Raw genomic sequence first — 57,671 nt, forward strand, 5'->3', positions numbered from 1 at the left:
CTGGTCAAACAATGCGATTGCGGGGCACCGAGCCAAAGGAACAAGCTTAAAAAAGCGGGTTGGTGCGATGATTATCGGGCAAGAGTTTTCTTTGGATGAATAGCAGTCAAAGTATGCTCGTGCCCTGGCGCTTCTCCACCTGTCCGGAATAGGATATCCCGGAATGCTTTCATATCAGCAGCTTTGTAAAGCGCTGTTTTTTAGTCAGCGCTTTTATCTAATAAAAATTCTTAAATTATTTCACCTCCCTTCTAAAATTAACCACAGATTAAATCAAACTCTAACTCCACCTATATTTAAATTTTTCTGACTCGTCAGATTCTTATTATTAAAAACGGCGATATAAAAAATAAGACAAGTATGAAAATGCATTTTGACCACAATGCGCTTTATCGATTTTTTACCATAAATACAATTACTTATAAAATAATATAAATTTCCTGATATTATATTTCATTCTAAGACTATTGCATTGAGTTAATATCCATGAGAATTTATTCCCCGCCGAAATACGGTGGGTTTTGAATATCATTAAATGTGTCACAACATATTAACTTGCTATCAATAGCGTTAATTGATCTCTTCATCTATTTCTCATCTTATTCGGTTATTTACTGTCTATCTCATAATGCTTACTGAAATAGACCATTAATCAGGTTTGGTGCGGTTTAACGTAAGTTTGCACTTCCTGTCATATATAAAAGGTAAAAGGTGCCATGAATACTCAACGTAAGCTTGATAAAGTCAGACCGCCCCGAGTTCAGATTACTTATGATGTTGAATTAGGTGGCGCGGTCGAGAAAAAAGAATTGCCTTTGGTTATTGGCGTTATTGGGCAATTTGCTGAGCAATCTATTCCCATGCGTGAACGTCGTTTCATGCATGTTGATAAAGATAATTTTAATGCAGTGATGGAAGGTTTATCACCTTCATTGGAATTACAGGTTGAAAGCGCACTGCCGGGTCAGAGCGGATTTATTAATGTCGATTTGCAATTTAAATCAATGGCTGACTTTAACCCTGAGAATTTAGCGAAACAAATAGAACCGCTTCATCATTTGTTAGAGGTACGCAGCAAACTCAGTGATCTGAAAGGCCGTGCATTGAGCAATGAAAAATTGCGAGACCGTCTGACGGAAATTCTGGCTGAACATGTGGATAAATTACCGCCGGTAAATGAAGAAGCGGAAACCGCCGCCACAGAAAATACAGCAGATGACGTCACCCCGGAAAATAGCAATATCCCGGAAAATAACAATGCACAGTGAGGACAGTATGGAACAGAGCGTTGTTGAACAACAAGAATTGAAAACGACAGAAACCAGTGGTGATTTTCTTGATCAGATTATTGATAACACGCAGGCCATTCGTCGGGAAGCCGATCGTGATCGGGTAAAAAGCCAGCTCGACCAATTTCTGGCCGAAGTCACCTCCGGTTCACTGGTTATTTCTGGCGATTTGGTAAACAGCATTGAGGAACGCATCGCAGCGATTGATGCGCTGATGTCCGCTCAACTGAGTCTGGTCTTACATCACCCGGAATTTCAGCGTCTGGAATCTTCTTGGGTAGGGCTTAAAGGATTACTTGACCAAAGCGAAACGGATAATACTCAGATCCGCATGTTGAACGCGACGAAAACCGATTTGATTAAAGACTTTAAATCGGCATCGGATTTCGATCAGTCAATGCTGTTTAAAAATGTGTATGAATATGAATACGGTACCTTCGGTGGTGAACCTTATTCAGCGTTTGTCGGTGATTTTGACTTTGATAACAGCCCGGAAGATCTTTACTTACTGGAACAGATTTCTCATGTGGCAGCAGCAGCCCATGCGCCGTTTATCAGTTCAGTCAATGCGGGCATGTTAGGGTTGAATGATTTTGGTGAACTACCACGTCCACGTGATTTATCCAAACTGCTTGAAACATCTGACTATCTGCGCTGGAAACGCTTCCGGGAATCTGATGATTCTCGCTATGTCGGCCTGACGTTGCCGCGAGTGATTGGCCGTTTGCCTTACGGGGCAAAAACCATCCCGGTCGAACAATTCTGCTTCGAAGAGCAGGTAAAGGAAGGAAACAGCAACAGTTATCTGTGGATTAACGCCGCTTATGCACTGGCAGGACGTATGGTAGCTGCATTTGAACAGTATGGTTGGTGTGCGGCGATCCGCGGTGTGGAAGGTGGAGGATTGGTTGAGGCATTGCCAGCGTATCATTATACCTCTGTATCCGGGGAAAATGTGCTGCAATGCCCGACTGAGGTGGCTATTTCTGATCGCCGTGAAAAAGAGTTAGCAGAATTAGGGTTCATTCCTCTGGTTTATTATAAAGGAACTGACTATGCCGCATTTTTCTCGGTGCAGTCACCGAATAAGCCGAGAAAATATAATTCTGACCTAGCGAACGCTAACGCGAAATTATCGACCCAATTGCAATATATTATGACAACTTCTCGTTTTGCCCATTATCTGAAAATGATTGTACGTGACAAAGTGGGTAGTTTTATGTCTCGCGGAGAATGTCAATCTTATCTGCAAAACTGGATCAACCAATATATTGTTGGCTCTGATACCGTCGGCGCAGAAATTAAAGCGAGTCACCCATTACGGGAAGCAAGAGTTGATGTCGTTGAAGTCCCCGGCTCACCGGGAACATATCGGGCTGTGGCTTATTTAAGGCCGCATTTCCAATTAGAAGGATTAAGTATGTCTTTACGGTTGGTGGCTGATTTACCACCGTCATCGGCTGCCTGATTTTTCTATTTATTAATATTTATCCTATTTATTACAACTAACTGGAGTAGTTAATTATGAGTTCTTCAATTTTTTTACAAATTGATAGTATTAAAGGTGAGAGTACCGACAGCAAACATAAAGAGTGGATTGAACTGGAACATGTCAATTTTGGCGCATTCAACCATGCACGTATTGCAGACAGCGGTAAACGTAAAATTACCGTTGGCGCAGCGGATTTCCGCACCATTGATTGTGTGAAGGTGATGGATTCCAGCTCGATTAAATTACTGTCTGCCGTGGTGCAAGGTACCGCGATTAAGAAAGTGAAATTGGAAATCTGTACGATTTTCAAAGGCGAAATGCACCCTTACGCGGAAGTGGAAATGGATGAGTGTGTCATCTCCGATGTTCATGAAACGTGTTCACGTGGTGGTGAATTCCCACAAGAACAGATTTCTATCACCTATTCCAAAATTAAATGGACATTTACGCCACTCAAAGAAGATGGCACGAAAGGAGATAAGGTTGGGCCGGAAGGTTGGGATCTTATCGAGAATAAAAAACAGTAACAATTACCCTTTACTGCCGGTTGAAGGCCGGCAGTTTTTACCGGAAATATATGATGATTCAGCCTTCATTTCTCCATCGTCTGAAAGATGATTATCCACAAGATGAAAATCGGGGTGTCACACTGGTTTGGTCACGTCAGGAAGTTATACAAAGCCTAATCGCCGATTTGAGTATGTTATTTTCATCAAGACCTATTTCTGAAGTTTTCCCTTTATTTGGTGAGTTATCGAAATCCGTTTTAAATTATGGCGTTTCTGATGTCATTAATGTGGATATTTCGGATGATGAGCGTATTGATGCACTGAGCAATAATATTTATCAAGCTATTTCCCGATTCGAGCCTCGTTTGCAAGATGTCGTTATTACATTACAGAAAAATACGCCGGAGAATATTACCTTCTGGGTGAAGGGAATTTTCTTCAACGAACAAGTGGTGTTTTCTATCTCATGGAACAGTACCGCATATACCTATTCAATTTCATGGGATAAATAACAAGATGATGTTATTACCACAAAAAATACTGACTTATTATAACCGGGAATTGGGTTATTTAAGGCAATATGGCGCTGCTTTCTCTCAGCGTTTTCCTAAAATTGCTAAACGTCTTGGGTTCGCAGAAGGTGTTTCAGAAGATCCGCATGTAGAACGCCTGGTGGAATCTTTTGCATTCCTGACGGCAAAAATCCATCAGCGGATTGATGAAGATATGCCGGAACTCAGTAATGCCATGTTAGAGGTATTAGCGCCCCAGTTTCTACGTCAAGTACCGTCGGTATCGTTGGTGCAGTTTCAACAGGACCCATTAGCATCCGGTGTGACCGGAATGATGACGGTGGCGCGGCATACGCCATTGTTTTCTCAGCCGGTGGGCGATGTGACCTGTCATTTCCGCACGGTATATCCGCTGGAGATGTTGCCATTGGATTTAACGTACGCGGAACTGACGCCAGACCCTTATGATCGGGATTTTATCTTAACGCTGAATTTCACTTTGTGGCCGGGTGCCAGCTTTCAGGCGCAACATATCCGGTTGTATTTACATGGCGCACCAGTGCTGACCCATAGTTTGTATGAATTGTTGTCAGCGCAAGTTAAGCAACTGGAATGTCGGTTAGGCGAGCGTACATTCAACCTGAATAGCCGGGGTGTTCAGGTAGTGGGTTTTGATCCGCAAGATAGCTTATGTGCCGATGATTCATTAATAAACCCGATTCATCACTTATTTCGTGATTATTTCAGTTTCCCAGAAAAGTTTTTATTTCTGGATATTCCGTTACCGGATGCCGGTTTGATCACCCGTTCATCAGGCAAGCTGCAATACCGTTTCCAACTTAAGGATTGTGTTGCATTGCGCCGCATTGAACGTATGAGTGATAAAGTCAGCAACGAAACCTTCCGGCTAAATTGCGTGCCGATAATTAATCTGTTTTCTCATCAGGCGGAACCCATTATTCCACTGGAAACAGAGCATGAATATCTGGTTCAACCGGATGCTCGTCGCCCACAAGGTATGGAAGTCTATACCATCGATCAGGTCGAAATTGTCAGCCGTCAACAGGAACAATTAAGTTCCAAACCGGTGCCGTCGTTATTTGGTATTGAACATACACAGTCTGACGAACAGCTCCCATTATTTTGGCAGGCAACGTCACGTCCCTCACTCAGACATAACGATCTGGGAATGAATATGTTCATCGGTTTTTCTGATAGCAGTGGTGAACATCTGAAACCCGAAACCGATGTGGTGAGCCTGAGTTTGACCTGTACTAACCGCGATATCCCGCGACAGTTGAGTAACGGTCATCCTGATGGCGATTTCGAATCAGAAAGCGCACTGCCGGGGGTAAAAATTCTGGGATTGATCCGTCCCCGATTGCCGGTGCGTCCACAACCCAATAGTGCATTGAACTGGCGATTGGTATCGCAACTCAATTTAAACCAAATGTTACTGAGTGGTCCGCAGGGTGTTCAGCACTTAAAAGAGGCGCTAGAACTCTACAACTTGCTTGGCGATCCCGCCATATCGCGGTTGATTGCACAACTACAGCAGATTGCTATTGCGCCGGTGAGCGCACGCCTGAATCCCGCCGATCCCCATTCTCTGGCGCGTGGGCTGGAGGTGACATTGACATTTCAGGCGCAAGCAGGCGAGTTTATTGATTTTTATCTGTTTTGCAGCCTGCTAGAACGTTTTATTGCCATGTATGCGCCGATTAACAGCTTCACGCAGACCGTAACACAGTTAGAGACGCTTAATAACAGCACTCACCGTTGGCCGCGTCGCAGTGGGAGAGTGACATGGCTTTAGAAAATAAGATGCGTTTAGCTGGCGGCCGTTTTTATCAAAATGTACGTCGTTTGCTTAAACATTGTCGCCAACGTGAAGACGCGATAATCATCCCTGATGATGTGGTGCAATTCAGCTCTGCACTGACATTAGATGCGCCGACAAGGGAAATCGAGTCGCTATTACCACCGCAAGAGGGGGATGAGCAGTATCGCATGGCGGTACATCACTTTGGTCTGTTAGGAACCCTTGGCGCATTACCGTTGCGTTATACCGAGTGGCTGATTGACAGGCGTTACCGCTATGGAGACGAATCGGCTCAGGCATTTATTGATATTTTTACTCACCGTCTACTTAGCCTGCGTTTTCAGGCATGGCAGAAATATCGGTTATATATCAATGCCGAATTGCAAAACCATGCAGAGTTACAAACCCATCGGGCTTTACCGGCAGTCATTCCGGCAGTTGTCGGCCAATTGATGGATAACAAAATAGAGCGCTCTCATCCCGCTTGTGTCGGATTGCTGGCAACACCGGTCCGTTCAATGGTGAATTTGCAACACCTGTTGCAGCGGGAATTTGGTATGGCGGTCAACATCCAGCCCTTTAAAGGGCGCTGGCAATATGTTGAACAGGCGCACTGTTGCTATTTAGGTCGCAGTTTGCTAAGCGATAACCCGATGTTGGGTCGCGCTTATTGGGATATTCAATCAGGATTTCATATTCAGTTAGGGCCGTTTGCCGCTCGGCAACGAGCCGCCTTTATGCCGGGAAATGAACAATATCGCAAACTGACACAATGGGTATGGCAATTTGCCGGGCCGTTGCTCTCCTTTTCACTGGAATTGTTGGTACAGCATAGTGGGCAAGACAATATATTAAATGGCAGCCGTCAATTGGGGTGGGATGGTTGTTTGGGTGATACCGGCAAGAACAATATTCAGCATATCTATCTGGCTGAATGTACAGGTCCCTACGCGGATTAAACAAAAATACAGGTAATAAAAAAATGCTGTTAGGGCAAAAGAATCGTTTTTTACAGGTTATCGGTAGCCTGTCTGACATTGTGGCACTGAGCAAAATAGAGGGTGAAGAGCACCTGTCACGGCCTTATTCATTTTCTGCTCAGCTCTATTCCAACGCGGATTGGGATAAGCTGGAGTCTCATATCGGTAAGCCTTTGGCATTTCGTCTCGGTGAAGCACCGAATCACCGCATTGTGCATGGCATATTGACTGAATTGCAGCAACAAGGTTTCAGCGACGGCCAGTTTTGTTATCAGGCACGTATTGAACCCTGGCTGAAAATGCTGACATTAACCCATAATCTGCGCGTCTATCAGCGCATCAGCGTGCCGGATATGGTATGTGATATCTTCCGTAAACGTGGGTTTAACGACGTTGAACTGGCGCTAAAAAGCCGTTATCCGAAGCTTGAATATTGTATGCAATACAAGGAATCAGATTTTGACTTTGTGACACGCCAACTGGAACAAGCAGGAATTTTCTATTTCTTTCGCCATGAAGAGGGGCGTCATGTGCTGGTATTGGCAGATCATCCTTCTACGTTTATTAACGCGCCTTTAGCGGTATTGCCATATCAATCGAACGTGGGTGATCAGCAGGGCTATGGGCTACGCGCTTGGCATATTCATCGCACACTGATTCCAGGTACGGCGGAAATGAATGGTTATAACGTTAAAAGTGCCGCGGCAATCAGTGCCAGTGCTAAAGCGAACAGCGGCTATTCTACCAATCCCAAGCTTTCTATCTATGATGATCGACGTCAGGAGGAGCGTAATCAACTGGAAGTACAGGCAACGCTGTGCATGGAACAATGGGAATCACAGTCTTATTACGCACGTGCCGTTAACAGTTATCCCGGTTTGCAAGTAGGGCATCAGTTTACCCTGAAAGGGCACGCCAGTGCCGATGGCCGTTATGCCGTGGGCCACCAGCGATTAAAAGCGGAAAACAACCTGGAGGAAGGCGAATTACTGTTTTCGTCTCAAGTGACCTTATTCCCGGCGAATAAAGCATTTCGCCCGCGTCCTTCTGTTACGCGGCCCTACATTTCCGGCGTATTGTCCGCGCTAGTAGTAGGGCCGACGTCAGAGGAGATCCATACTGATGCACAGGGACGCATCAAAATCCAGTTTCACTGGGATAAAGAACATAAAAAAAATGATGACAGCTCTTGCTGGATACGTGTCAGTCAGTTTTGGAATGGCGCAAAGTTTGGTGCGCAATTTGTGCCACGTGTGGGCAGTGAAGTGTTGGTGAGTTTTATTGATGGCGACCCGGATAGCCCGCTGGTGACCGGAACGGTTTATAACGGGGTGAAGATGCCCCCATTCGCGCTACCGGGGCAGAAAACCCAAAGCGGGATTACGACGCGCAGTAGTGCAAAAGGCACAGTGGAACAAGGACATCAGTTCTGTTTTGAAGATAAGAAAGGTGAAGAATTCATTTTGCTTCACTCACAAAAAGATATGCGCCTGAAAGTGAAAAATGATTTTTCGGCGCAGATCGATCGCAACGTGTTATGGGAAATCCAAGAAAAGCGCGATACCCAAATTAAAAAGGGCAATGACACGTTAATTTTGAGCGAGGGCAACGCCTTAACTGAGGTGAAAAAAGGTGACAAAAAACAAACGCTGGATCGTGGCAATTTTACCACCACCGTCAGTGCAGGCAGTTATGAGCTGGAGGTATCCAGAGGTAACGCCAAAATCAATGTAGGTCAACAATGCACAATTACGGCAAATCAGGGCATTGAACTGAAAGTCGGTGCCAGCACATTATCGATTACCCCGGCCGGGATCACCATCAAAGCGCCATCTGTTACCGTAGAAGGATCAGGAAAACTGGCGTTGAAGAGCGGTGGCATGGCGGAACTAGCCGCAACCACGGTAAAAGTAGAAGGCAGTGCAATGGCACAATTAAAAGGCGGCATTGTTCAGGTGGATGCGACCGGCATTGCTATGGTGAAAGGCACTCTGACCAAGATTGGTTAATAGCAGGATCAACGAATAATAAGAGTTTGCAATCATGGTTAAATTACGACACTACCCACTTTCGCCACAGGCGGAATTGGCACTACAACAACACGCAGCACATGAACAGAATCTATCGGCGCTTAATAAGGAAATGTTGTGGCAAGACGCAGTGTGCTACACCATTTTTATGTTGCCTTACACTCAGGCTCTGGAACTGGTACTGACATTTATCTCCTGCGTTTACGAACGCGATCTGATGCAAGGACAACGGTCGTTATTGCAACAAGTGCGACGCTGGCGGGTTGATGGCGGTGATCCGTTGCGTCATGAACTGTTCGAACAGGCGCAAACAGTCGGGTTCGATAACCCGATTTCATGTCTGGCGCTTTCCGTTTTTTGGAGTGAAGGCAGCATGACCACCCCGGATTTGGAAGCGGTCTATCCACAACCGTGGCAATCACTGGCGGCATTAGCCGATACGTTGTGCCTGATATTGCATATTTATGGCGAACAACCGGAACGACAAATGCAGTACGTTGAGCAATTTTTTCAACTGGCACATGGTCAACTGAGGCAATTGTCACCGTCACAAGATCAGGGACGCAAAAACTATCTGTACTATGAAGCCACATTATCAGGAGAGCAATGATGCCAATGCCAGCCGCCCGTGTGGGTGATATGCATATTTGTCCAATGGTCTCGCCTGCGGTACCGCCGGTGCCACATGTAGGCGGACCGATTATGCCGCCAGGTGTACCGACAGTGCTGATTGGTGGATTACCGGCGGCGACAATGGGTTCAATGCTGGTGTGCGTCGGGCCGCCGGATACCGTTGTCATGGGCAGCCCAACGGTATTGATTGGCGGACGGCCTGCGGCCAGACTCGGCGATTTATGTGCACATGGCGGCACAATTACTACTGGTTACCCATTAGTGATTATTGCTTGAAATGGAGGCCACTGTGAACTTAGCCAAAATAGATATCGCGCGTTTTTTACAGCCCATTACTGCTGACAAACCCGCAGGGTGCGATATCGAATACGAACCTATTTTCGAGCAGATAAACGCAGCGCGCGAAACCGACGACGATTTTCTCCAGGACGACGCATGGGGTTATGAAACCCGTCAGGCTGATTGGCTGCGAGTTTCAACGTTGTGCCAAGAAGTGCTGGAAAAACAGAGTAAAGACTTGCAGATAGCTTGCTGGTTAACCCAAGCGCAAGGGGAACTGTATGGCCTGGCAGGGATTAACGGTGGTATCACATTACTTGCCCGTTTACTGGAAACTTTTTGGCCGGTGCTTTATCCACCGCTGGATGATACAGAGATAAACAGTGCGGATGCCCGTCTTGGTCGGTTGAACTGGTTGGATAAGCAATTGGTGAAACAATTGGACAATCTGACATTGACCGATGATGGCAAATTAAGCCTGAGCGTCTGGCAACGGGTGCAATATTTTGAACAACGCGTTGCCGTTAATAATGAATTACGCAGTGCCTTGATCAGTGATGGCTATTTCGGTATCGCTGAGTGCGACAGCAGTATTCGCACTACGCCAACCGAACAATTTAACCAACTGCTGATGCAAGCTGAGCAGGTCAGTAAGGCGTTGGCAGAACTGCAACACATCATGGCGAGTCTGTTGCCGGATACTGGTAATAGCATGAGTGCCAGTACGCAGCGCTTGCAAGATCTGCTGGCCTTAATTGAACGGTTTCGTGAAACGGTGACACCGGAATTCATTCAGGAATATCGCAATGAAGAAATAACGGCAGGAGAAAATGCACCAAATGATATAAATACGGCTTTTTTAACAGAGGGTCGGACGCACCATGAAATGCGCGCTAGCGCTATTAAACAATTGATCAATATAGCCAATTACTTTCGTCAAAATGAACCTACCAGTCCAGTGCCCTATTTAATTGAACGTGCAGCGCGTTGGGCAAATATGGGCATGGCCGAATGGCTGGAAGAAATGATGTCAGAAAATACCTCCGCGCTACAGGAAATTATGCGCGTGATAAAAGGACCAGAAATAAATAGAGAATAAGATGAATAACATGAATCTTTATAGCGTCATTAAACGCCGTTTTTTAATATTGACGGTAATTCTTGTAATAAGTGGTTGCAGTCACTCTATTTCCAACGATGAAAAACGCTTGCAGGCAATTGAACAAGCCAAACCAGTTTATGCCAGCAATGCCATTCGTTTAAGAATAACTGCGGTTCCGCAACTGAATGTTTTTAATAATATGTCAAATAGTTGCACAATATTAATTGCTCAAGCGGAGAAACGTGAACAATTAGATAAATTACTGGCTAATCCGGTGTTATTACGCAATTTATTTGCCGGCACCGGTGCAACAGAGCAAATATTACAGTTGGATAATTACGTGATGATGCCGGGGCAATCGGTATCTTTACACATCGATAGAGCGGAACAGGCGCGTTATATCGCATTAATTGCCGGTTACTACCCGGCGCCAGATAGTACTCATACGCGAGTATTATCACTGCCGCTGCGCCTTGAGCAACACGGTTGGTGGAATAGCGCCTGGAGCGCTGAATTTGTTCCCATGCGCATTAATCTGACGCTAGGACGTTACGCCATTACCCGCAGTGATTTCTCCGCAGGTAACACTGGCGATGAGGTGGTTTTTCCTGGACAAATAGTTTTTCCCGGACAAACGGCAGAATCCGGCAGTGACGAAAGTGTGTTAAGGAAGTAACCCATGTTTGAACATAAACCGATATATTGGTATTCAGGATTATATTTACAACCACAGCACTTTCAAGCCCATGAATTGCAAAATGAATACTGGCAAGGACGTTATCAGTTACTGACACAGCCTTATGCTTTTGGTGTGGTGAAACTCGCATTCAATCTGGCCGCGTTAAGTGATGAAATACTGAGTGTTCATCACGCCGCGTTTATTTTTCCCGATGGTTGTTACGTGGATTGTGATGTCAATGGCGTACTCAGTGCCCGATCATTGCGGGATTGCTGGCCGGTACGTGATAAACCGCAGCGCATCTATGTTGGCCTGCGTATGTTCAGCCACAATCAGAGTAACGTCACCGGTATCACGGATGCCAACGGTGTCGGTAATATCACCAGCCGTTGGGTAACATGGCCGCAAGAACAGCGTATGCGGGATGCTTTTGGCGAGGGACCGGAAGCAGAAGTGCAACAACTGACCTATAATTTGCGTTTTTTCTTACACGATGAGATTGATCAGGCAACGGATTATGCATTATTACCGGTGGGTCAACTGCATTGCACCAGTGACGGTATTGCACTGGATAACCGCTATCTACCGCCATGTTTGACGCTCTATGCTGTGCCACAACTGGGCCAGCGCATTGATCAACTGTGTCAGGAGTTAACCGGGCGCGTCCATCAATTGGAAGAGTTGAAACGCCCGCAAACACTGGAAGGGGAAATTTATACCCAAGAAAAAAGCACATTATTGCTGACACTACGGACTCTGGCGCGTTATGTCGTACAGTTGCACCATTTTCAGGAAGCGCGAGATGTTCATCCCTTACAGATTTTTGGGCTATTGCGTCAACTCATCAGCGAGCTTTCCTGTTTTACCGATCGTTGCTCCTTTTTAGGCGAGTGGAATGGGCAAGAAGAGGTACTGGAGAAATATCAGCATCGGGATCTGGTGCTAACTCTTGATAGTTGTGAACGGACAATTGCCGATTTGCTTAATGCACTGGTGCTGGAACCCAACACCGTGATCCCTCTGCAACAGGAAAGCCGTGGTTATTATCATGCAACCTTCAATACAACAGGGAACAATGAACAGCAACGGCTCTATTTGGTGCTGCGTTCTGACAGCTTTACCCATCGCGAGCGTGAAATTCCTGATGATCGCTTAATTAAACTGGCGGCGGCAGAACAGATCGACAATATTATTAACCGCGCTTTGCCCGGTGTACGTCTGTACTACCAGGAAATTGCGCCACATGGTTTACCTAACCGAGCAAATACCTGCTATTTCCGGGTAGAAAACCGCGGTGCATTGTGGCGGCAAGTAGAAGAGAGCAAACGTGTGGCAGTGCACTGGGCAGATGCGCCAGACGATTTACAAACAGAAATCGTTATAGTGAGAGCATCATGATGCAGTTATTGGATTGTTATATTCCAGTATTCACTTGCGTATTGCGCATGATCCAGCAGCAGGTGAATCAAGCGGAAATAGTGCGGCAAACCGTGTTAGCTGAGTTGACACAAGCGCAGAATAGGGCGCGTTTGCAGGGTTATGGGGCACAAGATATCGAAGAGGCAAATTTCGCCGTGGTCGTTTGGGCAGACGAAGCCATTTTGTGTGCAGGCCAAAAAGAACTGAGTATTTGGCGCCAATCATCGTTGCAGGCTGAACTTTATGATGCCGAACTGGGTGGAAATACGTTTTTTGATCGCCTTGCCGCGTTAGTACCGGATAATTATCCGGTTCGATTGGTCTATGTTTTTTGTCTGCTTGCTGGATTTTATGGCCGTTATGGCAAACATGATAATTTAGAATTACACAATATTATCCAGCAAGAATTAAATAATCTTCCTGATACTTTACGTGGTTATCTCTCTTTAGAAAATCATCAATTAATGAACGGCTGCGATAATAATCCAAAAAATAAGCACTCCAATCGTAAATGGCGTAGAAAATTAATATTATTCATGTCATCTATTACATTAATTTATATTTTTATTACCGTCTATTTATTAAATATTGGTCGGTAAACTCGGAAATTAAACATGAAAAAATTATTTTATGCCATTGGCTGGCTTAGCGTGATGGTTATCCTTTTATTACTCAGTTTAACTATTGCGGTGGCATTTTCATGGCCGACAATAGGTGGCCTGTTACTATTTATTTGCCTATTGCTGTTGTTATTATTGCTGCGTGGGGCAATGGTATTCATGCCGGAAATAATGAATAAACTACGCTGGATAAATAAATTCTGGCGGAAAGGAAATAACCGGCTGGAATATTTACTCTATCAACACTGGTGGCAAGGAGGATATTTACAAAGCTGGCGTCGATTCCGTTCATTGTTACACCGTAACGGCCACGTTCCACCGTGGTTTCTGGTGGTAGGCGAACGCGGCAATGGTAAACAGAAGCTGTTAACGCACTGCAATGTGGCGCCCATGACGGGGAAAAATCTACCGTCGCTGACAGAAAACACCTTTACTTGCCGCTGGTGGTTTTTCCGCCGAGCAATGTACATGGTCGTTTCCGGTCGTTATACCGAAGGTCAATCCTTGTACCGGCAAGCCTGGTTGCGTCTAATAAGCTGGATCGCCCAGGTCCGAAAACCTGCTGGTGTACTCGTTTGCTTATCGGTGGAACAGTTGCTAAACAGCGACAATCGAGCGCTCTATATCGCCGCACGTCAGGTACGTGCTCAGTTGGAACCATTGCAGATACGTCTGGAACGCCGCTTACCCATCTGGTTGATCCTTACCCACAGCGAAACATTACCGGGGTTTGACCATTGGTGCACCCAACTGTCAATAGAACAACATACTGAATTGCTAGGCGATTTTATCGAGCACCACACGGTGGGTAATGTCACCGACGTGCTGGACAAGAGCATGAACACCATTGTCAACACGTTGAAAATGATGCGCCTTAAGTTACTCAATCAACAACGGCAGCAACCCAATGCGGAAATCTTAGCGTTACCAGAAACGGTAGCTCAACTGCAACCTGCACTGGGTTGTTACTTGAATGCACTGTTCGACCAAGACCATTATCTGGAGCATGGTCTGTTGCGTGGCCTGTTTTTTACCGCCGAGCATCAAACTGCTGGCATTTTCAGCCACCGTTTGTTGGGAGAATATCTGCCTGACCAAGTTCAACATAGCCAAGATCAACGTAGTAATAGCGTATTGCTGACCGGCTGGCGGACATTGACCAAACGCGTATTCGTTAGCCTACTGGGTTTGATGCTGGTGTACAGTGCCGGCAGTGCATTGATGACGACCTGGCGTGGCGTTATGCAGCTTGAGAATATCCATAAGGTAAACCTCCTTGAGCGGAGTTACTTGCGCTATCGACAAGTTGAGTATTGGTCACAGGAAACCTTGCCATCTCTGCTTTTCTATCCGGTCATCCATACAATGGAACAAAGGATGGCGCAGCAATACCAGCAACAAGCTCCTGTTAATGCATTCGACCCGGCATCGTTAGCAACACATTTGCTAACACGTTTCCGTAACGCGGAAGCACCACAAAAACAGCTGTTGGCTTTACACTGGGCACGTTTTATTAACATTGAACAGGCAATGGCGCATGGCGCTACGCTAGAAACTTTACAGCGTATGCCTGCTTATTCAGCTTCACTATTAAGTGGTGAAAACGATCCTTTATCAGCGGAACAACGCGTCGCACTTCGTCTGGCGCAATATCGCCAAGGCAATGCACAGCAAGAATTTGAACAATGGCGAAATGTATTGCAGACATTACTGGAAGATAGCAATAACTGGCAGTGGCTATTAGCTGACGAACAACCGGCTGGAACGCATTCCCTGACACTGGCTGATTTCTGGCCGCTAACCAGAGAAGATGCCGCCACCATTAACGCTCGTATCCGTGGTGTCTATACTCAAGCCGGTGAACAAGATATTCAGGCAACCTTGGGCGAATTGGCACAAGCCCTTAACAGACCGGAATTTTTTACTCCTTTACAGCGTTCATTTTATCAACAGTATCAAAGTCAGCGCCAATCAGAGTGGTTAGCATTCGCCCAGATCATGCCGCAAGGAGAAACGTTAGTACGAGGCAAGAAAAACTGGCAGGCGTTGATATTAGCAACGAGTCAATATGACAGCCCCTATATCACCTTTATGACACAGTTAGAACGTGATTTAGCCACGATAGAGCCGGCGGAGCAGCAGCCTTGGTTACAGACACAACATCGTTTATGGCAACTGCATGGTTATGCACAAAAAAGTAGCGTGATGCAACGGGTCTCGCTAGGGAACCTCTCTTTACGCCAGCGCATCATGTCATGGTTTGGTATTTCACCGCAGATCTCTGTACGGCTAGATGACAACGTACTGACACGCTATCGCGTCTACCGACAAGCGGTGCAGTTAAATAGCCAACGCGAATTGCTCAGTGATATAGAAACCGAAGTGTTGGTTAAGAATGCGTTAAACAACGAGAAAGGGGAACTGGACGATAGCGGTCTGCGCGCATTGTTCAACCGTTTCACCCTGTGGCGCCACGAGGCCGAAAGCAAACAGAATACCGAGGTAACCGGGTTGAATGAATCCCTATGGCAACTCTATCAGGGTGATGCGCATCTGGTACTACGTTACGCCTTCTTAAGTGCCGCCAGCCGCTTGCAAACCCAGTGGGAAAGCAAAGTGATTTGGCCGATGGAAAAATTGAGCAGACAGGAACTGTTTGATGGTCGGGAATTAAACGCACGTCTGTATGAATACAGTAACGCATTTGTACGGGATACCGCAGAATATGCGTTGGATATTCGTCCTGAAGGGATTAAACGCCAGGAAATGGAAGATGTGCTCTTTCCGTTTAGCGATGATTTTATTTTCTATATTAATAACCTCATCCAGCCAAATGACTTACTTTCAGCGACATCGGATATTCGCCGTCGCCTGCAAGAGAAACTCGCCTTACTGGAAAGCGGGCAACAACTGGCGACAGCACAACAGGAACCGGAACAAGAACAGAAACCATCGGCGGAAGTGACGATTGTCAGCCAACCGGCGACCGCTAACCAAGGGGCAAAGGTATTGCCAATTGGAAGTTCAGTGACGTTGAGTTGTGATGATGGCGTACAGCAGCTTAAAAGTATGAATTTCAATGACAGCATGACGCTGCATTGGAGCCCAGGAACATGCGGTAAAGTCCAAATTGATGTCTATTTTCCTCGCTTTACATTAAGCAAAAGTTACGTTGGTCCCGATGGTTTGCTGCAATTTATGCACGCTTTTTCCCGCGGTGAACTGACTCTGGCAGCACAAACGTTCCCACAGCGGCGCGATGAATTAAGTGCTCTGGGCATCAATAACATCACTGTGCGTTATCAAGTCAGCGGAAGCAAAGCTGTTTCAACACTGTATCAGCAATGGCAGCAACATCAGCAGCAGCAAACGGCGTTGTTGGAACAACGCAACCGACTGGATAGCCAATTATTAAATTTAAGTGAACCAACAGTGGCAAAAGGGACCCTTTCTACTTTGCCATCACAGATCACCACCCATTGGAACGAATTAAGGAAACCTAAAAGTGAGTAATTATCTTAAACAGATCGTAAGTAAATTAACGATAGAAGCGCGTCAGTGCCTTGATGAGGCCGCTAATCTGGCAGTACGGCGCACCCATCATGAAGTGGAAATTGAACACCTGCTATTGGCTTTGTTTGAAAAACAGCTTCCGACGATGGAACAGGTGTGTCGCCACGGCGGGATTGATGCCATGACGTTGCTGAATGCCTGCCAGAGATCACTGACACTATTACGCAGTGGTAATCACCGTCCGCCGGTACTGGCGACCAGCCTAACTGAATGGATGGAACAGACTTGGATGTACGCCAGTACCCATTGGGGCGCATCACAGATTACCGCTCAGGCGCTGATTGTGGCACTGATCATGAATCCGTCACTGCACCATTCGCTGACCTCAGAACTACAACAAGCGTTACAGGGTAACACTGATGGGATAGAACAGTGGTTGCGTACACAAGCACATCCGAAACCGCAACAAACTATATCACCTCCTGTCGGAGATAATACCCAATCTGCGCTGGCACAATACACGCATCACCTGACACAGGCAGCACGTGATAACAAACTCGATCCGGTTTTAGGGCGTGAACGGGAAATTCGTCAGTTGATTGACGTGCTGTTACGCCGTCGCCAAAACAACCCGTTGTTAACCGGTGAAGCGGGTGTCGGCAAAACCGCACTGATCGAGGGGCTTGCTCAGCGGATTGTTGATGGCCGTGTACCGAAAGTTTTGGCACAGGCTGAACTATTTACGCTGGATATGGGGCTGTTACAAGCGGGCGCCAGCGTGAAAGGTGAATTTGAAAGCCGTCTGCAAAAATTATTGGATGAGGTGAAAGGGTATCCTACACCAGTAATTCTGTTTATCGATGAAGCGCATACGCTGATTGGCGCAGGCGGCCAAGCTGGGCAAAATGATGCAGCCAATCTGTTGAAGCCCGCGCTGGCACGGGGTGAGTTACGGGCGATTGCGGCAACCACCTGGTCTGAATATAAGAAGTACTTTGAAAAAGATGCAGCGTTAGCACGTCGTTTCCAGTTGATCAAAGTCGAAGAACCTTCGCTAGAACTGGCAATCGCCATGTTACGCGCCATGACACCCGCGATGGAAAAACATCATGGTGTCAAAGTACTCGCAGAAGCGGTAACGGAAGCGGTTACGTTAGCCAGCCGTTATATCACCGGACGTCAGTTGCCGGATAAATCGGTTAGCCTGTTGGACAGCGCCTGTGCCCGCGTTGCCGTTTCACAGACTGACGAACCAGCGCCGATTGAAGATCTGCGTGCCATGCTGACAAACATCGCTAGCGAACAGGAAGCATTGTTACGTGAAGGCGGCCATGAAACTCAGCTACAGAAATTGGCGCAACGTCAGACTGAATTGCAAGCATCACTGGAAGCAATTTTGCCGGAATATCATGCTCAACGTCAGTTGGTCAATGACATCCTCGCCTGTGAAGAACACGATGAACGGCTACCTGTGTTACGTGCAGAACTGCATCAGCGCCATCATCAGCACGCTTATGTCTTTGATTGTGTTGATGCTACCTGTGTGGCGGATATTATTGCCGGTTGGACAGGAATACCCCTTGGCCGGATGGTAGAAAATGAGCGTGATGTGTTGCGTCAGCTAGAAACCCGCCTCGGCCAACGGGTCATGGGGCAAGATCATGCGCTCAGCCAGATAGCGCGTCAAATTCGGATTGCTAAGGCACAACTGGCCGATCCGGTCAAACCCACCGGAGTCTTTATGCTTACAGGGCCTTCGGGTGTAGGGAAAACCGAGACCGCCTTAGCGCTAGCTCATGAGTTGTATGGCGGTGAACATCATCTGATCACGATTAACATGTCGGAATATCAGGAAGCTCATTCGGTTTCTGGCCTGAAAGGTTCTCCTCCCGGCTACGTCGGTTATGGACAAGGTGGTGTATTGACCGAAGCGGTTCGGCGTCAACCTTACAGCGTGGTGCTACTTGATGAAGTGGAGAAAGCTCACCCCGATGTGCTGGAGTTGTTCTTTCAAGTGTTCGATAAAGGCATGATGGAAGATGCTGAGGGACAACAGATTAACTTTCGTAATACGTTGATTATCCTGACCACGAATGCGGCATCAGATTTGGTAATGCGTGCAGCAATGCACGGAGTAAAAGAGCAGGGGGAAAATCGCCCGGCAACTCTGGAAGATATTCAGGAGATTATCCGGCCAGAGCTGCAACGTATATTTACGCCAGCATTTTTAGGCCGTTTGCAGGTTATTCCTTATCTGCCGGTACATGGCGAAGTTCTGCATGCCATTGTCCGCCATAAATTGAACAAAGTTGTCGTGCGCTATCGTCAATCAACCCAATGTGAATTGCACTATAGCGATACGCTGGTGGATTTTATCGCTGAAGGGTGTCGAATCGCGGAAAGTGGGGCACGTGAAATTGACAACCTGTTAACACAGTTTGTCCTGCCGTTGTTATCAGATCAATTGCTATTAGGTGATGTGCCAGTCAATCAGGATGTCTGGATAGATGTTATAGACGGTCAAATACAGTTACGATCAGACCAAAAGAAATTATAACTATATAATATTATCAACTAAGGGTAGTAAGAGCTTATCTCTGCTATTATTATCTTACAATGTAACATCAGTGTTACGAAATGAGATCCCGATGAAAATGAAAAAGATAGTGATCTTCTGGTTTATCTTTACATTGGTCAATTTCGCGCTGGCACTGTTAAACCTACAGGTACGGGATGTGTGGAGTCTGTCATCACTAGTGTGGTTTCCGGCAGGCTTGTTACAAGGCATTTTTTGCTCCAGGGCACCACGGTACTGGCCTGTCTGGTTAATCACGGGTGCCTTGATTTCGCTGACTGCCAGTCAGTGGTATGGAAGGCCAGTCAATGTATCGCTGACCTTTTCCAGCATCAATATGATCATGCTAGTAGCAACAGCGCTGATCTGGCAGTTTTTTTACGGTGTCATGTGGGCGCCGAAACGGACAAGGGACATCATTAACCTGACCGTACTCTGTTCGTTAAGTGGCATCATTGAGCGATTTATCACGAAATGGATACTTCATCTATTTGGTTATCCTACCGACATATCAGTTTCATTACCGATTGTCGTAGGCTCAGTGTTGAGTTATCTACCACTGACATTGTTTGTTATCTATTACATCACCCACGAGAAAAATGGGGTTGGGAACTGGAAAATCCATGGCTTATGGCTGGTGGCCCTATTTGCCATGACAGTATTGTTCATCAGTCCACCACCGGAAGCCGGGAAAATACACTGGCAAGGAATCGCACTGCTGTTTTCCTTCAGTTTGCCGATGCTGCTGGCACTCAGCGGTAATCTGCTGGTATTAAGCAGCTTTTTATCCCTATGTACGGTGGGGATCGTGAGTGCCACCATTTTTGGTCTTGGTCCATTCTCATCCCCGTTAACCAATCTTCAACAAAATGTGCAGATAGCCGCTTGGTACAGTACAGCGTTCACTTTACCCGCGTTGTTATGCTGTAGCTATTTATCTAACATAATCAACGCATTACATCGGCGTAAAGCGCATTTTCTGTTAATGAGAGCGATGCTGGATCAAGAACAGGTTAATTGCTTTCGGTTAAGCGCCGACGGACATTTGTACTGGCATCATAATGGTGCTGCCTGGATGCGGTGCGGAAAAGCACCCGTCTCCTGGTCGCAATTGATGTCTTGGGTACATCAGGAAGATCGGCATAAAATCGAACAGCTTAAAAATTCAGTCTCGCCAATACCACAGACATTAAAAGTTCGGATTGCGGATGGTAAAGGCGAATTTAACCCCATCATTATCGCCTTAATCATCCATGTGGGAGAAGATGCCGGTTTTATTGAAGGAACGATACGTGAAATAAATAGTAAATAAAAAATAGTCAATAATCTGGAGAAATAACCTATGCCCAGACGAGTCATTATTGCCGACGATCATCCGGTATTTTTATTAGGACTACGTACGATACTGGCAACATTGCCGGAGAATTACCAGATTGTGGGGGAAGCCCATGATGTTACTTCACTTTTTTCTCTGCTGGAGGAAAAAGAAGCGGATATGCTGATCACGGATTTCATTATGCCGGGTAATAACCAGATCGACGGTCTGAGGATGATTAGCCGAATACGGGAACAGTATCCGAATTTGCCGATTGTGGTGATTACAATGATCAGCGACCGAAAAATAATAGCTTCATTGATTGACTACAAAGTGAAAGCGATTTTGAACAAAAACAGCTTATCCCATGAACTGGTAAAAGGGCTGTACAGTACAACCGGACGTTATGAACCCTATCTAAGTGAGCAATTTCTCGAATCACCGGACGAAGAAGTTGTAAAAACGCTAACCAGCAAAGAGTTGGAAGTGATTAAACTGTTGGGACAAGGATTGAGTGTGAATGATATTGCTGCGCGTTTATACCGTACTAAGCAGACGATCAGCGCCCAAAAAATTAGCGCAATGAAAAAGCTCGGGTTAGATAACGAAGCAGCGCTTTATAATTATTTGCATCAGATTGGATTGGGGCTGTAAGCAATGAAGTGCCGGTGCAAAGCATGGCGATGGTTTGCCATATTGGTATTGCTGTTACCGCTATCTGGCTGGAGCCTCAACCTGTTTGAATACCGCAATGCGCAAAAGCTACCTGCAAATGGGCTACCGGTGGAGTTTTATTCAAACATCACTCAAGAATCACAAGAATTTCTGCCTTTTCCCGTTAAAGAATACGGGAGGGTGCTTCCCCCGCGTTTTCCAGCATTAAAAGTTGGCATTCTCTGCTGTATCGGCGCGCCATTGGTGATCCATCGTTGGGACGGCAAGTTGGAAGGGATTTATGCTGATTATCTGCGCTTGATCGAAACTGTGTTGAAAAGACCGGTGGAGGTACGGCTGTTTGGCAACTGGGAATCAGCTTATAAAGCGCTGCAACGTGGAGATATCCAACTGTTATCAAATTCCGCCTCATCACAATCAGGAAATGAAGCAAATGACACTTACCCGATTCTGGTACAACCCCTCGCCCTCATTATGCGCAAAGAACAAGTGAATATGCCATTTGCCAAAATGAATATTATGGCGGCACCAAGCAGTGATCCGAATGTCATTAAGCAATTACGTAAACATTACCATAGCATTTTGGTGGCGAAGGATCAGCAGGAAGGGATACAGGCAGTCGTGGATGGCGAAATGGATGCCTATCTGGACGGGCAAAGTCAGATTGCCTATTTGCTGGCTTTTCGTCCATTTACCGGGTTGACCTACCGCCGGGATATCTCGTTGGGGGAACGGTATGACTTTCTCGGTCACAACGGTGATGGCATGGTTGAAGCAGTAAATCTGATTCTGACATCCATTCCTCATGCTATCAGAAATAAAGTTTACGAACGTTGGATATCTGGGCTGGCATTGGGCAGTAATAATGACGCTACAATCTTTTCAGCTCAGGAAAAAGCTTGGATTAAAAAAAATCCTGTCGTCAATGTGGCACTGACTCGTACTGCGCCACCTTATTCCTTTCTGGATAAAAACGGTCAAATCACTGGGCTGGATGTGGACATTTTGCGTCTACTGGGAGAAAAAAGTGGCATCACCTTTAATTTTATGCCAACAGATGGCGCAATCGGCATTAAAAAGTTGTTAGAAAATGGCGAAGCGCAAATGACCTCTATGATCAACACACCCGAACGTAGCCGTTGGCTCTCTTTCAGCCATCCCTATGGTACCGTGGAATGGGTGATGATCACCCGCAATGAGCGCAATGTCCCCAATGAGTTTGAACAACTTAAACACCATCGGGTGGCGATTCAGCGTGGTCATGCACTTTCGTCGCTATTGAAGCAGTATCCAGAGATTTTCGTCGTGGAAGTTGACAGCGTGACACAAGGTATCGATATGGTGCTGGCCGGGGCGGCAGATGCCACTTTTGATAGCCTGATCAGTGCGGATTATCTACAAGCAAGCCGTTATGGTGCCAATATTTCTATTCAGTCCTTTAAAGGCTCATTGCAACCGGAACAATACGCCATCATACCGGCCTATCCTCAACTGGTGGACATATTAAATAAAAGCATTGATGCACTGCCACCAAATGAACTGCGGGTATTACGGTTGAAATGGTTATCTATGGGGAATGTCGCTTCCTATGACAATAATAACATTTCGCCTTGGGTAAAGTTGTGGGGAGGGGCGTTATTTGTGATTGCGCTAAGTTCAATTTTTTGGGGCAGTTATCTTGCTCATCAGATCAGACGACGTAAGACCGCAGAAAGCAACTTACAAAATTTGCTAGCGTACTGGGAAACACTCTTTAATAACATGCCTACGCCCATGTTTGTCTGCGATCCGACCATGTGCATCACGGCGGCTAACCTCTATTTCCGGCATGAAATGGGCTCTGTTGGATCTGAGGTGATTGGCCGTAGTCTTTTTTCCCTATGCTTTTTAAAACCGGTCGATGAGCAAGAGATCAGTCTAATTTTTCTACGCTGTTTGGAAGGTGCTCCTGTACATTTTTCTGATCGCAACATTGTTATTCAAGGACAGGATAAAGACGTTTATTTGTGGCTCGAAAGTTATAGCAATACCGAAGGCGTTGTTCAGGGAATCATTGGTGGCTGGTTTGATGTGACCGAACGTAAATTGTTGGCGCAAGAACTACGCCAGGAACGTGATAAGGCGGAACTCGCCAGCCTTGAGAAATCAGATTTTCTAGCCCACATGAGCCATGAGATCCGCACTCCGCTACAAGCCATTATCGGTATTCTTGATCTGGAGGTAAAAAAGCAAACTCAGCCATCCACGCCATTACATATCGCCTGGCAGGCTGCCATATCCTTGCAAGGAATCATCGGTGATGTGCTGGATTTCTCCAAAATAGAATCAGGGCGGATGGTGCTGAATCTCAAGCCGGAATCATTGCAGACGATTCTGGAAAATTGCGTGGCAACTTTTAGCCATCGGGCAAAGGAAAAAGAATTATTTTTCACCTATCAGTTTGATTTACCGTCTGAATATTACCACCTCCTCGACGCAACACGCGTAACCCAAGTCATCAATAACCTGTTGGGCAATGCTATTAAATTTACCGAACAGGGTGGTGTACAGATCAGCGCCTGCTATCAGTCTATTCCAGAGAGCCACCAAGATGAAATTACGCTGGTGGTTGCTGATACTGGTTGCGGTATTCCAGAAACCATGTATGAGGCGGTTTTACTGCCCTATGTACAGGTGACACAAAATAATGGTGGTAAAACCGGTACGGGGTTGGGATTACCTATCTCTGTACAGTTAGTTGAATTAATGGGCGGCAGCTTGAAAATCATGGGTGCGCCCAGTGGTGGCGCACAGGTTACCGTGATATTACCGCTTACGCGTAGTGTTATTGAAAAGGAGGCGATAAGTGAAAAAACCGAAAATATTGAGATGGAACTTCATGAATCTTTGAATATTTTAGTGGTTGATGATCTACCTGCCAATTTACAGGTACTGTCATTACAGTTAGCGTCATCGGGCCATCGTATTGCGCTCGCTGAAAGCGGTGAACAGGCCATGAATCTGGTAGAAGAGGGCTATTTCGATATCGTGCTGACAGATTGCCAAATGCCGGTGATGAACGGTTACGTACTGGCTCAATTGCTGAGAAAACATGAACGATTACGGCAATTACCGCCATTTATTATTCTGGGATGCACTGCGAACGCATTTTCTACCGAACAGGCTCGTTGTTTGGAAGCGGGAATGAATGGTGTATTAATTAAGCCGTTGGTGCAAAGCAAATTGCTGGCAGAAATTACCCGTTATTACCGGCAAGTTAATGACAAATCAACGTTAACATTCGATGAGATTCAAGCGTTGGCTCAACAAGATATGGCTGTAGAACGCCAATTACTCAGCGCAATACAGCAAGGGATGTCGGAAGATATTGCAGAATTGCAACAACAAGAAAACCAGAAATGTCATGAAAAAGTTGTACGTCACGCCCATCGTATGAAAGGCGCTTTTGCGCTGATGCAATATCAGCAAGGAATACGTGTCTGTCTGCGTATTGAAAAAAGCGAGCTGTGTGATGTGAAAACAATAACCGTTTTATTAACTCGTGCGGAATATTTTCAACAACAGATTGAACAGAAATTGGGAGAGTTGCAGGGTTAGAAACTAAGTGAAACTATCCAAAAGAAACCTTGAAAAGGTGAGTGCAATTTATATCATCGCAGAATTAGCGATGTACTCTCCACCCGAGACCAGTCGAGGAATTGCATCGAATTGATTTCGCAACACTTGCGTACTTATATTTGTACAGGTACAGTAGTAGGTACAATGAAGCGAGGAGGATTAACGATGGACACAATAAGCTATTCAGCATTTAGGACTCACTTGGCCAGCACTTTAGATAAAGTGAACGACGATCACAAGCCAATTTTAATTACTCGTCAGAATGGAAAACCAGCAGTCGTCCTAAGTTTGGAAGATTTTCAAGCCTACGAAGAAACAGTCTATTTAATGGCTAGCCCGAAAAATGCTGCACGTTTAAGTCAGGCAATTGCTGAAGTGGAAGCAGGAAGAATGATTGAAAAAGGGCTATTGGAAGAATGATTTTATCTTGGGCAGAAATGGCATGGGAGGACTATCTTTATTGGCAACAAACCGATAAAAAAGTCCTAAAGCGTGTTAATACACTCATCAAAGACATTAAAAGGCAATCCTTCAATGGGTTAGGGGACCCAGAACCTTTAAAACATAATTGGTCGGGTTATTGGTCTAGACGTATTAATCGAGAGCATCGTTTAGTTTACAAGGTAACAGATGATGCAATCATTATTGTACAGTGCCGCTACCACTATTAAATGACTACCTTTCAGAGGACTTCACAAACGAAGTCCTCTAGTCGTTATTTTAAGAAATCATGATAGCGACCTCCCTAATCCAAAGGACATACCCGAATAATATGACCATCGGGATCTTCAATCAGGAAAGTACGACCAAAGACCTCAGTGTGAGGTTCCTTCACAATCTTAATATCGGGTTTCTTTCGCCATTCCTCAAATAAACGATCTACATCTTCGCCAGATGGCAACATAATACCGATCTCAGAAAACCGTGGAATAGAAGTATCTGGCGTTGTTCCGCCTGACCAAATAGCGAATAGTGCTTCACCATCGGCGGCAAATGCCACATAACGAGGACTCGAAAACACGGGCTTAATATTGAAAAGTGTTTCGTAGAAGGCTGTCGAACGCTCGATATCAGATACGTAGACAAGTTGAAGATTGGGCTTGCAAGATACTGTCATCATGTCATTCTCATCTAAGTTAAATTCAATAAAATCGTTATATAACTCAACAAGTAACATTTGTTACTGGATTACGCTTATCATTATAAGGTAATGTTAATTATATGTATATACATACATATGTAAAGTGATGTGAAAATTCTGGACGGTGAAGATGAGCCTAATTACCAAAAAGCGCTTCCATCCTACGTTTGGTATGTTCAATCAATCCTTCAATTTCTGGGGGAGGTGTTGAACCACAATGAATATCACAGAACAATATCGGATCAGAGCCTCTTGACAAATAAAAACCTTGAGGATCTCTTAATTTTGATTCCCGGGCTGCACATAAAGCTCGTAAAATTCTTTTTAACCTTTCTTTATCACTCTCTATATTAATAAAGTTCCTAAGATTCGCCTCCCCACCATGAGAAATTTGAAAGAAACGATTATTACTCATATCAATCCGTTTCATCTTAATAAAAGTGGTTTCCTCACTACGAGTCATACCATTGGCAGTTTGAAATGAAAATGTAGCATCAAAAACATCTAAGTATACGTTTGGCAATCCATAATTAACATCAGCATTTCTAAAACAATGTTCAACAGAACTGCCTAGATTCATTGGCTTATAAACTATATTATTAATCATATACAAATATCCGCCCTTCGCCTCACGAGAACGTACTCTCTCTGCTTCATTAAGAGAAATAATTTTACCATTTTTTAATTTTATTTCAGCCATCTTATAATACCTATTTAATTGTTGAGAAATACATATTCACATATCAACAATAAAACAGATTATTATTTATATAAAGATAAAATATTAATTTTATGACAAATCAGAAAATAATTAGGATTTATTTAATGGCCTATATCTTTTTCCTAAGTTATTCTTTTATTATAAACTACCAACCACTTTTGCTACCATAAAAAGGAAATTTTATGTCTCTCGTACCATTTAAGCAGGTTGATGTATTCACTCACCGGCCTTTTAAAGGAAATCCCGTTGCCATTGTCATGGATGCCAAAGGACTCACACCAATACAGATGCAGGCTATTGCTAACTGGACCAATCTTTCCGAGACCACTTTTGTTCTTCCCGTAGAAAACCCTCTAGCAGATTACCGTGTACGGATTTTCACACCCGGTAGTGAACTTCCTTTTGCCGGTCATCCCACGATCGGTACCGCACATGCTCTGCTTGAAGCCGGATTAATTCAGGCGAGAGAAGGGCGTATTGTGCAAGAATGTGGAGCAGGGCTGATTACATTGAACATTACTGAAATGGAAAGTGGTCAGCAATCAATCACCTTCGAACTGCCGGAACCCGCCATCACATTGCTTAGTGCCGAACAGATAGATCGCCTCGAAAGCATTCTGAGTTGCCCATTAGATCGCGCGTTAACACCGGCACTTATTGACGTGGGAGCTCGCTGGATTGTCGCTCATACTACGGGAGCAGAAGCCGTGCTGGCAGCGGAACCTGATTATGCCAAATTGTGCGAGCATGACACGCAAATAAACGTCACCGGAGTTTGTCTCTATGGTGCCTATTGTGAGGAGGTAGAAGCTGATATTGAAGTACGCTCTTTCGCCCCATCATGCGGTGTCAATGAAGACCCTGTTTGCGGTAGTGGAAATGGTAGCGTTGCCGCATTTATGCGCCACCACAAAGTAGCAATGATTGACGATAAAATCGTTCATTCATCACAAGGAAAAAAACTTGGCCGTCAGGGAAGCGTATGGCTCAGCCATTCTGACGGTAAGATTTTTGTCGGCGGTGGTGCTGTGACTTGTATCAATGGCACCATTACGATATAAATTCCGAAAGAGCACTTGCAATGTCGGAAAACATCTGTTTTCCGACAGTATCAAATCATGAACTTATATCCTTCTAATGCCTTAACTGTCATAGGTAAACCCAGTTTCAGCAACATTGCCAAAAATTCATCACTTGTCATCGGTGGGTTCTTTAAGACTGTTCGTTGTGTTTGAACGGCAGCCAACGCTTTTGCATGATTAAGATCAAAAAGGTCAGAAATAAATTCATCAGGATGTATTGCTTCAATGTTTAAATTTGGCTTGATATAGACCGGCTATCCCCAAATGCATTAATAAGTCACGCAACCTAGCGGGATACAACACACATGCATCAAGCAAAACAGGGTACGGTGAATGGGTCATTAGTAGATCCCTAATTCTTGAGCCTGATTAGCTAATGCCTTCATAGCCTCCATACTCTCAGCATTACGCTGCTTTTTATATTCCATCAGATCAGCAAAACGAATACGCCGATGTCGGCCTGTTTTATGGAAAGGAAGACAACCATCTTCCAGAAGTTTAACCATATGAGGCCGCGATACATTCAATATGTTTGCGGCTTCTTGAGTGGTTAGCTCGGCATGAACAGGAACAATTTGCACTGCATTACCTGAAGCGAGTTCACTCAAGATTTGCACTAGCATAGTAAGCGCAGATGTAGGCACTTCAATTTGATGAGATTTATGATCATCACTCATAATTGAAATCTGCTGAGTTTCAAGTTTTGTTGAAAGGAACGCTGAAAGTTCACGCAGCCCCTTTCCAGCTATTTCACTTTCGCGTTTAGCCGGAAGATTTACATCAGAGAAAGTGGAAGTAATCATGTTGCACCTGTTAGTCATTCATTTTGACTTAGCACATTAAACGAAATAAACGAAAATCGCAATAAACGTAACACAATTGTTTTAAGCAGAATCTGATACGTTTTCGCAATAACAATTTCCAAGGTAACTTAGAAGAAACTATTAGTTATTTATCGTTGGCGAAAATAGGAGGGTTGAACTAAACTCAAATTTTACTTTTGTGAGAGGAAGTTAGCTATGTCTGAAACTCGTTTTTCTGAATCGTTAAACCTGCAATCTCACTGGATGCCATTCAGTGCCAACCGAAATTTCCAACGCGATCCCCGCTTTATTGTTGCTGCCGAAGGGCAATGGCTAAAGGACGATAAAGGGCGCCAAATTTATGACAGTCTGTCCGGTCTTTGGACCTGTGGAGCAGGCCATAGCCGGATAGAAATTCAGCAAGCTGTCACTACTCAATTGAGCACACTCGATTACTCACCAGGCTTTCAGTTCGGTCATCCCTTGTCGTTTCAACTGGCAGAAAAGATTGCCAATTTAACACCCGGTGATCTCAACCACGTCTTTTTCACCAGCTCAGGTTCTGAATCTGTAGATACCGCGGTCAAAATGGCACGAGCTTACTGGCGAGTAAAAGGCCAACCCGAGAAAACTAAACTGATTGGCCGTGCACGTGGTTATCACGGTGTCAATATTGCGGGTACCAGTTTGGGGGGGATTGGTAACAACCGCAAAATGTTCGGACAGTTAATGGATGTAGATCACTTACCCCATACATTGCAGAGCGGTATGGCGTTTACTCCGGGTATGGCGGAAACCGGTGGCGTGGAATTGGCCAACGAGATGCTCAAGTTGATCGAACTGCATGATGCCTCCAATATTGCGGCAGTTATTGTCGAGCCTGTGTCCGGTTCCGCCGGTGCGATTATTCCGCCCAAAGGGTATCTACAGCGTCTGCGTGAAATTTGTGATCAACATAATATTTTGTTGATTTTTGATGAAGTTATTACTGGTTTTGGTCGCATGGGACGCTGGACTGGCGCTGAATATTTTGGTGTGACACCAGATCTGCTTAACTTTGCCAAACAAATTACCAATGGCGCCATTCCTCTGGGAGGCGTAGTGGCAAGCAGTGAAATTTATGGGGCCTTTATGTCCCAGCCTCTACCGGAACACTCCGTGGAGTTTAGTCATGGTTATACCTATTCGGCACATCCCGTAGCCTGTGCTGCCGGGTTAGCAACTTTAGATCTGTTGGATAAAGAGCATCTTATCCAACGCTCTGCTGAACTTGCCCCTCATTTCGAAACGGCCCTTCATGCTCTCAGAAACTGTCCAAATGTGACTGACATCCGCAACTGTGGCTTGATAGGGGCAATCGAGTTGGCTGCCCGTGACGGTGATGCCGCTATACGTCCTTTTGATGCCAGCATGGCGCTTTGGAAAGCAGGTTTTTACGTACGCTTTAGCGGTGATACGCTACAATTCGGGCCTATATTCAATGCTGAACGAGTCGATTTGGATCGTCTTTTTGACGCCGTTGGGGAAGCATTGCATCACATTGGCTAAGGTGAGGGACGAATAGAAGGGTGACAATGTGCCGTTATAGAAATTTATAATTGACGCAAAATTTAACGCTCACTTGATAGGTGAGCGTTTATACCCGTCATCTTGAAATCCATAGGGTATAGAGATAATGCGAGAAATAATAATTCCGAACAGCGAAAACGGCGTTCTTGAAGAGCTCCACAAGCGATGGTGCTTATCCAAGACGAGAAACTCAACTGCGTGAAGCATCCAATCATGAACTTACTCCCTGCTAAATATCAGCGGAATATCACAATAAATTGTGAACCTGAATAATATAATTATGTAGTAGTGCAAAAGGGTATATCGATTGGTCAAAAAAGAATCCCTTTCGTATTGGATCTTCGTGTTCTGAATCTTAAACCTTCGAGTTAATTTGGTATAACAAGGAGTAGTTATGAAAATATTAAATATTATAATTTTATCTCTATCGTCAGTGATAGCTTCTAATTCTTTAGCCGATGAGATTAGAGCAAGGGATTTAGGCATTCCTTTCTCTGGAGTAACCGGGAAACATAATGCGATTACAGATGTTAATGGTGTAGAAGTTGGCTATTCAACCATAATAGAAGGCGATGGAAAGCTAGAGGTTGGAAAAGGCCCAATAAGAACAGGCGTAACAGCTATATTGCCAAGAGGAAAGAAATTTAGCCCGGTATTTTCTAGTACATTCTCTTTAAATGGAAATGGAGATATGACAGGCAATCAATGGGTCAAAGAAAGTGGTTTCTTAGAAACGCCAATCTTAATAACCAACACCCATAGTGTTGGTGTTGTTAGAGACTCAACAATTAGCTGGATGTTTGATAATAATCTAACATCACCACTAAAAGATGATTTATTTTGGTTATTACCTGTGGTTGCAGAAACGTGGGATGGAATATTAAATGATATAAACGGTATGCATGTAAAGAAAGAACACGTATATCATGCGTTGAATAGTGCAAAATCAGGAGCGATAGAAGAGGGTAATGTCGGCGGCGGAACGGGAATGAACCTTTTCAAATTTAAGGGAGGCACAGGTACTTCATCAAGAATTCTAGATAAAAAAGATGGCGGATATACTGTTGGCGTTCTTGTTCAAGGCAACTTTGGTGATAGGGATGATTTGATTATTGCTGGGATTCCAGTTGGTAAAGAAATACAGGATCTCAAGCCGATATATCATGGAAACAAGAAAAAAATAAAGGATGCCGGTTCCATAATAGCGGTGGTAGCCACAGATGCACCATTAGCTCCTCACCAATTAGAAAAAATAGCTAAACGAGTATCTCTTGGACTAGCAAAGGTAGGTGGGGTAGCCAGAAATACGAGCGGTGAGATATTTATTGCATTTTCAACCGCAAATAGTGATGCATTCTCTAGAAAGGATGTAAAAACAATAAAAATACTGTCAAATGACAAACTAGATCCTTTGTATGAGGCCACAATAAGTGCAACAGAAGAAGCAATAATTAATGCTATGATCGCCGCCAAAAAAATGGTTGGGAGAAATGGTAATACTTCGTTTTCTATTCCTAAAGATAGAGTTAAAGAGATATTGAAAAAATATAATGTCTTAGCTCAGTCTGACACTTCAATTTAAAAGAAACGAGTTACCGACTTTGATTAAAGGTTCTAAATCTGAAATCGAAGTCGGTGGCTTTCATGCTTCAACGATATGATGTATACAATATCCTTTGTTCGTTATGAAAAACAGGGTTATAAAGACAGAATTATTTTTGTGTTGTCGTTATTTTTAGGAGCTGTAACCCATATTGTCTGGGATGCATTCACACACGATAAAGGTTTTTTTGTCGAGCTAATCCCTTTACTACAGTTCCGCATTTTTCATTCCATTACCAACGGGCAGGGGATAAGTATATATAAAATTCTACAGCATCTCAGTTCATTGTTAGGATTATTTTACCTCACCATGAAGTACTGGAGATATCAGAAAAAATTGAACCCTACTATTCAAAAAGCAAACAAAAGAAAACTTTACTATTTAATTGTTATTGGGTTTATCTCAGGTTTTTTAACATGCCCTGTAGCATTGTTTTTATCCTGGGAAATATCGGGGATAAATATAAGCAGGTTTATTTTTAAGGAACTTACTCTATCTGTATCGGCTTTTTTTATTATTCTGATATTTATTGCGTTATGGATAAGATATTACTCTGCGAAGATTAAACCTGTTTAATCAAAATATATTGGTATTTAGATAGATTAATTCAAACAGCGTAGTTAATAATAAAGGAAAAATAGGAAATATTATTTTTCATGATAAAAGCAAAAACCCCGTTATTTTTAACGAGGTTTTTTAATGTGCTAGAAACATCTAACCTTTCTCTCAGTGAAGTCATGACGATACTCATTTTATTCCACATGAGCCATTATCGTGATTTTAAAACGTTTTATATTCAGCATGTTAAGCACTATCTTCAGGCCGATTTTCCCCGGTTGGTCAGCTATACCCGGATGTTAACCTTGAAGCAAAGGGCGCTCATTCCTCTCTGTGCTTTTCTTTCGTCACGCAAGGCTGAAACCCAGGGGATCGCTTTTATTGATTCAACCAAAATATAAAACATACATCATTCAACTCACCGTAACACTGGAAAAGGGAGGGATGTCAAAAATCACCGAGTCTATGTGAAGTTGTTTATCATCTAAGGTTATTTAACATAATATACATTATGCGCACCATGATAACCAAATAAGAAATAAACGCCTGCGTCGCCGTGATGCAGCAAACTAATGGAGATGTCGCTAGTAGCTCGAAAGTTCTTTTCAGTAGTTCATCGTGATAACGCCTCGCCTGGTTTTGACCAAATTGCTGTATCGTATAACGTGCAATATGTCGTCATCAGCCAACTCGGAAAACTTATACATTTAAATCCTTCGCTGCCATTACAAAAATATCATCCATGCTGTTTTTACTGACTGGGGAATTCAGGCCAGCCAGCACCATTTCACGAACATTCTGAATACGCTGCTCGCGAGCCTCCATCAGACGCAAAGCATCGCGGATAACTTCGGATGTGTTGCCATAACGACCAGATTGGATCATATCACCAACGAACCCGTTGAAATGTTCACCAAGGGTAACACTAGTTACTCGTGCCATAAATTCGCCTCTTCATGTATTACTGAATAATACAATACTTCCCTACCCCACTTATATGACCGGCTGTCTGAAATTTAGCTTCCATTGGCAGAGTAATAACCTATAGCTCGCTGCTCTTGTGCATAAGTGCATACAGACGATTTACTTGACCAGTACAAAGGATACGAGTATATAGTTTTTCATAAGTTTTTTTTATATATCTGTATTTTCAGCCTCATATTCATTTATCTAGATGGATGTCCTAGCTTTATCAAGAAGTTGATTTTTATCTATATCTTTGTTTTATATCATAATTTATCAAATCAGAAAATATGAAGGGAGGAAGGATGAGCAGTGTTATCAAAGAAATAAGTGACGCTAATATTGCATATGCAGCAACTTTTGGTGATAAAAAAAACCTTGGTTTACCTGCTGTCAGACGATTTGCCATATTGACGTGTATGGATGCTAGGTTAGATCCAGCAAAATTTGCAGGTTTATCTGAAGGTGACGCTCATATTATTCGTAATGCAGGCGGAAGGGCCAGCGATGATGCTATTCGCTCACTTATCATTTCCTATAAACTTTTTGGAACAAAAGAGTGGTTTGTAATTCACCATACTAATTGTGGGATGGAGCTTTTTACAGACAATATCATGGGTGATCTACTAGAAAGCAGCCTGGAAAGCGCGATAATGACGGATGAGGGATTTAAAGATGTCGGCAACGGTACAGGATCATCTGAGGGAAAATATATCAAATGGCTTACCATTAACAATCAAGTTGATAGCGTAGTTGAAGATATTCATCGTATTCGTACCCACCCTCTTGTCCCCGCAAATATCTCCATATATGGGTACATATATGATGTGAGGTCAGGAAAATTAATTGAGGTTCCTGAAGCAACAAGCATTGCAGAAGGTGCTTGATTTTTCAGAAAATGAGGACGTTCTGGCTAGAATGAATCTATGCTCATCTCCGTTTTTGTAACTATTGATCTGAATTTATGATGAGCTTATTTAAATCTATCGGCATCAATGTGGACAAGGATGTCCATGCCTCAATGAGTTTCCATCAGCACTAATCCTCATCCTCCGTTGGTAAAATAGCATTGGGTAAAGCACTAAAAGTTCCCCAATAGAAGGCGATTAGAGCGATCACTGCTACTGCAACAATATCCCAAGGTGCAGGAATAATGCCTTTACCGCCAAACGTTCCTAAATAGGATAGAATGATCATGGCACTGTAAAAACTAATCAACCACAGGGCCGAGGTTATCTGTTGGCGCAAACTCACTTTGCCTATAGGAACTTTATTTTTGAATAACAAGTAGATAAAGAACAAGACAATTTGTAATCCGAGCAACCAGGAAACGGTTTTCCAACCAGACCAATAAACAATGAAAGCGGAAATAATAAAAGAAAGCGGGCCAACGAGCGCAAACCATTTAACATAAAAAGGACGTTTTATCTCCCTGGCATTACGGCGTAAGGCAGAAGCGGTTACTGGCGCTAATGCGTAGCTCAAAATTAACGCCGCAGAAACAACACTGATGAGTTTTTCCCATGAAGGAAAAGGCAATGTCCAGAAAACAGAAAGAATAAACGTCAACCAAAGTGCAGGACGTGGTATCCCCGATTTTTCATCAACATGGGTAAACACATTCAATAACGTCCCACTTTTTGCCCAACCATAAACTACACGGGGAGTGGCATTCATATAAATATTCCCAGTACCGCTTGGAGAGATCACCGCATCACATACCACCAAAAAAGCGAGCCACCCCACTCCGAGGATTAAGGCTATATCACGAAACGGCAATGAAAAATATTGCCCAATGTTATTCCAGCCCCCGAAGAGTAAATCAGAGGGTATCCCGCCAAGGAAAGCTAACTGTAATAAAACATAAATAACCGTAGACAGTGAAATAGACAGAATGAGGGCAATAGGAATTGTCTTTTGGGGTTTTTCCACTTCACCAGCGACAGAAATAATGGGCGTTAGACCAAGATAAGCAAAGATAATGCCCCCCGCTGAAACCGCAGCTTCAACACCCGATACCCCAAAAGGAGAAAATCCGTGAACTTGCAAATTACTCGGATTGAAATAATTAAACAGGACAATAATGACGAGCAGCGGAACGATGAACTTGAAAATACTAATAATATTGTTGGATTTCGCAAAGGTTTTCACGCTGTTGTAATTAAGATAAAAGAAAAATGCTAATAAAATAAATTGAACCAGCCAGCCTATCAGTGTCGGATCACCAGAACCAGGTTGACTCAGAAATGGAAACCACGCCGCCGCATATTGTCGAGCGGCGACGACTTCAATGGCTATTAAGCTGGAAAACGCAATTAAGGTGATAGAACCCATTAAATATCCCATGAGTTCACCGTGAGAAAACACCGGATAGCGGATAATACCACCTGATTTCGGCAGTGCCGCGCCCAGCTCGCAATAAACAATACCGAGTAAGAGCACAGCAATACCGCCAATCACCCAAGAAAAAATCCCTGCCGGTCCTGCAATAACAGACACATGACTGGCCGCAAATAACCAGCCAGAGCCAAAAATAGCCCCTAAGCCAATGAAGGTTAAATCCGTGAGTGTTAACTGTTTCTTAAATTTACCCTGCCCTGAACCGGATTTTGGTCGTGAAGAGGCTTCGTATAGCGCCATAATTATTCGCCTTTTTCTGTTTCTTATTTGATATACGTCAACGTGGAGTCACTGCGCGTTTTACAATACTTCCCGACTCATTACCCCATTGATTAATCGAGAAATATTTAACGGATTATGGTCTTGCAGTGCGGGGGGAAGTAAGGATTTGGGATAGTTTTGGAAACAGACCGGGCGCAGAAAACGCCAGAAGGCCAGTGTACCAACTGAAGTCCCCCTTGCATCCGAAGTCGCAGGGTAAGGCCCGCCATGAACCACGGCATCACAGACTTCAACGCCTGTTGGGTAGCCATTGACAACCACCCTGCCCGCAATGTTTTGTAATCGTTGACTGAGCTCGTGTGCATTCGCTAATTCATCGTGCTCACCAATCAAGGTAGCGGTAAGCTGCCCCTGCAAACAGTCAATTGCGTGTAAAAGCTGATATTGGCTTTCGACTTCGACCACAATAGCAACAGGACCGAAAACCTCCTCTTGTAACAAGGCATTTTTATTCAACAACAAGGCAATATCTGCGCGATACAACATCGCACTTGCCTGATTTTCATGATGTTCGCCAATGGCTAACCGTGTCATTAAGGGTTCATCATCCAGTTGATGAATACCTTTTTGGTAATTGAGTAATGTGCCACGGTTTAGCATTGATTGTGCCGGACGAAACGTGATCTCCTGCGTCAAGTGAGTAATAAATTGATTAAATTCTGGTGAACGAATACCCAAGATTATGCCTGGCTTGGTACAAAACTGCCCGCTACCTAATGTGAATGAATTTGCCAATTCTTGGGCGATCTGCTTTCCTCGTTGTACTAAGGCGTTTGGCAGCACAATGACCGGGTTGATACTCGACATTTCAGCAAAAACCGGAATAGGTTGTGGTCGCTGCATAGCCATATTAAACAGTGCACGCCCACCAGCGAGTGAGCCGGTAAAACCAACGGCTTGAATAATTGGGTGTTTGACGAGATCTGCTCCCACGCTATTGCCATAAATCATATTGAATACACCTGCGGGCATTTGTGTGGCGATAATAGCGCGTTCTATCGCTTCTGCTATGGCTTCAGCGGTAGCCATATGACCGCTATGTGCTTTAAAAACAACGGTACAGCCCGCCGCTAATGCTGACGCCGTGTCACCACCAGCAGTTGAAAAAGCCAAAGGGAAATTACTGGCGCCAAAAACCGCAATAGGACCTAGAGGAATATGGCACTGGCGAATATCAACTCTGGGAAGCGGTTTTCTCTCAGGTTGCGCAGTATCAATACGGGCAGCATGAATATCACCACGGCGTAACAGCGTGGCAAACAGCCTCATTTGCCCGCTCGTTCTCGACCGTTCACCTTGAAGTCGAGCTGGAGGCAGAGCCGTTTCTTCTGATACAAGGGTAATAAAGTCATCACTGAGAGCATCAATTTCATCGGCAATTTTATCTAAAAAAACAGCACGTTCTTCTAACGATGTCTGGCTATAACGGGTAAATGCATCGGCTGCCGCTTGGGCGACGAGATCGACCTCATGTCGTGTAGCCTGATAAAACGCATAACCTATTGGTGAGTTATCCACCGCTCGCCGGCTGTGCAAACAGCGTTCTCCCTCTGCTTGCCTGCGCCCCCCAATAAACTGCATACCTGAATGTTCCAACATAACGATTCCTCCGAGGGTATCAGAAACAAGTTACAGCCCAATTCAGAGACCTACATCAGGCAATGAAGGACGATTAGCGAGAGCTTTTTCTACAATGGCGCGTACTTCAACCAATGTTTCCCCTTCAAGTGGTAAACGCGGTGGACGGGTAATGGCACTACCACGGCCAACCATTTCTTCACACAGTTTGATGCATTGCACCAAATCAGGGCGGAAATCCAAATGCAACAGAGGCATAAACCAGCGATACAATTCCCGAGCTTCTTCATAACGTTTCTGTTTAGCCAGACGGAATAAAGTCTCTCCTTCCCGAGGAAAGGCATTCGACATACCTGAAATCCAACCTTCTGCGCCCACTGCGACTGACTCTAAAACGACGTCATCCAAACCGGCAAAAAGAATGAAGCGATCGCCTGCCTCGTTGGGAATATCACTAAAAGGCCGGGTATTGCCTGATGAATCTTTAAATGCAACGATATTTTCGCAATCGGCCAGAGACGTCAGAATTTTCGGCGTAATATCATTTTTATACAGCAGAGGGTTGTTATATAGCATGACGGGTAAATCGGTAGAGGTCGAAATTGTACGGAAATACTCCCTGTTTTCTTTCGGTGTTGGAGTATAAACCAGAGGTGGCATGATCATCACCCCATCAGCCCCTGCCTGTCGGCATTCAGCAACCATTTTGCACGCATTATCGGTTGTCAATTCTGCGATACCCGAAAGAACGGGAATTTGCCCACCAGCAACATCTACTGCGAGTTCAACGATAGCACGCTTCTCCTTCATAGACAGAGATGTGTTTTCCCCCACAGAGCCATTGACGACTAAACCGGAAACCCCATCTTTAATCAGGTTCGTCATTACCTTCTGTGTGGCGTCCAAATTAATGGAAAAATCGGGGTTAAATTGTGTCGTCACTGCCGGGAAAACCCCCTGCCAGCTAACCTTTCTCTTGCTCATAGCTCTATCCTTTCGATCGTCATTTAAAATGCAAATTGTTTTTATTTTGTTAATAAAATGTGATTCATTGGTTTTAGTGGAATGATGGCGATTTCACTACTGAGAAGCTTGTGACTTTTCACAGTGAACAATGACGAAATCAGCATAATAGGAATGGCAAACTTAAAGCTGAGAGGCTTTGATGAAGTCGATAATTCCTAATGACAGGTAAAAAGACTGGCTTCTCAAATATATGATTAATTAACCCAATCTCGTACAACAAATTGGATCACGAAAGAGCGGAAGTATTAGTAAAACGGCAAATTACTCCAATCCTATTGACTGACGAAAATCACTGGGAGTGAGTCCAGTTGACGCCTTAAATTGCCGAGTAAATGCACTGTGATCAGTATAACCACATTGCAAGGCAACATCTGTAATAGGTAATTTCGTAGCCAGCAATTCCGACGCTTTTTCAATTCTGATTTTGTGGATCATCTGCCGGGGTGTCAGGTGAAAGATGCGTTTACAGTAACGTTCCAATTGAGCAACCGAGAGACGTGTTAAATGAGTTAGCTCTTCGAGACGAATTGTTCGATCAAAATTTTCACGAATATAATCATCAACGATAGCCAACTTTTGGTACACAGGATGATTTTCCTTAACTTCCATCAAATCATGAGAAATTCCTGCCATACCAATAACTTGATTATGTTGATTATACAATGGCAATTTATATGTCATGCACCAACCTGCTTTACGTCCATGATAAAAATGGAGCTCCAGTTGGTTTTGGATAATTACCCCTTGATGCAACACACGTAAATCCTGTTCGGTGTAACAACTGCCCATCTGAGCAGGAAAGATTTCGGAAGAGGTTTTACCGAGTAGCGAAGAGATCGACTTAAATCCGCAGCGTGTGGCTAGCGTAAGGTTCACAATTAGATAACGTGCTTTGATATCTTTGATAAAGAAAACCACACTGGGAATCGCATTTAACAATGGTGTAATTAAGGCAACCGCATTGAGAATATCTTGCAGGTTATTGGGTTTGTGATTAACTAATCCACTACAAAGCGCCGATAAAAACTCAACATTACAAACATCATAACCATTTGTGCTAATGCCGTTTTTTTCATTGTTCCGGTATATATTCATCATCTGTATCTCCAATCTATTACCATTAAAATAGGATTTTTGACTCGTGTTTAGCTATTTATATTCCGCCTTCCTTATTTAACTATTTGATTTTATAGATCAATTTATAAATTTTTCTGGTAAAAACAGAAATAATCCTTATCAGGTTTATTTATAATTTTTCATTTCATTATCTTATTGGAATGTCTCACTGATAATTCAGTGATTCTTTCATTGTGCTGATTTCAGCATATTGCAGTATGAAATTCATCAAGCGACAAACGAAATACTACGCCACCATTTATTAAAAATACGTTAATTGGGTGGCTTTATGGCAGATAAGCATGATTATCAGATGGTTCGCGTCATTGATTCACACACAGGTGGAGAACCTACCCGCACGATAATCGAGGGATTTCCATCTCTTGGCAAAGGAACCGTTGCCAAACAGCGTCAACGCTTTGAAGCCGAATTTGATCACTGGCGTAAGGCTCTCATTCTTGAACCAAAAGGGAATGATATGTTGGTAGGCGCACTTTTATGTCCGTCTACTGTACCTGACGCCGATATGGGGGTGATTTTCTTTAATAACGCGGGATATTTAGGCATGTGCGGACACGGCACTATGGGTCTTATTGCTTCGCTCTATCATCTGGGCTGGTTGAACCCTAGCAAGTATAAAATTGAGACCCCTGTTGGGATTGTAGAGGCAGTGCTCCATAAGGATGAAACCGTGTCTGTTTATAATGTTCCCTCTTATCGTTATCAGCAAAATGTCACCGTGAACGTGCCAGGTGTGGGTGATGTTAATGGAGATATTGCCTGGGGAGGAAATTGGTTTTTTCTGATCGGTCAACATAACCTGTTTCTAACCCTTAACCATATCGATGAACTTACGCAATACAGTTGGGCAGTTAGGCAGGCACTGGAACAAGCGGGGATAACCGGTGAAAACGGTGAGTGTATCGACCATATTGAATTGTTCGCTCCTGATAACGATACAGATAGTCGTAATTTTGTGTTATGTCCGGGGAAAGCCTATGACCGTTCACCGTGTGGCACTGGAACAAGTGCTAAGTTAGCCTGTCTGGCGGCGGATGGAAAATTGCAGCCGGGTGAAATTTGGCGCCAATCCAGCATTATTGGAAGTGTTTTTGAAGCCCAATATCAGTGGGTTGGTCAAAAAATTGCCCCAGTGATCCGGGGAACAGCGCATGTTTACGGTGATAACAAATTAATCATTGCCAATAACGATCCTTTTGTCTGGGGAATCAATGTATGACCCCTTCCCAAATATCGGATGTCATTATCGTTGGTGCTGGCATCATTGGAGCCGCATGTGCTTATCAGTTGGTACAAGATGGTTTGAGAGTTGCTGTAATTGATGATGGTGGTAAAGGGGCAACACAGGCAGGGATGGGGCATCTCGTGTGTATGGACGATAATCCTGCGGAACTGGCACTGAGTAGTTACTCATTAGATATATGGCGAACATTCACCCCACATATGCCAAAAAATTGTGCATGGCGTAGATGCGGCACACTTTGGCTGGCAGATGCAGAGGACGAAATGGAACTGGCTGAGGAAAAAAGCGCACGTCTTGCCTCCTATGAAATCGAAAATATTCCGATGACAGCGACACAAATTCATCAGATGGAACCGATGGTGAGGAGTGGGATTGCCGGCGGCTTGTCTGTTCCTGCGGATGGGATTGTCTATGCACCCAATGTCGTACACTGGTTTTTTACTAGCTGTAATCAAAAGATTCAGTTTATTACAGGACAAGTGCACGCCTTAGAGCCTCAGACCGTTGTGCTGCGTGATGGAAAGAAATATTGTGCGCCGAGAATATTGCTAGCAAATGGGCTATGGAGCACACATCTGTTACCTGAATTACCGATTGTCCCTAAAAAAGGGCAACTGGCGATTACAGATCGTTACCCTACCTGTATCACACATCAACTGGTGGAATTAGGGTATAGCGCCAGTACACATACTTTGGATGGTACGTCAATCGCTTTCAATGTTCAGGCCCGCCCTACCGGTCAGCTTTTAATTGGCTCTTCACGCCAGTTCCATAACGAACAACACACTATTGATCTCTCCCTACTCCGTTCTATGCTCCAGCGCGCACTTTATTTTTTACCTCAACTTGGTCAGATGAATATTTTACGTTGTTGGTCTGGCTTTCGTGCTGCGACTCCAGATGGCTTGCCGCTATTGGGGCAACATCCTGATTACGAATGGCTATGGCTGGCTGTGGGCCATGAAGGATTAGGTGTAACGACCGCACCGGGCAGCGCCAAAATCATCTCTGCATTGATGCTGAACAGAAAAACGGAGATTGATCCACTGCCTTACCAACCCGCACGTTTCACTGCTATGGCCCGTCAGAGGTTACCATGACACTCAAAAAACCACCATTTACTGCTTTGTTTATTGATGGCGAACTGATCACAGTTCCTGCGGGGATTACTGTAGCGGCGGCGCTAGCTTATATCGGTAGTGAGCATTGCCGTATATCTGTATCACATCAATTGAGAGTGCCTTTTTGTGGTATGGGGATCTGCCAGGAATGCCGTTTAATGATTAATGGTCGCCGTCGTGTAGCGTGCCAGACAGTTTGTGAAATGGGTATGAAAGTCGAGAGGATCTGAACATGGCAACACCATCTTTTTCTACGATATTACACTGTGATGTGCTGGTTGTTGGCGCAGGACCGGCAGGATTGGCTACCGCACAGGCTGCGATACAAGGGCAACAATCCGTTATCCTGATTGATGACAATCCCAAAGCAGGCGGACAAATTTGGCGTCAAGGGCCATTTCATACATTGCCGCCGATGGCGAAACATTATCTATCGGTACTATCAGAAGATGCATTGATCTATTTACCCAGTTGTAAAGTAATTGCAGTAGACAGCCAATGCGTAATGGTTGAAACGGCAAGTCGGCACCGAATAGTTCACTACCAACGTATCATTCTCTGCACCGGCGCTAAAGAAAAATTACTTCCCTTTCCTGGATGGACATTACCGGGTGTCACGGGCGCAGGCGGATTACAGGCGTTGATAAAAAGCGGTCTCCCCATGATTGGTGAGCGTGTTGTTATTGCAGGTAGCGGTCCCCTTTTGCTCGCGGTTGCCGAAACAGTAAAAAAAGCAGGAGGGAACGTGGTCGGTATCATTGAACAGGCGCCTTTACACCGCTTATTCTCGTTTGGCTTACGACTGCTCCGCTGGCCTAACAAGTTGCATCAAGCCATCGCTCTCATGCCACTTAAAAATTACTACAAAAACAGTATGGTGTTAGGCGTGGAAACTTCCACAGAAGGAACGTTGACTGGTGTGTATATCAGTAATAAAGGGCAAAAACGAAAATTACCCTGTACCCGTTTAGCTTTCGGTTTTGGTTTAAGGCCAAATACGGAATTGGCACAATTGCTTGGTTGCTTGCTGGACGAACAAAGAAATATCCAAGTAGATGCATGGCAACAGACGACTATGCCTGGTGTATATGCAGCGGGAGAATGCACAGGTATTGGCGGCAGTGAGCTTGCACTGTGTGAAGGATTTATTGCCGGGTTTGCAGCGAGTGGTAAATACGCACTAGCTGAAAAATGGCAACAGAAACGAAGAAAATGGCGGTGTTTTGCCACAGCAATAGCACAAACGTTTAAATTAAATAGAGAGATCACACAGGCACTTCCCCCCGATACCTTGATCTGTCGTTGTGAAGACATAAGTTTAAACGAACTTGAACCATTTCAAGATTGGAATAGCGCAAAAATGGCAACACGGTGTGGCATGGGAGCTTGTCAGGGAAAAATCTGTTCTGCCATTCTCCACGATATCAAACATTGGGCAATACCATCCCCTCGCATTCCACTATCACCTACCCGTCTTGAAACGCTGGCAGCAGGAGACACGGAAAAGTTTGTTTAGTCACCTTTTGCTATGATTCATCTCGATAAACATTAAAACTTGTAATGTATTACTTTAAAAATCAAGGTGTGGACATATTTATGTATAAGACAAATGGAACAATTTTGGATGTACCGGGTGTTAAGGTTGGGCATGCTGAAGATAAATTGGAGCAAACCGGTTGTAGCATCATTATTTTCGACGACGGAGCTGTTTGTGGCGTTGATGTCAGAGGTTCTGCACCGGGGACAAGGGAAACCGAGCTTTTAGATCCCATTAACACTGTTCAGAAAGTCAATGCAGTGGTGCTAAGTGGAGGGAGCGCTTTTGGATTAGATTCCGCCTCTGGCGTAATGCGCTATCTTGAAGAAAGAAAAAAAGGATTTGATACCGGTGTCGCTATCGTACCTATCGTTCCTGCCGCAATAATTTTTGATCTAAACTTTGGTGATCCTGCTGTTCGTCCTGACGCTGAAATGGGCTATCTTGCGGCACTAAACGCTTCTGTAACCCCTTTTCCATCGGGAAATATTGGCGCCGGCGCCGGGGCCACTATAGGTAAGATGGCCGGTTTTGACAAAGCCATGAAAGGTGGACTTGGAACAGCATCGGTTAAATTACCTGGCGGGCTGACAATTGGCGCAATGGTTGTTGTAAATGCTGTTGGTGAAATCAGAGACCCTAAAAATGGTAAAACCATTGCAGGTGCATGTGATAAAAATGGTCATCTTATCGATCTTATTCCCTACATTATAAAAAATAATAAAGATAATAATTTCATTCAAGGGGCAAATACGACTATTGGCATAATTTGTTGTAACGCCAATATGAATAAAAGCCAGATGAAAAAAGTTGCCCAGATGGCTCATGATGGTCTTGCGAGAACGATATACCCTGTTCATACCATGAGTGACGGGGATACTATTTTTGCAGCGGCAACAGGTGGTGTGGATTCATCGGTGAATACTGTTGGTATTCTTGCTGCCGAAGTCATGGCTGCTGCGGTTTTAGATGCGGTAAAATCAGCTAAATCAAAATTTGGTGTTAGAGGTTATGCCGATTTAGCGGATTAAAAAGTTCGGTGCAAAAACTGCGACATCTAGCCAAACGCACGAATGCAATTGTAGTAACAGGGCACGATCCGGATGCCTGGCCAACATTCCGTAAGGCACCGGAATATTACGATTAACTCGAATTCATCAATGCAAAATATAGCCAGAAACTAGAAAGTGGATGTTTCTGGCTTGGTACTCATTTTACTAAAGCTTAACTTACTCTCCGAGAATAACCGCTATTCCTCCCCTCCCCCTCTTAACCAATCATTGACAAAAGACTGGGCATTTTCAGATTTAAATCCAATCGAAGATATGCCGGTTGGCTTCCATAAAAGCTCAATAACACGAATCTTTTGGTTATAATCAAGAGCATTAAATATTTCACGTAATTGTTCATTTAAAAGTAAATCTTGAAATTGAAGAAAATATTCATCATTGAATTGATCGCAACATCCTGCAAAAAGCTTATTACCGTTCTCACGATTGAACCCACAACATCTCACACGCTTAAAGCCAGCTTTATAATAAAAATCGCATATTTCATCATATCTGTATGCGTTGACGATAGGATTCAAAAATGCATCCACATTAACAGCAACCTGATCAACACTATCATCTAAATGATTAGCTGTACTATCGCCATATTGATTTCGACTTAAGTTTTCGCACAGCTTATTCATTAAATCAGTATTTAAAAAATATTCTTCTGCATGATTTTGTTTTACAAAAATCTGCAAAAGTTCCCGCTGCCTCAATCGTTCATATTCTCCTATAGCGTTGTATAACCAAATTAGCGCGATACCCTCTTCATTTAATGAACGTGAAGCTGCTAAAAAACCCTCTTGTGGACATTCCATATGATGGATAACACCGGTAGAAACAACAACATCAAATTGATTATCTCGTGTTAGCTGCTCAATCGTATTATTTTCTAGCGTGACGTTATCCAACTGATGATAAGATATCAACTTATCTGCCACCTCTAACGCTTTATCCGTCATATCAATACCCACAAATTGGGTATCGGGATACATACTTGCCAGCCCTAACAAACGATGTCCCGTTCCACACCCTAAATCAAGCACATATTTTCCCGTTAAATAATCCGGCTTAAATATAATCCCCATCACCGTGGCCATATCATAAATAAGATTGTCTCCAATGGCGGAACTAGGATATGGATATCGGTTATACATCGCTTTGACGTCCTGATTACTCATATTTATTTCTCCGAACAAAATGAAAAATCAATAGTAATAGCCCATGATCACGAATAATAGATTACAAATAATAGTATAGAAGTCACCCTCATAAAATTCATGACAACGAGTAATAAAATATTTCATAATTGGGAGAAAAATATATTAAATTCAATTATTATGGAAATAATTTCATATTAATGATAATAATATATCCACTAAAATAATATTCAACCATCAGATCGATTATTTTATTTTCTTCTAATAAAGAAGATGAAAATTAATGTAGTTGCATTGTGAAACTAATCATGTCATGTTTATTAAATAGTTGAAGATCGAAACAAGATGAATATTAATTTATTCACACAAACATCATTTACTGTCATGTTATCTTGAATACGTAAAACAAACACGAAGTTAGATTAACACATATCACTATAAAGTATTAATTTTATGAAAAATTATAAAATATAAACATTAAAAATTCACTTTAACAATTTAAGCGATCAATTTTTTAATTAAATATTATTTAATAAACAGACACATAACTTTTTTACCAAATATTTTTAGAGATAAAACCCCAAGCTTTCTTGCTCTATTTCGATGTACAGTATATTTTTATTTTAAATACTATAAAAAAGTCATGGCTGTGATTAGATATAATCACCACGATTTAGCCAGAATCGTTCATATCTATACCCTATGGATTTCAAGATGGATCGCGACGGCAAGGGAGCGAATCCCCGGAAGCATAGCGAACAATGTGACCGAGGTGAGTGAGTGCAGCCAACAAAGAGGCAACTTGAAAGATAACGGGTATATAACAGGAGAAATATTATGCACGTCGGTATTATTGGGGCGGGGATTGGTGGTACATGTTTAGCACATGGATTACGTAAAAATGGAATCAAAGTGACGATATATGAACGAAACTCTGCTGCATCATCCATACTTCCCGGTTATGGAATTCATATTAATACATTCGGCAAGCAGGCACTGCAAGAATGCCTCCCGGATGAAAACTGGCTAACCTTTGAGGAGGCATCAAGATATATTGGCGGACAATCACGGTTTTATAATGAACGTCTACGTCTTCTTGCTGTTCAAGGCGGTCTTATGAACGGGCAGATCATTTCCGAGCAGCGCCTGTCAATAAGTAGAACTGAACTTAGAGATATATTAAGCCAAGGGCTTTCAAATACAATTCAATGGAACAAAACATTCGTTCGTTATGAACATATTGAAAACGGTGGTATTAAAATTTTCTTTGCCGATGGCAGTCACGAAAATGTTGATGTCCTTGTCGGTGCAGACGGAAGCAATTCAAAAGTACGTAAGCAGTACCTTCCTTCTATCGAAAGATTCGATGTTGGTGTTAGTATAATCATTGGTCGTGCGCGTCTTACCCCGGCTCTCATAGCTTTGCTACCCCAAAATTTCCGGGATGGTACACCCAATAGTATCGTACCTAAAAGCCCCGACTGGTTGTTCATCTCTATGTGGCGCGCTCCAGTTAATATCCATGTAGAATCCGCCTTAGCAGAAATAGATAATTTTATCGTATGGGTTTACGTAGCAGCAACAGATAGTCTGCCTGACAACATCACCAATTTTTCCGCTGAAGTCCTCTGCGATCTAGTCCGAGCCCGTATGACTTCATGGGACCCAAACCTACATATTCTGATTAAACAAAGTGATATGGAAAACATATCTCCGCTACATTTACGCAGCATGCCCCATCTTCTACCCTGGAAATCCAGCACCGTCATATTACTTGGGGATGCTATTCACAACATGACGCCAATGACAGGCTCAGGAGCGAATACAGCGCTGCGAGACGCACTTTTGCTCACGCAAAAGCTTACTCAAGTGGCGTCAGGCCAAGAAGAATTAATCAAGGCAATTTCAGATTATGAGCAACAAATGCGCGTATATGCTAATGAGATTGTTGGAATTTCATTGCGTAGCGCCCAGAATGCTGTAGAACATTTTTCAATACCACCATTAAAACAACGGCATTTGAGTATAAGAAAAAATACATCTCAAAGTTATCAATACCGACGTTAATATTCCGAGTAAATTGTCATACCTGAACTAACTCCATACCATTACTCTAGATATACTGGTTACAACGATAAGAATGAGGTGAAGATAAAAAAGATCCGCCACCAGTATATATCATACTGGTGGCTTGGTTTAATTAATTATGCAATTTTTACCCAAGGATAAGCATCAGATGTTTCTGCGCCGTCTGGCACGGTGCCTCTACTCCACCATTTAGCTTCCCAATTTTGATTGTTCCAACTCACTCTATCGCCGGCATTATATGCCCTATTTGCATCCCAGACAGGGTAATCACTCCCTGTATCTGGATTAACTGGATCAACCGGCTCAACATTAACACCCTTGAAGTAGAATGGTGCCATATCTATTTTTTCCGTGATTAACTCACAACCAAGCCCTTCCCTAGCTGCATTGACCAATAAACCACGATCTTGATCTGCGGTCCATGTAAATATTCCTCCCAGATTCTTTTCTAGTACATATTGTGCTTTAGATTTAACGGAACGAGGGGTATCAAGAGAAATAAACAACTGACTATCCTTATTATAGAGATAATCAGCGTCTGCTATTTCATCGGTATATAAGTCAAAATTATTTCTTCCCCTCTTTTCTTCCAAATCCAGATAATTATATATCGTGTCGTACCATTCTGTGGTCCCTGATTCAAACGAACCGGTTGTTGTAATCTTCGGTTCTTTTTTCGGGACATAACCAGGATCATAACTGCCGGATAATGGAGAATAACTATCAATAATCGTATTTCTGGCATTGCGTGAATAACCGGTGTAACCAATATTGATGGCAGATGCAGGTACGCCAAGGCTCAATAAATATTCAACCGCCTTTTCTACACTATTCTCACCACCAAGATAATTACGGAGATTCGTGTGATGTAACACCTTTTCAGCCCACGGAGTACCAAAGAAATCATAGGTCATAACATTAATACCATATAGTCCAACTTGCAGTAATTCAGGTATTTTTGATTTTTCCATTTTCTCTGGTACCGCCGAACAAGCAATACTTATTTTTATATCTGAACGCCCTGCTTCTTTAAAAGCAGCAGTTAAATCTTTAATTAAACTAACATAATAATCACCATCGTCTGGCGCATACATGTTACCTTCATTTCCAGCAACGCCCGGATACTCCCAATCAATATCAATTTCGGTAAACATAGGGAAACGTTGGAATATATCAACTAAACTCGAACAGAAATAGGATTTTAGTGTTTCGTCTCTGACCATATTATAAAAGCCATTACTCATGGTCCAACCGCCAACACTAAATGACATAATAAGATCATGGCCTTGAGCTTTTGCAGCTTGTTGAACCTTAGCCAATCCACCTAATACGCCCATACTTTTAGATTGATCAAAATCCCTTGGCATTTGGATATCTTGCCAACCAGAATAAGTACAATTCTGATAAGATTGGCAATCTCCCCAAGCATCTGTGAATGTCACTTCTCCATTATTGGTGCGGGCAAATAATGGCGCTTGCTCTTTAATTTGCTGCTTTTTTTCGCCCTCATCACCTAATATTCCACAGAAACCAATAACTAATTTATCATAAGCAAAAGGATTATCTAAAAGGTGCTGTAAATCTATTCCTCTACCTCGACGAATGGGATCTTGATTTCCTTGTAATCTACCGTCATATTGCGACCAATCTGTATAATAACCAAAAACTTTAGGTTTATTACGTGTGTCATATTTATTATAGACTGGTAATGCGGTTCTTCCCGATGTGTAACTAAAATTTATTGTTTCAGTTGATGGATTGAAATTATCTATCTGATAAGACTGTTCACTAAGCGAATCTGTCTGGATTATTTTTGACATAAATCACCTCGACTAGATATCAGTTTATTTTTCGATGAACACTCCAATTGCTTTACTTACGTGGTAACATAATTACATTCTAGTTTGTATTCTTAGGAAAACAAATAATTGTTATTTGTTTGATTGTTAATGGTCAACTCAAATTTATGTCAATGGATTTTATATTACCGACCATTTATTATCATATAACAAAAACAAATAATTGCAAATTGCAAATATATTAATTGCCATTATTACAATTGCCTCCTCAATTAAATTTGTAAATTAATTTTTACGAACCATTTGTTTTAATTTTATTTCAAATTGACTGTATTTTATATTTTATATCTATACTAATTTGTATCCTTAGGGGTGTTCGTTTCTTCAAAATATTATTACCATTCTTATATATGGAGATTAAAATGAAAGCTAAAGATGTTCAGCCAACCATTATTATTAATAAAAATGGCCTTATCTCTTTGGAAGATATCTATGACATTGCGATAAAACAAAAAAAAGTAGAAATATCAACGGAGATCACTGAGCTTTTGACGCATGGTCGTGAAAAATTAGAGGAAAAATTAAATTCAGGAGAGGTTATATATGGAATCAATACAGGATTTGGAGGGAATGCCAATTTAGTTGTGCCATTTGAGAAGATCTCAGAGCATCAGCAAAATCTGTTAACTTTTCTTTCTGCTGGCACTGGGGACTATATGTCCAAACCTTGTATTAAAGCGTCACAATTTACTATGTTACTTTCTGTGTGCAAAGGTTGGTCTGCAACCAGACCAGTTGTCGCTCAAACAATTGTTGATCATATTAACCATGACATTGTTCCTCTGGTTCCTCGCTATGGTTCAGTGGGTGCAAGCGGTGATTTAATCCCTTTATCTTATATTGCACGCGCATTATGTGGTATCGGCAAAGTTTATTATATGGGCGCAGAAATTGACGCTGCTGAAGCAATTAAACGCGCAGGGTTGACACCATTATCGTTAAAAGCAAAAGAAGGTCTTGCTCTGATTAACGGCACACGGGTAATGTCCGGTATCAGTGCAATTACCGTCATTAAACTGGAAAAACTATTTAAAGCCTCAATCTCTGCGATAGCCCTTGCTGTTGAAGCATTACTTGCATCTCATGAACATTATGATGCCCGAATTCAACAAGTAAAAAATCATCCTGGTCAAAAAGCGGTGGCAAGTGCATTGCGTGATTTATTGGCAGGTTCAACTCAAGTTAATTTATTATCCGGGGTTAAAGAACAAGCCAATAAAGCTTGTCGTCATCAAGAAGTTACCCGACTAAATGATACCTTACAGGAAGTGTATTCAATTCGTTGTGCACCACAAATATTAGGTATAGTGCCAGAATCTTTAGCTACCGCTCGGAAAATATTGGAACGGGAAGTTATTTCAGCTAATGATAATCCATTGATCGATCCAGAAAATGGCGATGTTCTACACGGTGGGAATTTTATGGGGCAATATGTCGCCCGAACAATGGATGCATTAAAACTGGATATTGCTTTAATTGCCAATCATCTTCACGCCATTGTGGCCCTTATGATGGATAACCGTTTCTCTCGTGGATTACCCAATTCACTTAGTCCGACACCCGGCATGTATCAAGGTTTTAAAGGCGTCCAACTTTCTCAAACCGCTTTAGTTGCTGCAATTCGCCATGATTGTTCTGCATCAGGTATTCATACCCTCGCCACAGAACAATACAATCAAGATATTGTCAGTTTAGGACTGCATGCTGCTCAAGATGTTTTAGAGATGGAGCAGAAATTACGCAATATTGTTTCAATGACAATTCTGGTAGTTTGTCAGGCCATTCATCTTCGCGGCAATATTAGTGAAATTGCGCCTGAAACCGCTAAATTTTACCATGCAGTACGCGAAATCAGTCCTCCTTTGATCACTGATCGTGCATTGGACGAAGATATAATCCGCATCGCGGATGCAATTATTAATGATCAACTTCCTCTGCCAGAAATCATTTTTGAAGAATAAAAAGAGAATCACTGAGAGTTTTTCAATCATCTCTTGACTAAAAATACAGAACCCCATTTATACCCAATGGATTTCAAGATGGATCGCGACGGCAAGGGAGCGAATCCCCGGGAGCATAGGTAACTATGTGACCGGGGTGAGTGAGTGCAGCCAAAAAAGAGGCAACTTGAAAGATAACGGGTATACTGATGACAGAAACAGTACGAGTAAAAAAGGGGTTTTGTATGATCGTTTTTGTGACAGGAGCAACTTCAGGTTTTGGTGAATCAATTGCCAGAAAATTCATTCAAAACGGTTCTAAAGTTATTGCAACTGGACGCCGTAAAGAACGGTTAGAAAAATTAAAAGCTGAACTGGGTGATAACTTTTACTTTGTTCAACTTGATGTCACTGATCGGGCCGCTATCAATCAGGTTGTAGAACAATTACCAGAATCACTCCGTCAAATCGATATTTTAGTCAATAATGCCGGTTTAGCGCTTGGATTAGAACCCGCTCATCGGGCTAATCTGGATGACTGGGAAATAATGATTGATACCAATGTCAAAGGGCTTGTCAATATGACCCATGCTCTACTGCCTCAAATGGTAGAAAGAAATCATGGGCATATTATTAATATCGGTTCTACCGCTGCAAGTTGGCCATATTCCGGTGGAAATGTTTATGGCGCAACTAAAGCCTTCGTCAAACAGTTTAGTTTGGGCTTACGAGCAGATTTGCAAGGAAAAAATATCCGAGTCACTGATATAGAACCCGGTTTAGTTAGTGGAACTGAGTTTTCTTTAGTACGTTTTAAAGGCGACAATGATAAAGTGAATAAAACCTACGATGGCACGCAGGCATTAACCGCCGAAGATGTCACTGAAGCTGTTTTTTGGGTCGCTAATTTACCTGCTCATGTCAACATTAATACATTAGAAATGATGCCAGTTTGCCAGTCATTTGCCGGGCTTAGTGTACACAGAAATGAATAATTACACTCTTCTTGATAATTTGTTGAACATATTAATGCTATCTTATAATTTATCTATCTGATAGTTTCTTATTGTGCCATCTAAATTGGCTCCACTTACTCTACACTCAAGAGGATTCAAGAGGATAAAAGATGAATATTTGTAATTCTTTGATATTAAAAGCAATGCCAGCTATCGCTCTGGCAATACCATTGTTATGGCAAACGCCAGCATTGGCGGCAACCTGTACTTCCGGAAGTACCTGCGTCACAGTGAGTGGTAGCGGAGATTCTGTGCTCGATAAAGAAGCCGCCCGCCAAAGTAAAGAACAATGGGATGAAACAAAGAATCTTCGCACTAAAGTTAATAAACGTGCTGAGAAAGAGTTCGACAAGTTCGATAAAGCGATTGATGCTCGTGATGCATGTATGAAAAGTACCAATATCAATGCTTATTGGGAACCCAATACCGAACGTTGTTTAGACAGCAATACAGGTATGCCCATCAGACCGTAATATAAGGTGATGACAATGAAGATGAAGAAAGCGCTTTTATTTAGCGCATTGATCTTTACCCTATCCCCATTCGCACTTGCTGCACAAGCTTCATGCGAAAGCGTGAAAGAGCAAATTGCGCAGAAAATTATCAATAATGGTGTGCCGGAATCTGGCTTTACATTGGAAATTGTTGCTAATGACCACATTGAACAAGCCGGTGGTAAAATCGTTGGGCATTGTGAAAATAATGCCAAAAAGATTGTGTATACCCGGCAAGGAAGCCAATCTCAAGCTCATCCGACCGCCAAATAAACCCACATTATCTTTCTGAAGGAAGATACCCAAAGTTCAGAGAAAATATTACGCCAATATTTTACCGTTGATGAATGATGAGATGAATAGAGGTCGAGGCTATACGCCTTCGGCCCCTTTTCACGTTATACCCGTTATCTTTCAAGTTGCCTCTTTGTTGGCTGCCCTTAGCAAGCTGACCTGAATGATAGCTTTAATATAGTTTCCTATGTGAACCATTAGCTTTTTTAAAACTGACAATCTAAATAATCAACTCTAATATCATAACGTTTTGAAACAAAAATATTTACCGAATAATTATACTGAGTTAAATATCTTATTTGCTCAAAAAATCATATTAAAATTTTAAAATAGGAAACCGTTATGAGTGATCTTATCGCTAAGAAAATTTTCTCTATCATGGTGTTTTTCATAGCATTAGCTATATCAGGATGTAGCGCTGTCGCAGGAAATCAAACAGAAGCCCAGAAATTTAATGGCAACAGCAATTATAAAATTGCCGTGATGTCAGATCCTCAGCCGTGGCGTTTATATCCTGAACAAGGCGATCCTAATGCCGACAAAAAACCGTGGGAAGAATTAAATAGAAAAGTAGCAAACAGTATCAATACTATTTATGAACGCAATCATCTTGCTTTTGGCATCATTAATGGTGATCTTACCGAGTTTGGACGCGCTAGCACCAGAAGAAGCCTTAAGGAGATATATACATCAAAAATCAAATTCCCGCTATTTATGGGATTGGGAAATCACGATTATGCAAATAATGTTAATGATTGTACTTACCCCGAAGGCTTTGATTTCAGTCGTAATGCCTGCGCCAGATCCGCTGTATTTGATATGGCAGAGAGAATAAATGGTTATAGTAAAGTATTGAATAATTTCTCCTATGACTATGACAATAAAGCATGGAAAGGCAGTTTATCTTATTCATGGGATTTCGGTGATATTCATTATGTTCAATTGCAAAACTATCCTACCTATAGTGTCAATTTGGAGCACTATATCAGCCCAACCGTTTATATTACAAAATCCCTTGATTGGTTGGAAAGCGATCTCAAATCTGCTCAAACAAGAGGAAAAGCAGTCGTTTTAAACTTTCACGATGGGTATGACCATTTTATTGATAATAGCAGTTATGCTGAAAAAGAGAGATTTAGATCATTGATTGAACAGTACAATGTTATGGCTGCTTTTGTTGGGCATTCACATTTTCTTGACGAATACACCTCCTATATCTTTGGAAACGCAAAAGTCTATGACAGTGGAGCACTATTTAAAGGTGATTTCTTTATCATTGATGTTAACAAAAAATGCATGGAAATATCTGCATATAATGGCATAAATGGTATTCCCAAGTTTATTAAAAGAATGACGAGTGTTTGTGGTAAATAGAGATCAAGATTATTATATCATATTGAGATTTTAGGTTGTTGATGATAAACCTCACTTTTCTACAAGTGAGGTTTTATTGTTAATCGACCGCCAGTCACAATCACAATATTTTTTATGGTATTCGTTCAATATGATAAATCCACACTTATTCCCCCCTAACTTGTTTTAATATAGTGGAAATCTCCAAGTAACAGGATAAATCTTTTTCTTCCGGACGTAAAATATAAGGAATTTCACCTAACTGTGGCGCATTAATGTGACGGCGTAACCTATCCATCACTTTCGTATAGTGCGATAAACCAGGGTTAATTCTGTTAGCTACCCACCCTACTAACTGCAATCCATCATTTATTATTGCCTGCGCGGTTAAAATTGAGTGATTTACACAGCCAGATTGAATACCAACAACTAAAATAACTGGGATTTTTTCCCGAATCACCCAATCAAAATAAAAAGTTTCATCATCCAGTAATACACGCCAACCGCCGTTACCTTCAATAATAACGCGATCTGCTTTATTACTAAGATTATTTAATCCTTTTCTCATCTGTTCGAAATCAACCTGATTGCCTTCACAATACCTGTTTTTCCAGATAACTGGGTTAATTTCTTCATATTTAAGTGGAACGGGAGAAGATTTTTGTAGAATCACACCATCTCGATTACGCATACCTTCTTCTGTTTCATACCCTTCTGTGGCTATAGGTTTATACCCTACTGCCGTTGCTCCATCACGATTAAAAGCTTGTAATAATGCACGGGTAACAATTGTCTTACCTATGTTGGTATCTGTCCCCGTAACAAATAGGCGCGTTAACATAAATTCTGTTTTCCATAATGACAGATAGAACCCGGTTAATGAGCGCTTAAGTCTAGAGGATGCGACTATAAGGGAGATTGCGTTAGCTCAATGTTTTGTTTAATTGCTACGCCAATTTAGTGAAAAAATTTATATATACCCAATGGATTTCAAGATGCATCGCGACGGCAAGGGAGCGAATCCCCGGGAGCATAGATAACTATGTGACCGGGGTGAGTGAGTGCAGCCAACAAAGAGGCAACTTGAAAGATAACGGGTATAAAGTTAATATTACAACCAGAGAACCTCTATCAAGTATATTATCCTTTCATTAAACTGATCAATAATGAACCATCATATAAAGCTTTTTTAACTGACGCTACCGTGGATAATGTACCTGAATTATTGAATTTTGTTGCAACCAATTCAATCTGTTTACTATAGGCAGGCAAAGCGTGTTGTTGAATACATTCACTAATCACCGGATACAAAACTTGTTGTGAAGCATTAAGAGGAGAACCCATCAAAATTTTTTCTGGGTTAAATAAATTGACCATCATTGCGATAATATGCCCAATTTTTACTCCGATATCACGAATAATATCTACTGCCAGAGTATCACCGTTATTAACCGCCTGACAGAATGACTCAACGGTCAGTGGTTCACCGTTTAGTAAAGAATCGGGTACCATTGCCAACTGCCGTTTTGCTCTGGATAAAATATGGCTGATGCCTACAACCGTTTCCAGACACCCAACATTCCCACAATAACAGCGTTCACCATCAGGCTGAGCCTGAATATGCCCTACCTCCATGACACCACAGTTGCCAGCATGCAATGTTTGCCCCGCAATAATCACGCCAACACCAACATGTTCATCAATGACCATTTGGATAACATTCTGACAATTTTTTGCTGTGCCATATAGTGATTCAGCTATCGTCCAGGCAGTTATTTCATGTTGAAGAAATACCGGTAATCCGGTGCGACGATGCAGATATTCTCCTATTGGCAATTCCTGAACCTGGTAATAAGGGAAACTGTGGATTAAACCTTGGGTCGGATCAACAATCGCATTTACCGTCATGCTAATTGCCGTCAGACGCTCAAGATGAGATTGATAGCGACCAAAAAATGCATCAATCTCATCAATAATGCTATCTAAAAAGGATTTTTCCTTGTTGGCCGGTAATGGTAAAACATCTTCAATAATTAACTTGCTACTTAAATCACGCAGTCCCAATATTAAACTTCCCAAGTTAATACTGACACACAGGAAATGCCAACTTTCAGAATCAAGCTTCAATCCGGTCGCCGGGCGCCCTCTAAATCCTAAATCCAAAAATTCCGTTTCCATGACTAAGTGTGCATCGACCAATTCACGGACAATCTTAGTAATACTGGCTGGAGCAAGTTGAGCTTTTTTGGATAGCTCAATACGGGAAATTGGACCATATTGATCAATTAACCGATAAACAGTACCAATATTAATCTGTTTTATCTGATCAATATGCCCTGGTTGTCGATCCATTATTTACCCTTTTACGCTCTATACCCGTCATCTTTCAAGTTGCCTCTTTGTTGGCTGCACTCACTCACCCCGGTCTCATAGTTATCTATGCTCCCGGGGATTCGCTCCCTTGCCGCCGCGATCCATCTTGAAATCCATAGGGTATAATTAATTCACGTTTCAAAATAATTGTTGGCTGATTATGTCGAGGTTTTAGGCAAAAAGTATGATTCTTTCAATAAATATGTGATATTCAGC

General features: G+C 42.9%; 51 protein-coding genes and 1 pseudogene. 40 read left to right on the forward strand and 12 right to left on the reverse strand.

What is annotated here, in order from left to right:
* Positions 1-716: 716 nt before the first annotated feature.
* From tssB to AAC155_RS00100, 20 genes are all read left to right on the forward strand, one after another.
* The gene (gene tssB, locus AAC155_RS00005; protein WP_113040532.1) at positions 717-1,268 is read left to right on the forward strand and encodes a type VI secretion system contractile sheath small subunit; all 552 of its coding nucleotides are present in this window, start codon (positions 717-719) and stop codon (positions 1,266-1,268) included.
* 7 nt (positions 1,269-1,275) lie between these two features.
* Positions 1,276-2,757 carry a type VI secretion system contractile sheath large subunit gene (gene tssC / locus AAC155_RS00010; RefSeq protein ID WP_113040776.1) on the forward strand — a complete coding sequence of 494 codons (1,482 nt, stop codon included), beginning with the start codon at positions 1,276-1,278 and terminating at the stop codon, positions 2,755-2,757.
* Positions 2,758-2,813: 56 nt separating this feature from the next.
* Positions 2,814-3,308 carry an Hcp family type VI secretion system effector gene (locus tag AAC155_RS00015; RefSeq protein ID WP_113040533.1) on the forward strand — a complete coding sequence of 165 codons (495 nt, stop codon included), beginning with the start codon at positions 2,814-2,816 and terminating at the stop codon, positions 3,306-3,308.
* A gap of 50 nt (positions 3,309-3,358) precedes the next feature.
* On the forward strand, positions 3,359-3,802 hold the full coding sequence (gene tssE, locus AAC155_RS00020; RefSeq protein WP_113040534.1) for a type VI secretion system baseplate subunit TssE: 444 nt from the start codon (positions 3,359-3,361) through the stop codon (positions 3,800-3,802).
* Positions 3,803-3,806: 4 nt separating this feature from the next.
* Positions 3,807-5,618, forward strand: coding sequence for a type VI secretion system baseplate subunit TssF (gene tssF / locus AAC155_RS00025; RefSeq protein WP_113040535.1), 1,812 nt, complete (start codon positions 3,807-3,809; stop codon positions 5,616-5,618).
* On the forward strand, positions 5,609-6,583 hold the full coding sequence (gene tssG, locus AAC155_RS00030; RefSeq protein WP_113040536.1) for a type VI secretion system baseplate subunit TssG: 975 nt from the start codon (positions 5,609-5,611) through the stop codon (positions 6,581-6,583). Before tssF ends, tssG begins: the two co-directional genes overlap by 10 nt.
* A 23-nt stretch (positions 6,584-6,606) precedes the next feature.
* Entirely contained in the window at positions 6,607-8,613 is a 2,007-nt protein-coding gene (locus AAC155_RS00035) for a type VI secretion system Vgr family protein (protein ID WP_113040537.1), read from the forward strand.
* A gap of 34 nt (positions 8,614-8,647) precedes the next feature.
* A complete protein-coding gene (locus AAC155_RS00040) occupies positions 8,648-9,244 on the forward strand; it encodes a DUF6931 family protein (RefSeq protein ID WP_113040538.1) in 597 nt (198 codons plus the stop codon).
* Positions 9,244-9,543 (forward strand): PAAR domain-containing protein, encoded by a 300-nt coding sequence (locus AAC155_RS00045; RefSeq protein ID WP_173362525.1) that lies wholly within the window; start codon positions 9,244-9,246, stop codon positions 9,541-9,543. The genes AAC155_RS00040 and AAC155_RS00045 overlap by 1 nt, the downstream gene beginning before the upstream one ends.
* A 13-nt stretch (positions 9,544-9,556) precedes the next feature.
* Positions 9,557-10,645 carry a type VI secretion system protein TssA gene (gene tssA, locus AAC155_RS00050; protein WP_113040539.1) on the forward strand — a complete coding sequence of 363 codons (1,089 nt, stop codon included), beginning with the start codon at positions 9,557-9,559 and terminating at the stop codon, positions 10,643-10,645.
* Position 10,646: 1 nt separating this feature from the next.
* Positions 10,647-11,324, forward strand: coding sequence for a type VI secretion lipoprotein TssJ (locus tag AAC155_RS00055; protein ID WP_113040540.1), 678 nt, complete (start codon positions 10,647-10,649; stop codon positions 11,322-11,324).
* A 3-nt stretch (positions 11,325-11,327) separates the two neighbouring features.
* Positions 11,328-12,725: a type VI secretion system baseplate subunit TssK gene (gene tssK, locus AAC155_RS00060; protein WP_113040541.1), complete on the forward strand. Its 1,398-nt coding sequence runs from the start codon at positions 11,328-11,330 to the stop codon at positions 12,723-12,725.
* Positions 12,722-13,345, forward strand: a complete 624-nt coding sequence (locus AAC155_RS00065; protein WP_229015659.1) for a DotU family type IV/VI secretion system protein — start codon at positions 12,722-12,724, stop codon at positions 13,343-13,345. Before tssK ends, AAC155_RS00065 begins: the two co-directional genes overlap by 4 nt.
* A 15-nt stretch (positions 13,346-13,360) precedes the next feature.
* Positions 13,361-16,879: a type VI secretion protein IcmF/TssM N-terminal domain-containing protein gene (locus tag AAC155_RS00070; RefSeq protein ID WP_113040542.1), complete on the forward strand. Its 3,519-nt coding sequence runs from the start codon at positions 13,361-13,363 to the stop codon at positions 16,877-16,879.
* Complete coding sequence (gene tssH / locus AAC155_RS00075) at positions 16,872-19,436, forward strand: type VI secretion system ATPase TssH (RefSeq protein WP_113040543.1); 2,565 nt, start codon at positions 16,872-16,874, stop codon at positions 19,434-19,436. The genes AAC155_RS00070 and tssH overlap by 8 nt, the downstream gene beginning before the upstream one ends.
* A gap of 91 nt (positions 19,437-19,527) precedes the next feature.
* Entirely contained in the window at positions 19,528-20,766 is a 1,239-nt protein-coding gene (locus AAC155_RS00080) for a hypothetical protein (RefSeq protein WP_223121347.1), read from the forward strand.
* Between the two features lie 30 nt (positions 20,767-20,796).
* The gene (locus AAC155_RS00085) at positions 20,797-21,423 is read left to right on the forward strand and encodes a response regulator transcription factor (RefSeq protein WP_113040545.1); all 627 of its coding nucleotides are present in this window, start codon (positions 20,797-20,799) and stop codon (positions 21,421-21,423) included.
* A gap of 3 nt (positions 21,424-21,426) precedes the next feature.
* Complete coding sequence (locus AAC155_RS00090; RefSeq protein ID WP_113040546.1) at positions 21,427-25,041, forward strand: transporter substrate-binding domain-containing protein; 3,615 nt, start codon at positions 21,427-21,429, stop codon at positions 25,039-25,041.
* A gap of 186 nt (positions 25,042-25,227) precedes the next feature.
* Positions 25,228-25,482 (forward strand): type II toxin-antitoxin system Phd/YefM family antitoxin, encoded by a 255-nt coding sequence (locus AAC155_RS00095; RefSeq protein WP_113040547.1) that lies wholly within the window; start codon positions 25,228-25,230, stop codon positions 25,480-25,482.
* Entirely contained in the window at positions 25,479-25,733 is a 255-nt protein-coding gene (locus AAC155_RS00100; RefSeq protein WP_113040548.1) for a Txe/YoeB family addiction module toxin, read from the forward strand. The genes AAC155_RS00095 and AAC155_RS00100 overlap by 4 nt, the downstream gene beginning before the upstream one ends.
* Before the next feature lie 74 nt (positions 25,734-25,807).
* Here AAC155_RS00100 and AAC155_RS00105 read toward each other — a convergent pair whose 3' ends face one another.
* Both AAC155_RS00105 and AAC155_RS00110 read right to left on the reverse strand, forming a co-directional pair.
* Positions 25,808-26,182: a VOC family protein gene (locus AAC155_RS00105; protein WP_113040778.1), complete on the reverse strand. Its 375-nt coding sequence runs from the start codon at positions 26,180-26,182 to the stop codon at positions 25,808-25,810.
* 157 nt (positions 26,183-26,339) lie between these two features.
* On the reverse strand, positions 26,340-26,903 hold the full coding sequence (locus tag AAC155_RS00110; protein ID WP_113040549.1) for a hypothetical protein: 564 nt from the start codon (positions 26,901-26,903) through the stop codon (positions 26,340-26,342).
* A 203-nt stretch (positions 26,904-27,106) separates the two neighbouring features.
* On the opposite strand from AAC155_RS00110, the gene AAC155_RS00115 reads away from it, so the two are divergent.
* On the forward strand, positions 27,107-27,985 hold the full coding sequence (locus AAC155_RS00115; protein WP_113040550.1) for a PhzF family phenazine biosynthesis protein: 879 nt from the start codon (positions 27,107-27,109) through the stop codon (positions 27,983-27,985).
* Positions 27,986-28,347: 362 nt separating this feature from the next.
* On the opposite strand, the gene AAC155_RS00120 is transcribed toward AAC155_RS00115, so the two are convergent.
* Positions 28,348-28,809, reverse strand: coding sequence for a helix-turn-helix domain-containing protein (locus tag AAC155_RS00120; RefSeq protein WP_113040551.1), 462 nt, complete (start codon positions 28,807-28,809; stop codon positions 28,348-28,350).
* Between the two features lie 216 nt (positions 28,810-29,025).
* Between AAC155_RS00120 and AAC155_RS00125 the strand changes: the two genes are divergently transcribed.
* The 4 genes and pseudogenes from AAC155_RS00125 to AAC155_RS00140 form a co-directional block, all read left to right on the forward strand.
* Entirely contained in the window at positions 29,026-30,357 is a 1,332-nt protein-coding gene (locus AAC155_RS00125) for an aspartate aminotransferase family protein (protein WP_113040552.1), read from the forward strand.
* 415 nt (positions 30,358-30,772) lie between these two features.
* Entirely contained in the window at positions 30,773-31,960 is a 1,188-nt protein-coding gene (locus AAC155_RS00130) for a DmpA family aminopeptidase (protein ID WP_113040553.1), read from the forward strand.
* Positions 31,961-32,038: 78 nt separating this feature from the next.
* A complete protein-coding gene (locus AAC155_RS00135; protein WP_229015697.1) occupies positions 32,039-32,557 on the forward strand; it encodes a DUF4184 family protein in 519 nt (172 codons plus the stop codon).
* Positions 32,558-32,694: 137 nt separating this feature from the next.
* Positions 32,695-32,937: pseudogene (locus AAC155_RS00140) on the forward strand (IS982 family transposase); the annotation flags it as partial.
* A gap of 301 nt (positions 32,938-33,238) precedes the next feature.
* Here AAC155_RS00140 and AAC155_RS00150 read toward each other — a convergent pair.
* Positions 33,239-33,481: a type II toxin-antitoxin system ParD family antitoxin gene (locus AAC155_RS00150; RefSeq protein ID WP_113040554.1), complete on the reverse strand. Its 243-nt coding sequence runs from the start codon at positions 33,479-33,481 to the stop codon at positions 33,239-33,241.
* 326 nt (positions 33,482-33,807) lie between these two features.
* Here AAC155_RS00150 and AAC155_RS00155 point away from each other — a divergent pair, with 326 nt between their 5' ends.
* On the forward strand, positions 33,808-34,389 hold the full coding sequence (locus AAC155_RS00155; RefSeq protein WP_113040555.1) for a beta-class carbonic anhydrase: 582 nt from the start codon (positions 33,808-33,810) through the stop codon (positions 34,387-34,389).
* 151 nt (positions 34,390-34,540) lie between these two features.
* On the opposite strand, the gene AAC155_RS00160 is transcribed toward AAC155_RS00155, so the two are convergent.
* The 4 genes from AAC155_RS00160 to AAC155_RS00175 form a co-directional block, all read right to left on the reverse strand.
* The gene (locus tag AAC155_RS00160) at positions 34,541-36,142 is read right to left on the reverse strand and encodes an APC family permease (protein ID WP_113040556.1); all 1,602 of its coding nucleotides are present in this window, start codon (positions 36,140-36,142) and stop codon (positions 34,541-34,543) included.
* Between the two features lie 60 nt (positions 36,143-36,202).
* Positions 36,203-37,783, reverse strand: a complete 1,581-nt coding sequence (locus tag AAC155_RS00165; protein ID WP_113040557.1) for an aldehyde dehydrogenase (NADP(+)) — start codon at positions 37,781-37,783, stop codon at positions 36,203-36,205.
* Between the two features lie 42 nt (positions 37,784-37,825).
* Positions 37,826-38,746, reverse strand: a complete 921-nt coding sequence (locus AAC155_RS00170; RefSeq protein WP_113040558.1) for a dihydrodipicolinate synthase family protein — start codon at positions 38,744-38,746, stop codon at positions 37,826-37,828.
* Positions 38,747-39,049: 303 nt separating this feature from the next.
* Positions 39,050-39,886 (reverse strand): AraC family transcriptional regulator, encoded by an 837-nt coding sequence (locus tag AAC155_RS00175; RefSeq protein ID WP_113040559.1) that lies wholly within the window; start codon positions 39,884-39,886, stop codon positions 39,050-39,052.
* 307 nt (positions 39,887-40,193) lie between these two features.
* Here AAC155_RS00175 and AAC155_RS00180 point away from each other — a divergent pair, with 307 nt between their 5' ends.
* The 5 genes from AAC155_RS00180 (at position 40,194) to AAC155_RS00200 (ending at position 44,857) form a co-directional block, all read left to right on the forward strand.
* On the forward strand, positions 40,194-41,144 hold the full coding sequence (locus AAC155_RS00180; RefSeq protein WP_113040560.1) for a 4-hydroxyproline epimerase: 951 nt from the start codon (positions 40,194-40,196) through the stop codon (positions 41,142-41,144).
* A complete protein-coding gene (locus tag AAC155_RS00185; RefSeq protein ID WP_113040561.1) occupies positions 41,141-42,268 on the forward strand; it encodes an NAD(P)/FAD-dependent oxidoreductase in 1,128 nt (375 codons plus the stop codon). Before AAC155_RS00180 ends, AAC155_RS00185 begins: the two co-directional genes overlap by 4 nt.
* The gene (locus AAC155_RS00190) at positions 42,265-42,519 is read left to right on the forward strand and encodes a (2Fe-2S)-binding protein (RefSeq protein ID WP_113040562.1); all 255 of its coding nucleotides are present in this window, start codon (positions 42,265-42,267) and stop codon (positions 42,517-42,519) included. The genes AAC155_RS00185 and AAC155_RS00190 overlap by 4 nt, the downstream gene beginning before the upstream one ends.
* Before the next feature lie 2 nt (positions 42,520-42,521).
* Complete coding sequence (locus AAC155_RS00195; protein WP_113040563.1) at positions 42,522-43,805, forward strand: FAD-dependent oxidoreductase; 1,284 nt, start codon at positions 42,522-42,524, stop codon at positions 43,803-43,805.
* 80 nt (positions 43,806-43,885) lie between these two features.
* Positions 43,886-44,857: a P1 family peptidase gene (locus AAC155_RS00200; protein WP_113040564.1), complete on the forward strand. Its 972-nt coding sequence runs from the start codon at positions 43,886-43,888 to the stop codon at positions 44,855-44,857.
* Between the two features lie 218 nt (positions 44,858-45,075).
* Here the strand turns inward: AAC155_RS00200 and AAC155_RS00205 are convergent, their stop codons facing one another.
* Positions 45,076-46,059 (reverse strand): class I SAM-dependent methyltransferase, encoded by a 984-nt coding sequence (locus AAC155_RS00205; RefSeq protein ID WP_229015696.1) that lies wholly within the window; start codon positions 46,057-46,059, stop codon positions 45,076-45,078.
* Between the two features lie 628 nt (positions 46,060-46,687).
* Between AAC155_RS00205 and AAC155_RS00210 the strand changes: the two genes are divergently transcribed.
* Both AAC155_RS00210 and AAC155_RS00215 read left to right on the forward strand, forming a co-directional pair.
* Entirely contained in the window at positions 46,688-46,921 is a 234-nt protein-coding gene (locus AAC155_RS00210) for a hypothetical protein (protein WP_146748028.1), read from the forward strand.
* Positions 46,876-48,105 (forward strand): stiblene epoxidase, encoded by a 1,230-nt coding sequence (locus AAC155_RS00215; RefSeq protein WP_113040565.1) that lies wholly within the window; start codon positions 46,876-46,878, stop codon positions 48,103-48,105. Before AAC155_RS00210 ends, AAC155_RS00215 begins: the two co-directional genes overlap by 46 nt.
* A 137-nt stretch (positions 48,106-48,242) precedes the next feature.
* On the opposite strand, the gene AAC155_RS00220 is transcribed toward AAC155_RS00215, so the two are convergent.
* On the reverse strand, positions 48,243-49,946 hold the full coding sequence (locus AAC155_RS00220) for a glycosyl hydrolase family 18 protein (RefSeq protein ID WP_113040566.1): 1,704 nt from the start codon (positions 49,944-49,946) through the stop codon (positions 48,243-48,245).
* Between the two features lie 401 nt (positions 49,947-50,347).
* Between AAC155_RS00220 and stlA the strand changes: the two genes are divergently transcribed.
* The 6 genes from stlA (at position 50,348) to AAC155_RS00250 (ending at position 55,103) form a co-directional block, all read left to right on the forward strand.
* Positions 50,348-51,946, forward strand: coding sequence for a phenylalanine ammonia-lyase StlA (stlA, locus tag AAC155_RS00225; RefSeq protein WP_113040567.1), 1,599 nt, complete (start codon positions 50,348-50,350; stop codon positions 51,944-51,946).
* Positions 51,947-52,073: 127 nt separating this feature from the next.
* Positions 52,074-52,211 carry a hypothetical protein gene (locus AAC155_RS00230; RefSeq protein WP_158536447.1) on the forward strand — a complete coding sequence of 46 codons (138 nt, stop codon included), beginning with the start codon at positions 52,074-52,076 and terminating at the stop codon, positions 52,209-52,211.
* Complete coding sequence (gene ydfG / locus AAC155_RS00235) at positions 52,171-52,920, forward strand: bifunctional NADP-dependent 3-hydroxy acid dehydrogenase/3-hydroxypropionate dehydrogenase YdfG (protein WP_113040568.1); 750 nt, start codon at positions 52,171-52,173, stop codon at positions 52,918-52,920. The genes AAC155_RS00230 and ydfG overlap by 41 nt, the downstream gene beginning before the upstream one ends.
* A gap of 131 nt (positions 52,921-53,051) precedes the next feature.
* Complete coding sequence (locus AAC155_RS00240; protein ID WP_113040569.1) at positions 53,052-53,414, forward strand: DUF1283 family protein; 363 nt, start codon at positions 53,052-53,054, stop codon at positions 53,412-53,414.
* Positions 53,415-53,435: 21 nt separating this feature from the next.
* Positions 53,436-53,708, forward strand: a complete 273-nt coding sequence (locus tag AAC155_RS00245; RefSeq protein WP_191214686.1) for a DUF1161 domain-containing protein — start codon at positions 53,436-53,438, stop codon at positions 53,706-53,708.
* A 363-nt stretch (positions 53,709-54,071) separates the two neighbouring features.
* On the forward strand, positions 54,072-55,103 hold the full coding sequence (locus AAC155_RS00250; protein ID WP_113040571.1) for a metallophosphoesterase: 1,032 nt from the start codon (positions 54,072-54,074) through the stop codon (positions 55,101-55,103).
* Between the two features lie 145 nt (positions 55,104-55,248).
* Here AAC155_RS00250 and bioD read toward each other — a convergent pair whose 3' ends face one another.
* Complete coding sequence (gene bioD, locus AAC155_RS00255) at positions 55,249-55,923, reverse strand: dethiobiotin synthase (protein WP_113040572.1); 675 nt, start codon at positions 55,921-55,923, stop codon at positions 55,249-55,251.
* Between the two features lie 119 nt (positions 55,924-56,042).
* On the opposite strand from bioD, the gene AAC155_RS00260 reads away from it, so the two are divergent.
* Positions 56,043-56,237 carry a hypothetical protein gene (locus tag AAC155_RS00260; protein ID WP_146748029.1) on the forward strand — a complete coding sequence of 65 codons (195 nt, stop codon included), beginning with the start codon at positions 56,043-56,045 and terminating at the stop codon, positions 56,235-56,237.
* On the opposite strand, the gene mlc is transcribed toward AAC155_RS00260, so the two are convergent.
* The gene (mlc, locus tag AAC155_RS00265; protein ID WP_113040573.1) at positions 56,223-57,434 is read right to left on the reverse strand and encodes a sugar metabolism global transcriptional regulator Mlc; all 1,212 of its coding nucleotides are present in this window, start codon (positions 57,432-57,434) and stop codon (positions 56,223-56,225) included. The two genes, AAC155_RS00260 and mlc, sit on opposite strands and share 15 nt — an antisense overlap.
* Between the last annotated feature and the right edge of the window lie 237 nt (positions 57,435-57,671).

The sequence above is a fragment of the Photorhabdus sp. HUG-39 genome, assembly GCF_963878365.1.
GTDB classification, from domain to species: domain Bacteria; phylum Pseudomonadota; class Gammaproteobacteria; order Enterobacterales; family Enterobacteriaceae; genus Photorhabdus; species Photorhabdus kayaii.

Bases quoted from the DNA above. Each gene is read 5' to 3' on its own strand.
- bioD (WP_113040572.1), bottom strand. From the start codon at position 55,923: ATGTTAACGCGCCTATTTGTTACGGGGACAGATACCAACATAGGTAAG.
- AAC155_RS00120 (WP_113040551.1), bottom strand. From the start codon at position 28,809: ATGATTACTTCCACTTTCTCTGATGTAAATCTTCCGGCTAAACGCGAA.
- AAC155_RS00175 (WP_113040559.1), bottom strand. From the start codon at position 39,886: ATGATGAATATATACCGGAACAATGAAAAAAACGGCATTAGCACAAAT.
- AAC155_RS00095 (WP_113040547.1), top strand. From the start codon at position 25,228: ATGGACACAATAAGCTATTCAGCATTTAGGACTCACTTGGCCAGCACT.
- AAC155_RS00090 (WP_113040546.1), top strand. From the start codon at position 21,427: ATGAAGTGCCGGTGCAAAGCATGGCGATGGTTTGCCATATTGGTATTG.
- AAC155_RS00040 (WP_113040538.1), top strand. From the start codon at position 8,648: ATGGTTAAATTACGACACTACCCACTTTCGCCACAGGCGGAATTGGCA.
- AAC155_RS00200 (WP_113040564.1), top strand. From the start codon at position 43,886: ATGTATAAGACAAATGGAACAATTTTGGATGTACCGGGTGTTAAGGTT.
- AAC155_RS00185 (WP_113040561.1), top strand. From the start codon at position 41,141: ATGACCCCTTCCCAAATATCGGATGTCATTATCGTTGGTGCTGGCATC.
- AAC155_RS00085 (WP_113040545.1), top strand. From the start codon at position 20,797: ATGCCCAGACGAGTCATTATTGCCGACGATCATCCGGTATTTTTATTA.
- AAC155_RS00135 (WP_229015697.1), top strand. From the start codon at position 32,039: ATGTATACAATATCCTTTGTTCGTTATGAAAAACAGGGTTATAAAGAC.
- AAC155_RS00190 (WP_113040562.1), top strand. From the start codon at position 42,265: ATGACACTCAAAAAACCACCATTTACTGCTTTGTTTATTGATGGCGAA.
- AAC155_RS00160 (WP_113040556.1), bottom strand. From the start codon at position 36,142: ATGGCGCTATACGAAGCCTCTTCACGACCAAAATCCGGTTCAGGGCAG.
- AAC155_RS00065 (WP_229015659.1), top strand. From the start codon at position 12,722: ATGATGCAGTTATTGGATTGTTATATTCCAGTATTCACTTGCGTATTG.
- stlA (WP_113040567.1), top strand. From the start codon at position 50,348: ATGAAAGCTAAAGATGTTCAGCCAACCATTATTATTAATAAAAATGGC.
- AAC155_RS00130 (WP_113040553.1), top strand. From the start codon at position 30,773: ATGAAAATATTAAATATTATAATTTTATCTCTATCGTCAGTGATAGCT.
- AAC155_RS00155 (WP_113040555.1), top strand. From the start codon at position 33,808: ATGAGCAGTGTTATCAAAGAAATAAGTGACGCTAATATTGCATATGCA.
- AAC155_RS00055 (WP_113040540.1), top strand. From the start codon at position 10,647: ATGAATAACATGAATCTTTATAGCGTCATTAAACGCCGTTTTTTAATA.
- tssF (WP_113040535.1), top strand. From the start codon at position 3,807: ATGATGTTATTACCACAAAAAATACTGACTTATTATAACCGGGAATTG.
- mlc (WP_113040573.1), bottom strand. From the start codon at position 57,434: ATGGATCGACAACCAGGGCATATTGATCAGATAAAACAGATTAATATT.
- AAC155_RS00045 (WP_173362525.1), top strand. From the start codon at position 9,244: ATGCCAATGCCAGCCGCCCGTGTGGGTGATATGCATATTTGTCCAATG.
- AAC155_RS00240 (WP_113040569.1), top strand. From the start codon at position 53,052: ATGAATATTTGTAATTCTTTGATATTAAAAGCAATGCCAGCTATCGCT.
- AAC155_RS00170 (WP_113040558.1), bottom strand. From the start codon at position 38,746: ATGAGCAAGAGAAAGGTTAGCTGGCAGGGGGTTTTCCCGGCAGTGACG.
- AAC155_RS00105 (WP_113040778.1), bottom strand. From the start codon at position 26,182: ATGATGACAGTATCTTGCAAGCCCAATCTTCAACTTGTCTACGTATCT.
- AAC155_RS00115 (WP_113040550.1), top strand. From the start codon at position 27,107: ATGTCTCTCGTACCATTTAAGCAGGTTGATGTATTCACTCACCGGCCT.
- ydfG (WP_113040568.1), top strand. From the start codon at position 52,171: ATGATCGTTTTTGTGACAGGAGCAACTTCAGGTTTTGGTGAATCAATT.
- AAC155_RS00205 (WP_229015696.1), bottom strand. From the start codon at position 46,059: ATGAGTAATCAGGACGTCAAAGCGATGTATAACCGATATCCATATCCT.
- AAC155_RS00220 (WP_113040566.1), bottom strand. From the start codon at position 49,946: ATGTCAAAAATAATCCAGACAGATTCGCTTAGTGAACAGTCTTATCAG.
- tssB (WP_113040532.1), top strand. From the start codon at position 717: ATGAATACTCAACGTAAGCTTGATAAAGTCAGACCGCCCCGAGTTCAG.
- AAC155_RS00100 (WP_113040548.1), top strand. From the start codon at position 25,479: ATGATTTTATCTTGGGCAGAAATGGCATGGGAGGACTATCTTTATTGG.
- AAC155_RS00070 (WP_113040542.1), top strand. From the start codon at position 13,361: ATGAAAAAATTATTTTATGCCATTGGCTGGCTTAGCGTGATGGTTATC.
- AAC155_RS00215 (WP_113040565.1), top strand. From the start codon at position 46,876: ATGCACGTCGGTATTATTGGGGCGGGGATTGGTGGTACATGTTTAGCA.
- AAC155_RS00245 (WP_191214686.1), top strand. From the start codon at position 53,436: ATGAAGAAAGCGCTTTTATTTAGCGCATTGATCTTTACCCTATCCCCA.
- AAC155_RS00150 (WP_113040554.1), bottom strand. From the start codon at position 33,481: ATGGCACGAGTAACTAGTGTTACCCTTGGTGAACATTTCAACGGGTTC.
- tssE (WP_113040534.1), top strand. From the start codon at position 3,359: ATGATGATTCAGCCTTCATTTCTCCATCGTCTGAAAGATGATTATCCA.
- AAC155_RS00195 (WP_113040563.1), top strand. From the start codon at position 42,522: ATGGCAACACCATCTTTTTCTACGATATTACACTGTGATGTGCTGGTT.
- AAC155_RS00180 (WP_113040560.1), top strand. From the start codon at position 40,194: ATGGCAGATAAGCATGATTATCAGATGGTTCGCGTCATTGATTCACAC.
- AAC155_RS00035 (WP_113040537.1), top strand. From the start codon at position 6,607: ATGCTGTTAGGGCAAAAGAATCGTTTTTTACAGGTTATCGGTAGCCTG.
- AAC155_RS00165 (WP_113040557.1), bottom strand. From the start codon at position 37,783: ATGTTGGAACATTCAGGTATGCAGTTTATTGGGGGGCGCAGGCAAGCA.
- AAC155_RS00015 (WP_113040533.1), top strand. From the start codon at position 2,814: ATGAGTTCTTCAATTTTTTTACAAATTGATAGTATTAAAGGTGAGAGT.
- tssC (WP_113040776.1), top strand. From the start codon at position 1,276: ATGGAACAGAGCGTTGTTGAACAACAAGAATTGAAAACGACAGAAACC.
- tssG (WP_113040536.1), top strand. From the start codon at position 5,609: ATGGCTTTAGAAAATAAGATGCGTTTAGCTGGCGGCCGTTTTTATCAA.
- AAC155_RS00110 (WP_113040549.1), bottom strand. From the start codon at position 26,903: ATGGCTGAAATAAAATTAAAAAATGGTAAAATTATTTCTCTTAATGAA.
- AAC155_RS00125 (WP_113040552.1), top strand. From the start codon at position 29,026: ATGTCTGAAACTCGTTTTTCTGAATCGTTAAACCTGCAATCTCACTGG.
- AAC155_RS00250 (WP_113040571.1), top strand. From the start codon at position 54,072: ATGAGTGATCTTATCGCTAAGAAAATTTTCTCTATCATGGTGTTTTTC.
- tssK (WP_113040541.1), top strand. From the start codon at position 11,328: ATGTTTGAACATAAACCGATATATTGGTATTCAGGATTATATTTACAA.
- AAC155_RS00080 (WP_223121347.1), top strand. From the start codon at position 19,528: ATGAAAATGAAAAAGATAGTGATCTTCTGGTTTATCTTTACATTGGTC.